The sequence below is a fragment of the Stenotrophomonas sp. T8 genome (assembly GCF_051853085.1).
GTDB classification, from domain to species: Bacteria; Pseudomonadota; Gammaproteobacteria; order Xanthomonadales; family Xanthomonadaceae; genus Stenotrophomonas; species Stenotrophomonas sepilia.
The window spans coordinates 4114311-4170162 of the sequence record NZ_CP195329.1; the positions used below are offsets into that span (position 1 = coordinate 4114311).

Here is a 55852-nt window from a genome sequence, read left to right on the forward strand (position 1 = left end):
TTCGTCCTTGAAGCGCACGGCATACTCGTTGCGCGAGACGGTCAGGGTGCGCTTGATGGTCACGCCGTTGTCGGCGGTCCACACGAACGGGATCTGCAGCTCGTTCTGGCCCTTGGCCAGCACGAAGTCCTTGGTGTCACCGACCAGCTTGAAGCCGTCGGCGCCGGGAACCGGGGTGTTCTTGTCTTCGCTGGCCCAGCCACTGATCGCGCTGTACGGATGCGCGGGGTCTTCGGTCAGCAGGCGAACCGGCGGGCTGCCTTCGTCCTTGGTCTGCGGGAACTGCAGCAGCTCGGCGTCGAGCACGCGGCCACCATCAAGCACCAGGCGCAGCACGTCGGTGGTGACGGTCACGCGCTGGCTGGCCGGGGTGGCACTGGCCTGCGCCTGCACAGCGGCCTGGCCCGGGGCGCCCGGGACCTGTGCACTGGGAATGCTGCCCGAGGCAGCGCCCGGAACACTCTGTGCGGCAGCCGGGGCCGACGTGGTCGTCGGTGGCGGGGTCGGAGCAGCCTTTTCACGGCTCCACTCCATCCACAGCAGCACGGCCACCATCAGCCAGGCAAAAATGAGGAATACGCGGGTCTGGTTCATCAGCGGACAGGCTCGGCGGGGCCGGGACGCGATGCCGGCTCGGTCAAAGAAGGAGTTGCGATGCCATCAGGCGGCGGCATTGTGCCGTCCACGCCCGGCGCGGGCAATGCACGCAGGCGACGCAGCAGGCGCAGGAAGGCCTGGCGGATCTCGTCGTTGCTGGCGGAACGCGCAGCACTACGGGCCACGACGACGAAGTCGCCTGGCTGGATATCGGTACGTGTCTGACGCAGGATGTCGCGCAGGACGCGCTTGATCCGGTTACGCCCAACGGCGTTCGGATCGACCTTGCGGGAAACCGCCAGACCCAGCCTGGCCGGCCGGTCAGCCGGCAGCCAGTGCAGGGTCATCAGCGGATCGGACACACGGCGGGCGCCGTTGAAGACCGTTGAGTATTCGGCACGCGTGCGAACCCGCGCAGAGCGAGGGAATCGCTTGCGCGGGTCTGCAGTATTCACTGTCGAAGGGATTGCGTCTGCCGCAGGGTGCGGCATGGCAATCAGGCGCTCAGGACTTTGCGGCCCTTGGCGCGGCGACGCGACAGGATCTTGCGGCCGTCAGCGGTCTTCATACGGGCACGGAAGCCGTGGTCGCGCTTACGCTTGAGGTTGCTGGGCTGGTAGGTGCGCTTCGTGGCCATTGGGGGCCTCTCGTATGAATGGGACGGAAAGAACCGGAAATTCTAGAGAGGTCTCCCCCCTCACGTCAACCCCTGAGGACTACGCGAATTCACCGGGCTGTGCAATAGCTGTGGATGTTTTTGTGAATAAGTAGGGGACAAGCATTCCGAAGGCGGGCGCTCGGTGGTAGTCTGAGCCATCCATTTCCCCCCTTTCCGGCCTGTGTTTGGGCGCCTTGTCGCGTCCATGCCCCGGCCACCGGACGATTATTGCTGATGGATGCCTGGTCCCGTAGTCTCGAGCGCCTCGAAGCGGAGTTCCCGCCGGAAGACGTTCATACCTGGTTGAAGCCGCTGCAGGCCGATCTGCGCGTGGACAGCCTGGTGCTGTATGCACCGAATGCCTTCATCGTCGACCAGGTCCGCGAGCTGTACCTGGCCCGGATCCGCGAACTGCTGGCTCACTTCGCCGGTTTCAGCGACGTTTTTCTTGAAATCGGCTCGCGCCCGCGCCCCGTGGAGGCGCAGAACGCGCCGGTTTCCACGTCGTCGGCGCCTGTGTCCAGCGAACCGCAGGTGCCGTTTGCCGGCAATCTGGACAATCACTACACCTTCGCCAACTTCGTCGAAGGGCGCAGCAACCAGCTGGGCCTGGCCGCTGCCTTCCAGGCAGCGCAGAAGCCGGGCGACCGGGCCCACAACCCGCTGCTGCTGTACGGAGGCACCGGCCTGGGCAAGACCCACCTGATGTTCGCCGCCGGCAACGCGATGCGCCAGGCCAATCCAGGCGCGAAGGTGCTGTACCTGCGTTCGGAACAGTTCTTCAGCGCCATGATCCGGGCCCTGCAGGAAAAGACCATGGATCAGTTCAAGCGCCAGTTCCAGCAGGTGGACGCGCTGTTGATCGATGACATCCAGTTCTTCGCCGGCAAGGACCGCACGCAGGAAGAGTTCTTCCACACCTTCAACGCGTTGTTCGATGGCAAGCAGCAGATCATCCTGACCTGTGACCGCTATCCGCGCGAGGTCGAAGGCCTGGAAGCGCGCCTGAAGTCGCGGCTTGCCTGGGGCCTGTCGGTCGCGATCGAACCGCCGGACTTCGAGACCCGCGCCGCGATCGTGCTGGCCAAGGCGCGCGAACGCGGTGCCGAGATTCCCGATGATGTTGCGTTCCTGATCGCCAAGAAGATGCGCTCCAACGTGCGCGACCTCGAGGGCGCGCTCAATACCCTGACCGCCCGCGCCAACTTCACCGGCCGCGCGATCACCACCGAATTCGCCCAGGAAACCCTGCGCGACCTGCTGCGCGCCCAGCAACAGGCGATCAGCATTCCCAACATCCAGAAAACCGTTGCCGACTACTACGGCCTGCAGATCAAGGATCTGCTGTCGAAGCGTCGGACCCGCTCGCTCGCTCGCCCCCGTCAGGTCGCCATGGCCCTGACCAAGGAACTGACCGAGCACAGCCTGCCCGAGATCGGCGACGCCTTTGCCGGTCGCGATCACACCACGGTGCTGCATGCCTGCCGCCAGATCCGGACCCTGATGGAAACCGACGGCAAGCTCCGCGAAGACTGGGACAAGCTGATCCGGAAGCTGAGCGAATGATGCACGGATGCCGATGAGGCGTCATCGCACAAAACGGTGCAGAATCCGGTAGCAAGCGCGGGACACGTTGTGGATAAAAATGGCGTCTGAAATCCCGTCGAATTTATCCACAGCTTTCCCCACCCCTTGGGGGTCGGTAATACAGAGGGTTTCGATGTCTGAAACTCCTTAATTTACAAAGACTTAGCATTGTTTTCCAGCGATTCTGTCTCTACCAGCACCACCAAGCTTTTGATTTATTCCACATTTTTTAAAGCATAGGGGCACGGAACCACATGCGTTTCACACTGCAGCGCGAAGCCTTTCTCAAGCCGTTGGCACAGGTCGTCAACGTGGTCGAACGCCGCCAGACCCTTCCGGTTCTGGCCAATTTCCTGGTCCAGGTGCAGAACGGCCAGCTGTCGCTGACCGGTACCGACCTGGAAGTGGAGATGGTGTCGCGGATCGCGGTTGAAGATGCCCAGGACGGTGAAACCACCATTCCCGCCCGCAAGCTGTTCGAGATCATCCGCGCCCTGCCCGATGGCAGCCGGATCACCGTCTCGCAGACCGGAGACAAGATCACCGTGCAGGCCGGTCGTAGCCGCTTCACCTTGGCAACCCTGCCCTCCAATGACTTCCCGTCGGTTGACGAAGTGGAAGCCACTGAGCGAGTGGCCATCTGCGAAGCGACCCTGAAGGAGCTCATCGAGCGCACCGCGTTCGCGATGGCGCAGCAGGACGTGCGGTATTACCTCAATGGCCTGCTGTTCGATCTGCGCGGTGACGCCCTGCGTACCGTTGCCACCGACGGCCACCGCCTGGCGCTGTGTGAAACCGACCTGGCCAAGCCTAGCGGTTCCAAGCGCCAGATCATCGTGCCGCGCAAGGGCGTGACCGAGCTGCAGCGCCTGCTGGAAAGCGGTGATCGCGAGATCGAGCTGGAAGTCGGCCGCAGCCACGTCCGCGTCAAGCGCGACGATGTCACCTTCACCTCCAAGCTGATCGACGGCCGCTTCCCGGATTACGAAGCGGTGATTCCGATCGGTGCCGACCGTGAAGTGAAGGTTGATCGTGAAGCGCTGCGCGCCTCGCTGCAGCGCGCTGCGATCCTGTCCAACGAGAAGTACCGCGGCATCCGCGTGGAAGTGTCGCCGGGCAACCTGAAGATCAGCGCGCACAACCCGGAGCAGGAGGAAGCCCAGGAAGAGATCGAAGCCGATACCACGGTCAGCGATCTCGCCATCGGCTTCAACGTGAACTACCTGCTGGATGCCCTCTCCGCCCTGCGCGATGAGGAAGTCATCATCCAGCTGCGCGACTCCAACTCCTCGGCGCTGGTGCGTGAGTCCAGCAGCGAGAAGTCGCGCCACGTGGTCATGCCGCTGCGTCTCTGACATCAGCCCGGTTCCACGTGGAACATAACGACGCCCGGGAAGCTCCCGGGCGTTTTTTTTTTGCACGTTCCACGTGGATCATCGGTCCGACCCTTTCCAGCGTGTATTTCGGACGGAACGCATCTTGCTTGATGGACCCGGCTGCGTGCGCTTTGCTTCCCAGGCCCAACTGCCGACGGGACGTTGAGTCGATGCCAGGGACTGCTTCCGAATCAAGTTTGATCGGGGCCGGTACCTGGAGTCTCAACGCAGTTGCTATGGGCCTGGCCTGGTCGGATGCCGAAGCGCATCCACGCTGCGGCGCCAGTGCTCGCTGTTTCTGAAATCCTCTCTGTCCACAGGACTCATTCGGCGCAGATCGAGCCAAGCCTAGCTTCTAAATCTGGGTATAAATCTAAAGCATGGTGGTGATGGTAGAGCCAGATTTCGTGGAGAAATGTGTTATCTACATGATTTAAAAGGAATTTATGCGGGTGAAACCCCCTGTATAGAGGCGCCTCAGGCTGGGGGGGAACCTGTGGATAGTTTCCAGACCCAAGCAAAAGGGCTTTTTTATCCACAGATTGCCCATACCTTGTGTATAAGTCATACCGACCCGCTGTGGACAGCGTGAAACGAATGGGCCGGATTCTTTGAAATCTGTGGAACCTCCCAGGGCATCGGATCTCAGATTTGGAGGAATCCGGGCCCCCGCCCGCTCACCCGGCCGGGCAAGCGCTCATCAAACACCTGCGGCAGTGGTCCTGAAATCGTTGAAATCTGGCGGGCCACGCCCCGCAACCCTGTGCAGAATTGAAGGAATTTCAGCTGCGTTCGGAGCTGGAAACGGGCATGCCGGTGAACCGGCGCCACGTGGAACCCGCGATCAGTTGGTGCGCGGGAGCTTCTGCTCCGCGTCGATGCGGGTGCAGCACGTCCGGCTTGACCGATGCAGTAAGCTGATGGATTCCCTGTCCCTCTACCGCCTCGAGCGGATGGTCGTTCGCGCCCCATGCTTATCCGCCGCCTCGCCTTGCACCAACTGCGTCGCTTCAGTGCGGTGGATCTCTTGCCCCAGCCGGGGCTGAACCTGCTCACTGGCGACAACGGTGCCGGCAAGACCAGCGTGCTGGAGGCCCTGCATCTGATGGCCTATGGCCGCAGCTTCCGCGGCCGGGTCCGCGATGGGCTGGTACGCCAGGGCCAGGAGGCGCTGGAGATCTTCGTGGAATGGGACGAGCAGCGTGCCGATCACGCGCCGCATCGCCGAAAGGCCGGCCTGCGCCACAGTGGCCAGGACTGGAAGGGACGATTGGACGGTGAAGACGTGGCTCAGCTCGGCAACCTCTGCGCAGCGCTGGCGGTGGTGACGTTCGAGCCCGGCAGCCATGCGCTGGTCAGCGGCGGTGGCGAGCCCCGCCGTCGCTTCCTGGATTGGGGCTTGTTCCACGTGGAACCTGATTTCCTGTCCTTGTGGCGCCGCTATTCAAGGGCGCTGAAGCAGCGCAACGCCCTGCTCAAGCAGGGCGGCCCGTCGCGGATGCTGGACACCTGGGATCACGAGTTGGCTGAGGCCGGAGAGCCCCTTACCAGCCGGCGTCAGCACTACCTTGAGCGGCTGCAGCAGCGTGCCGTGGCGCTCGCGGCCAGTTTGGCACCGCAACTCGGTATCCAGGCACTGCAACTCAGTCCGGGCTGGCGTCGGCATGAGCTTCCCCTGGCAGATGCTCTGCTTCTGGCCCGGGATCGTGACCGCCAGGCCGGCTACACCTCGGTTGGGCCGCACCGGGCGGACTGGAGCGTGGATTTCCACAGCATTCCTGGTCGCGATGCACTGTCACGCGGTCAGGCCAAGCTCACCGCATTGGCGTGCCTGATGGCGCAGGCTGAGGACTATGCAGAACAGCGCGGCGAATGGCCGGTGATCGCACTGGACGATCTGGCCTCCGAACTGGATCGTACCCACCAGGCGCGGGTATTGGAGCGTCTGCTCACCGGCCCGGCGCAGATCTTCGTCACCGCTACTGAACCTCCGGCGGCCCTGCAGGGCCTGACCCAGATCGCCCGGTTCCACGTGGAACATGCACAGATCGTGGCTGTGCCATAGTGGGCACATCAGGGCCACTCGACCCCGGCTGGTATAATTCGGGTTGGAATCCTTTCATTCTCGGCACATCGCCCCAAGCGGTGTCCGACCTGCGGAGCCTACGGCAAGCGCAATGAGCGACGAACAGAACACCCCGGCAAACAACGGCAATTACGACGCCAACAGCATTACCGCCCTGGAAGGCCTGGAGGCTGTCCGCAAGCGACCCGGCATGTACATCGGTGACGTGCATGACGGCACCGGTCTGCACCACATGGTGTTCGAGGTTGTCGACAACTCGATCGACGAAGCGCTGGCCGGCCACGCCGACCATGTCGCGGTGACGATCCACGCTGACGGCTCGGTCTCGGTGTCCGATAACGGTCGCGGCATCCCCACCGGCAAGCACGAGCAGATGAGCGCCAAGCTCGGTCGCGAGGTCTCCGCCGCCGAAGTGGTGATGACCGTCCTGCACGCAGGCGGCAAGTTCGACGACAACAGCTACAAGGTTTCCGGCGGCCTGCACGGCGTCGGCGTCAGCGTGGTCAACGCGCTGTCGCAGAAGCTGCTGGTGGACGTGTTCCAGAACGGCTCCCACTACCAGCAGGAATTCAGCAACGGCGCAGCCGTGACCCCGCTCGCCAAGCTGGAAGCCACCACCAAGCGCGGCACCACCGTGCGCTTCTGGCCGTCCACCGTCGCCTTCCACGACAACGTGGAATTCCACTACGACATCCTGGCCCGCCGTCTGCGCGAGTTGTCGTTCCTGAACTCCGGCGTCAAGATCGTCCTTGCCGACGAGCGCGGCGACGGCCGTCGCGATGACTTCCACTACGAAGGCGGCATCCGCAGCTTCGTGGAGCATCTGGCCCAGCTGAAGACCCCGCTGCACCCGAATGTCATCTCCGTCACCGGCGAGCACAACGGCATCGTCGTGGAGGTGGCGCTGCAGTGGACCGACTCCTACCAGGAGACGATGTACTGCTTCACCAACAACATCCCGCAGAAGGACGGCGGTACTCACCTCGCCGGTTTCCGCGGTGCGTTGACCCGCGTGCTCAACAACTACATCGAGCAGAACGGCATCGCCAAGCAGGCCAAGATCAACCTGACCGGCGACGACATGCGCGAAGGCATGATCGCGGTGCTGTCGGTGAAGGTGCCGGACCCGAGCTTCTCCAGCCAGACCAAGGAGAAGCTGGTCAGCTCCGACGTGCGTCCGGCGGTGGAAAACGCCTTCGGTGCGCGCCTGGAAGAGTTCCTGCAGGAAAACCCGAACGAAGCCAAGGCGATCGCCGGCAAGATCGTCGATGCCGCGCGTGCGCGTGAAGCTGCGCGCAAGGCCCGCGACCTGACCCGCCGCAAGGGCGCGCTGGACATCGCCGGCCTGCCGGGCAAGCTGGCCGACTGCCAGGAAAAGGACCCGGCGCTGTCCGAACTGTTCATCGTCGAGGGTGACTCGGCAGGTGGCTCGGCCAAGCAGGGCCGCAACCGCAAGAACCAGGCGGTGCTGCCGCTGCGCGGCAAGATTCTCAACGTGGAACGCGCGCGCTTCGACCGCATGCTGTCCTCCGACCAGGTCGGTACGCTGATCACCGCACTGGGTACCGGCATCGGCCGCGACGAGTACAACCCGGACAAGCTGCGTTACCACAAGATCATCATCATGACCGACGCCGACGTCGACGGCGCCCACATCCGCACCCTGCTGCTGACGTTCTTCTACCGTCAGATGCCGGAGCTGATCGAGCGCGGTTACGTCTACATCGGCCTGCCGCCGCTGTACAAGATCAAGCAGGGCAAGCAGGAGCTGTACCTGAAGGATGACCCGGCGCTGGACAGCTACCTGGCCAGCAGCGCAGTGGAAAACGCTTCACTGGTGCCGGCCACCGGCGAGCCCGGCATCGAAGGCCTGGCGCTGGAGAAGCTGCTGCTGGCCTACGCCGCCGCGCTCGATTCCATCGAACGCAACGCGCACCGTTATGACCGCAACCTGCTTGAAGCGCTGGTTGATTTCGTGCCGATGGACATGGACAGCCTGCGCAATGCGGGCGAAGGCGAAGGCCTGGATGCGCTGGCCAAGCGCCTCAACCAGGGCAGCCTGGGCAGCCCGCGTTTCAGCCTGGAACTGCAGGAGGCCAACGACGAGCGCCCGGCCGCCGTGCTGGTGACCCGTCGCCACATGGGCGAGGAGCACATCCAGGTGCTGCCGATGTCGGCGTTCGAGAGTGGCGAACTGCGTGCGATCCACCAGGCCTCCAAGCTGCTGCACGGCCTGGTGCGCGAAGGTGCAACGATTTCCCGCGGCGCCAAGTCGATCGAAGTCGACAGCTTCGCGAAGGCGCAGAACTGGCTGCTCGAGGAGGCCAAGCGCGGCCGCCAGATCCAGCGATTCAAGGGTCTGGGTGAAATGAATCCGGAGCAGTTGTGGGATACCACGGTGAACCCGGAGACCCGTCGCCTGCTGCAGGTGCGCATCGAGGATGCGGTCGCTGCCGACCAGATCTTCAGCACCCTGATGGGCGATGTCGTCGAGCCGCGTCGCGACTTCATCGAAGACAATGCGCTGAAGGTCGCCAACCTGGATATCTGACACAATCGGGACCTGGCCGGTGCGCGGGGAGCTGCACCGGCCTTCGTCCCTTGAACACAGGTACCTGATGTCCGCATCCACCCCGGTCTCCGCCGCCCCGCCCCCGGTTCCGCCGGTGTCTGCCCCACCGCGCGCCGTGGCACCGTTGGCAGGCTTCTTCATCGACCTGGGCATCGCCGCCGTTACCCTGGTCGGCCTGAGCATGGTCACCGGCCTGTTCTGGGGCTTCTACCGTGCAATCGTGGTCAGCCGCGCCAACGCCGAGGCCAATGGCGGCGGACTGACACCTGACGCCGTCGGCGCGGCAGTGGGCCAGCCCGGTGCCCTGGCGCAGATCCTGATGGCCCTGATCGCCACCGGTGGCGCCGCGCTGCTGCTGTACTTCTGGCGACGCCCGGCAAACGCCGGCGAACGCATGGCGTCGCGACAGGCGTTGCTGCGGCCGTCCACCTGGGGCTGGACCCTGCTGGTGGCCACGCTGATCGTGCTCGGCAGCAACGGCATCGCCTTCCTTTCCAAGCAGTTCGGCATCGAGCCGGTGCCCACCAACGTGGAACTGATGCAGAGCGCAATCGCTCGCTTCCCGCTGTTCCTGGTGCTGTTTGCGGTCGTCCTCGCCCCCGCCTACGAAGAGCTGCTGTTCCGCCGCGTCCTGTTCGGGCGCCTGTGGCAGGCCGGCCGCCCCTGGCTGGGCCTGATCCTCAGCAGCCTGGCGTTCGCCCTGGTCCATGAAGTGCCCGGTGTCAGCAAGAACTCGCTGCTGGGCATGGCGCAGCTGTGGCTGGTGTACGGTGGCATGGGCGCCGCCTTCTGCTGGCTGTACCGCCGCACCGGCACCCTGTGGGCGGCGATTGCCGCGCATGCGCTGAACAACGCGGTCGCGCTCGCCGCAATGGTGTTCCTGGGGTCAACGTAACGCCGTGCCCGCTTGACGAAAGATTAAGCAGGTACGCTACACACTGCGCACATGAACACGGGGGCGGACCCATGAAACAACTGCTGCTGGCTCTAGTCATCACCACCGTGGTCAGTGCCTGTGCGACCACCACCTCGCCAACCGGACGACGGCAGATGGTGGGCGGCGTGTCGCAGGCACAGCTTGACCAGCTCGGTGCGCAGGCGTTTGCCGAGACCAAGCAGAAAGAGAAGATCAGCACCGATGGCCGCCAGAACGGCTACGTGCAGTGCGTGGTCAATGCGCTGGTCGCACAGCTGCCGCCTCAGTACCGTGGCGTACGGTGGGAGACTGCCGTATTCGTCGACAAGGAACCCAACGCCTTTGCCCTGCCCGGCGGCAAAGTGGGCGTGAACACCGGCATCTTCACCGTTGCCAGGAATCAGGACCAGTTGGCTGCCGTGATCGGTCATGAGATCGGCCACGTGATCGCGCGTCACCACGAGGAACGCATTACCCGGCAGATGGGCGCGCAGACCGGCCTGGCCGTGCTGGGCGCGCTGGCCGGTGCCGCCTATGGCGATGGTGCCGCCAGTACGGTCAACCAGTTGGGCGGCATGGGCGCGCAGGCGGCCTTCCTGTTGCCCGGCTCGCGGGCCCAGGAAAGCGAGGCGGATGTGATCGGCCAGCGACTGATGGCCCAAGCCGGTTTCAACCCGGCCCAGGCGGTGGATCTGTGGCAGAACATGATGGCCGCCAGCGGCGGTCGAAGCCCGCAATGGCTGTCCACCCACCCCGATCCGGCCAACCGGATCCAGGAGCTGCGACGTGACGCACCGGGCCTGGCGCCGGTCTATCAGCAGGCGCAGGCGGCCGGGCTGCGGCCAAAGTGCGGATGAGTGCGCAGTTCTATGCTGTATTGCAGCACATAAAACGATTTCTCACGCCATCTGTTTCTGATACGTTTGGCGGCTCAGATTTTTCTGACAGTCCGACTTTGCCGCTATCCGGCGGTTCGATCGAGGTGAACGATGATTTTCCGTAACCACAAAGCTGTGCTTTCCGTCCTCGTCGCGACCGCCCTGACCGGCGCCGTGGTCACCGATGCCTTCGCGCAGTCCTCGCGTTCCTCCGACCGTGGCAGCCGCGGCGGCAGCAGCAAGCAGGCCAAGGCCGAACCGCTGTACCCGAATGCGACCCGCCAGGAGCCGACCGTCAAGGCCTCGGCCAAGATGGGCAGCAAGCTGCAGAAAATGATCGACAGCTACAACAAGGAAAAGTTCCCGGAGACGCGCACGCAGGCTGACGCGATCCTGGCTGACAGCGCCTCCAACGAGTACGACAAGTCGCTGGCCGCGCAGCTGGCCTCGCAGGCCGCCTACCAGACCGACGATACCCCGGCCGCCATCGCCTACCTGAAGCAGGTCATCCAGTTCAACGGCCTGGACAACAACGGCCACTTCCAGTCGATGCTGATGCTGGGCCAGCTGCAGCTGCAGGAAGACCAGACTGCCGAAGGCCTGGCCACCCTGGACAAGTACTTCGCCGAGAGCAAGTCGACCAAGCCGGAAGAGCTGATTGCCAAGGGCCAGGCGCTGTACCAGCTGGAGCGCTACCAGGAAGCGATCCCGGTGCTGAAGCAGGCCATCGCGGGCGCTGCCGAGCCGAAGGACAACTGGAACCAGCTGCTGATGGCGGCCCTTTCCGAAGCCGGCCAGACCGGTGAGGCCGTGCAGGCCGCAGAAGCGCTGGCGGCCAAGAACCCGTCGGACAAGAAGGCCCAGCTGAATCTGGCCAACATGTACATGCAGGCTGACCAGATGCCGAAGGCCGCCGCGGTGATGGACAAGCTGCGCAGCAGCGGCCAGCTCACCGAAGAGCGCGAGTACAAGCAGCTGTACTCGATCTATGCCAACACCGAGAACAAGGAAAAGGACGTCATCGCGGTCATCAACGAAGGGTTGCAGAAGGGCATCCTGAAGCCGGATTACCAGGTCTACCTGGCGCTGGCCCAGTCCTACTACTACTCCGACCAGGTGCCGCAGGCGATCGATGCGTGGCAGAAGGCCGCCCCGCTCTCCAAGGACGGTGAGACCTACCTGAACCTGGCACGCGTCCTGCATGCCGAAGGTCGCGTCCCCGAGGCCAAGCAGGCCGCCCAGCAGGCGCTGGCGAAGGGCGTGAAGAACCAGGCTGATGCCAAAAAAATCATCAACCTGAAGTAAGTAGGAATAACGCCTGAATGCCTGCCCAGTTGATGCGCAGGCGCTCAGGATTGGTATAAGCTTGGAGGTTCCTGCGGTGTCATGCACCGCTGATCAGGGATCCCGCCCCCGGGATTCCGGCCCCACTATTGAGCTCTTGGCGCATGACGGAACAACTAGTCGTTCACCGGTACGAACAACCCGATGACAAGGGGCTGAGCTGGCCTCGCATCGTCGGCATCGCGTTTGTAATTGCCCTGCATCTGGCCGCCTTCATGATGCTCCTGATTCCCGCCGTGGCTCCCAAGGCCGTCGCGGAGAAGGAGCGCAACGTCATGGTGACCATCGTCGACGCGCCGCCGCCGCCCCCACCGCCGCCGCCGCCGCCGCCGCCGCAGGATACTCCGCCACCGCCGGTGAAGAATCTGTCGCCGCCGAAGCCGTCGCCCGTACCGCCGCCGCCGCAGGCGCCGGTTGTCGACGTGCCGGAGCCGCGTCCGAACGATATCGTCACCCCGCCGTCGCCTCCGGCGCCGCCGGCACCGCCGACCTCGATCGAGGCCAGCGTGGACATCTCGTCGAAGGCCATGAATCCGCCGCGCTACCCGCCGGCAGCCTTCCGCGCAGGTATCCAGGGCGAAGTGATCCTGATCATTGATGTCGATGCCAGCGGCAACGTCACCAATGTCACGGTGGAAAAGTCCAGCCGTAACCGCGACCTGGACCGTGCTGCGATGGAAGCGGCTCGCAAGTGGCGCTTCAACGCCGCTGAAGCAGGCGGTAAGAAGACGGCAGGTCGCGTTCGCGTCCCGGTCAACTTTGCGCTGAACTGATGCGCCCGGGTGGCCGCCTGGCCACCCCCGCTCCCGGTTCGATTGTTTAGCTTAGCTACACCCTTTATCACCACACACAACAAAGGTAAGCGTCATGCTGCAGGAAATTTTCATCGCCGCTGCTGCCGGGGGCAATCCGTCCAACGCCCTGTCGCAGATGGGCTTCGAGCACCTGATCCACGAAATGACCACCAAGCCGGGTGATTTCGCGGTTTCCTGGGTCGTGCTGCTGACCCTGATCGCCATGTCGGCCATGTCCTGGTACTGGACCGTCATCAACATCTTCCGTGCCACCCGCCTGAAGAGCGCCGCTGATCGCGTCGTCAGCCTGTTCTGGGACACCCCGAACGCGCAGGACGCCATCCGTGCGATGGAAGAGCAGCCGGCTTCGGAGCCGTTCTCGAAGATCGCCCTGGACGCTGCCCAGGCAGCTGCCCACCACCAGCGCGCTGAAGGCGGTGCTACCGGCGGCGTCGGTGAGAACCTGAGCCGTTCGGAGTTCGTCGACCGCGCTCTGCGTCAGGCCGTCACCCGCGAAAGCAACAAGCTGCAGTCGGGCATGACCCTGCTGGCCACCGTCGGCGCGACCGCTCCGTTCGTCGGTCTGCTGGGTACCGTGTGGGGCATCTACGGCGCGCTGATCAAGATCGGTGCCACCGGCTCCGCTTCGATCGACGCCGTTGCCGGCCCGGTGGGTGAAGCGCTGATCATGACCGCGATCGGTCTGTTCGTCGCAATCCCGGCCGTGTTCGCCTTCAACTTCTTCAGCAAGATCAACAGCGCGACCATCAGCAAGTTCGATACCTTCGCGCACGACCTGCACGACTTCTTCGCCACCGGTTCGCGCGTCCGCTAATTGCGGCGCGCGTCACCCAGCGACGAAGTAAGTAGTCACCAAGATCTAGACGGAGCCCGTTATGGCTTTCAGTAGTGGTAACAGCGGCGGCCCCATGGCCGACATCAACGTTACGCCCCTCGTGGACGTGATGCTGGTGCTGCTGATCATCTTCATCATCACGGCGCCCCTGATGTCCCACAAGGTCAAGGTGGATCTGCCGGAAGCCAACCTGATCCAGAAGCCGGAAGATGCTGAAAAGCGTCCCAACCCGATCACGCTGGCAGTCAAGGAAGACGGCTCGATCTACTGGAACGACGAAGAAATCAACAAGCAGACTCTCGAGTCCCGCTTGGCGACCGCCGCACAGCAGACCCCGCAGCCGCCGCTGAACCTGCGTGGTGACCGCACCACCAAGATGCGCGTCATCAACGACCTGACCAAGGTCGCGCAGGAACAGGGCATGCTGGACGTCGGCTTCGTTGCGACCAAAGAAAAGGGGCAATAAGCCATGGCATTCAGTAGTGGTGGTGGCAAGGGCCCCATGGCAGACATCAACGTCACGCCCCTCGTGGACGTGATGCTGGTTCTGCTGATCATCTTCATCGTGACCGCGCCGATCATGACGTACCCGATCGCCGTGGACCTGCCGCAGCGCGTGCTCAACCCACCGCCGCAGCTGGTCGAACCGCCGCCGCCGATCGAACTGAAGATCGACGCCAGCAACCAGGTCTCGTGGAACAACAGCCCGATCAATACCAGCGAGCTGCAGCAGCGGATGGAGCAGGAGGTCCAGCGTGACCCGACCAACCAGCCGGAACTGCGCATCGACGCCAGCCCGGATTCCGAGTACGACGTGATGGCCAAGGTTCTGGCCGCCGCGAAGAACGCTCAGATGAAGAAGATCGGTTTTGTGCAGCAGTAAACGCGACACCGCAACACAACAGTCATGACGCGACTGCAGACGCCCCTGGAGACAGGGGCGTTTTTTTTGTTTGTGGGATGCAGTCGGGGTCAGATCCCTTTTTGGCAGGAAAAGGGATCTGACCCCATCAGGGAGCACGCGCCCGCTATGATCGGCGCATGCTTGCCCTCTTCGATTCCCTGCGCCATTGGCTCGACGGTATCGCCCACCTCGGCACGATCATGGCGGTGGCTTACCTGCTGTACCTGTTCGCGCTGGCGGGCTGGATCATGCTGCAGAAGCGCGAGCCGGTGGCCACGCTGAGCTGGATCCTTTCGTTGGCACTGCTCCCCTATCTCGGGCTCTTCATCTACTACCTGCTGGGCCCGCAGAAGGTGAAGCGGCAACGGCTGCGTCGTGGCCGTGCACGCTCGGGCATGGAGCACTACAGCGATGTCTGCCCGCCCGATTCGGACTGCACCGAACTGGCCAAGGTGGCCCAGGCCACGACCGGACTGGCCCCAAGCAGTGCCACCGAAGTGACCTGGCTGGTGGACGGTGCGGCGACCTACGCGGCCTTGCTGGAGGCCGTTGCACAGGCGCACGATCACATCCATCTGGAGTACTACATCTTCAATCCGGATCACGCAGGCACCGCCCTGCGCGATGCCCTGGTCGAGCGCGCACGTGCCGGTGTGCAGGTGCGCCTGCTGCTGGATGCGGTGGGCTCCTCCGCCCTGCCCCGCCGTTTCCTGCAGCCCCTGCTCGAGGCTGGCGGTGAAGCGATCTGGTTCCACCCACGTCAGCTGCTGAAACCGTTCAAGCGCCCGTGGCTGAACCTGCGCACGCACCGCAAGCTGGTTATTGTCGATGGCCGCCTGGCCTTCACTGGCGGCATCAACATCACCGACGAGGAAGACGAAAGCCGCAGGCCCGACGCCTATCGCGACCTGCACATGCGCATCCGCGGTCATGTGGTGCGCAGTCTGCAGCTGGTGTTCGCCGAGGACTGGCTCTACGCCAGTGGCCAGGAACCCTCGCGGATGGATATCGCCCGCTTGTGGCCGGCCGATATGCCGCTGCGCGGGGATGGCGCGATCAACGCGCAGGTACTGGTCTCCGGCCCGGATTCGGGCTGGGAGACGATCCACCGGCTGCACGTCGCCGCCATCCAGGAAGCGCACGAGCGGGTGTGGCTGGTGACGCCCTATTTCGTGCCGGGTGAAGCGGCGCGGATGGCGCTGACTTCGGCCGCGCTGGGCGGCCTGGACGTGCGCCTGCTGGTACCGAAAATGAGCGATTCGTGGTTCGTCACCCAGGCCGCGCGCTCGTACTTCGACGAGCTGTTGCATGCCGGCGTGAAGATCTACGAGTACGGCCCGCGCATGCTGCACACCAAGGCGTTCATCGCCGACGACGACGTCTGCATTGTCGGCAGTGCCAACTTCGACCACCGCAGCTTCCGCCTGAACTTCGAGCTGTCGATGATGATCAGCGACCGGGACCGCGTGGCAGCCCTGGCCGAGCTGCTGCAGGGTGAATTCGATCGCGCCACGCGGGTGCATGACCAGGCCGGGCGCTCGCTGTGGCTGCACCGCCTGCCCGAGGCCTTCGCCCGGCTGGCCTCGCCGCTTCTCTGACGCAGCGCTACACTGCGGCGATCATCCGGGGAGCCCGACTATGTACTGGTTGTACCTGCTGCTGGCGCTGGGCTGCTTTGCCTTCGCGCTGAAGACCCCAAGCGCAGGGTTGATGACCCTGTGCCTGCTGGCGGCGCTCGCCTTCCTGCTGGCCTGGGTACGCGGTCGTTACGTGGCCCGTTTCGGCGACCTGCAGCGCGACCCGGCCACCCTGATCGATGCCGAGGAACTGCGCCGCCTGCGCGAGCAGGCCCAGGCGCGCCGCAACGATGACGCCAACGACAACGATCCGTCCCCTCTTTCCAAGTAGTTCCGTTCCATGACCCAGCTCAGCGTCAACGTCAACAAGATCGCCGTCCTGCGCAATTCGCGCGGCGGTGCCGAACCGGACGTGGTGCGCGCCGCCCAGGCCTGCCTGGATGCCGGCGCGCATGGCATCACCGTGCATCCGCGGCCGGACCGCCGCCACATCACCGCCGAGGACGTGCTGGCCCTGTCCACGTTGACCCGCGCGCGTGGCGTGGAATTCAACATCGAGGGCAATCCATTTGCGCCGCCGCGCGAGGGGTACCCGGGGCTGCTGCCGCTGTGCGAACAGACCCGTCCGGCGCAGGCCACCCTGGTGCCCGACGGCGATGGCCAGATCACCTCCGACCACGGTTTCGACTTCGAACGCGACGCCGAGCGCTTGCGCCCGTTGATTGCGGAACTGAAGGCGATGGGCTGCCGGGTCAGCCTGTTCGTTGATGCGGGCAACCCGTTGCTGGAGCAGGCCGCCGAGGTCGGTGCCGACCGCATCGAGCTGTACACCGGCCCCTACGCAGAGGCGCATGCGGCGGGCGACGCTGCGGCAATGCTCGAACTGTTCGCCACTGCGGCGCGGCGGGCGCATGCAGTGGGGCTGGGAGTGAATGCCGGCCATGACCTGTCACAGGGCAACCTCCGCGACTTCCTGGCCCAGGTGCCGGACGTGCTGGAGGTGTCGATCGGCCACGCGCTGATCGGCGAGGCACTGTATGACGGGCTGGATGCCACCGTGCGCGGGTACTTGGCGCTGCTTTGATGCATTGCAGCCGAGCGTAGGCTCGGCTCTACAAGGTATCCGTATCCACTGTAGAGCCGAACCCACGCTCGGCTCAGACTTGCCCTGAACCCTTCAGACAGCCGTCGCAGCCATTGAGACGGCGGCGACGTACCCTGCCGCAATGGGTATTGCGATCAAGGGCCGAGGTTCCACGTCCCACCTTGCTGGGCGCTTCGAAAGCACCGTCAGCGAGGCGGTGGACGACGGCTGGGCGGTCGATGAGAGCGAGGAGTTCCTCGCGCCGCGCCTGCGCACCGAGGTGCGCGCCGAGACCGCGCGCAGCATCATCACCCGCAACACTTCGCCAGACGTCGGCTTCAGCCAGTCGGTGAATCCGTACCGCGGTTGTGAGCATGGGTGTTCCTACTGCTTCGCGCGCCCTTCCCATGCCTATCTGAACCTGTCACCTGGCCTGGACTTCGAGACCAAGCTGTTCGCCAAGACCAATGCGCCTCAGCTGCTGCGCAAGGAACTGTCGAAACCCGGTTACGTGCCGCAGCCGATCGCGCTGGGCATCAACACCGATGCGTATCAGCCGATCGAGCGCAAGTTCAAGCTGACCCGCCAGCTGATCGAAGTGATGCTGGAAACCAGGCATCCTTTCTCGCTGATCACCAAGAACGCACTGGTCGAGCGCGACATCGATCTGCTCGCGCCGCTGGCGGCGGAGAACCTGGTCAGTGTGCATTTCTCGGTGACCTCGCTGGACCCGCATCTTTCCGCGAAGCTGGAACCGCGCGCATCAGCACCCCATGCACGGTTGCGCGCGATGAAGCGCCTGCATGACGCGGGTATCCCGGTGGGAGTCATGCTGGCGCCGGTGATTCCGTGGATCAACGACAGCGAACTTGAAGCGGTGCTGGAGGCTGCGCACGATGCCGGCGCCAGTACCGCAGGCTACGTGCTGCTGCGCCTGCCGCTGGAAGTGGCGCCACTGTTCCGCGACTGGCTCGATACCCATCATCCCGATCGCGCCGCGCACGTGATGAGTACCATCCAGCAGCTGCGTGGTGGCAAGGACTACGACAGCCAGTTCGGCACCCGCATGCGCGGCCAGGGTGTGTATGCCGATCTGCTGAACAACCGCTTCAAGCTGGCGCGCAAGCGGTTGGGATTCAATGCGCAGAACAGCCATTGGCCGAAGCTGGATTGCAGCCGGTTCCAGAAGCCGCTGCCGCCGAAGAAGGATTCGCCGCAGGGGTCGTTGTTCTGAGGCCATCAGTCGAGCATGGCTCGACTCTACATCAAGGCCGACGAGCAGCTCGGGATCACCCGCCAAACAACTTCTGCGCACTCTGGAACAGGATCCAGCTGGTGGCGATGAACTTGTCGCCACCCTGTGGCCGATTGCCGCGATGGGTGTGGGTGAACGCCGTCGGCGCAATCAGCAGGCTACCGGTGCGCGGCGCGATCTTCCGCCCCTGGAACAGGAACTCGGTTTCGCCTTCGTCGAAGTCGTCATTGAGGTACAGCGTCCACAGCACGTGCCGGTGCAGGGTCTCGGCCTGCGCATCCTTCGGGTACAGCTCGCAGTGCCAGTACGGGTAGCCACCCTCGCCCGCGGCATACCACTGCAGGTTGATCGCGCCCGGACGCAGGCAGGTGCGGGCCAGGTCGGCCAGCTGCTGTTGCGGCATGTCGGGGAAGTCCTCGGCAGACAGGCGTCGCGGTTGGCCATTGCTGTCCTGGATCTGCAACATCAGCGGGGCAATCAACGCCTGTGGATAACGGCGTAGATAAGTCAGCAGGCCGTTGAACACCGCAATCTGCAGCTGCTGATCAACATCCTGCCAGCCGTCCAGGCCACTGATGCGCAGATCCTTGCTGTGCTTGAGTTCCGGGAACACGCCACTGCCCACCGCACCGGGCAGCAGGCCACGCGTGGCACGCATGCGCTCGACGATGGCCGCGCAGACCTCACTGGGGACGGCGTTGTGGATGACCTCGATGAAATCGACCGGGCCCTGCTCGTGCATGCGTGCATTCCTTCGGCGGCAACGGCTTGATGGTGCCGTTTGCCGCCCTCGGTGTCACCCTGCGGTCATGTCATCGAACTGCCATGACCGCCGTCAGGCGTCGAGCCGTCAGCCCTTCGCGTCGTCGTGCGCGTGGTGGTAACGCACCGCTTCGGCCACTTCCTCGCGCGAACCCAGGAACACCGGCACGCGCTGGTGCAGCTGGTCGGGCTGGATGTCGAGGATGCGCTCGCGGCCGGTCCAGGCGGCGCCGCCGGCCTGTTCGACCAGCAGGCCCATCGGGTTGGCTTCGTACATCAGGCGCAGCTTGCCGGCCTTGGACGGATCCTTCTTGTCCCACGGGTAGATGAAGATGCCGCCGCGGGTCAGGATGCGATGCACGTCGGCCACCATGCTGGCGATCCAGCGCATGTTGAAGTTCTTGCCGCGCGCGCCTTCCTTGCCGGCCAGCAGATCACTGACGTAGGCCTGCATCGGCGCTTCCCAGTGACGCTGGTTGGACATGTTGATGGCGAATTCCTGGGTGGCCGCCGGAATCTGCATGTTCTCGGTGGTCAGCACGAACTCGCCCTTCTCGCGGTCCAGAGTGAAGGCGTGCGTGCCGTGGCCGACGGTCAGCACCAGCTGGGTGCTGGGCCCGTAGATGCAGTAGCCAGCGGCGATCTGCTTGCTGCCCGGCTGCAGGAAGGCGTCATCGCCCGGCAGCTCGACGTTGGTCGGGCAGCGCAGCACCGAGAAGATGGTGCCGACGGAGACGTTGACGTCGATGTTGGAGCTGCCATCGAGGGGGTCGAACAGCAGCAGGAAATCACCGCGCGGATAGATGTCCGGCACCGGCTGGCTGTGGTCCATTTCCTCCGAGGCGCAGGCGGCAAGGTGGCCACCCCAGGCATTGGCTTCGAGCAGGATCTCGTTGCTGATGACGTCCAGCTTCTTCTGCGCTTCGCCCTGCACGTTGCCGGTGCCGGCGTCGCCGAGCACGCCACCGAGGGCGCCCTTGCTGACGGCGATGGAGATGCTGGTGCAGGCGCGGGCGACGACCGCGATCAGCTGGCGCAGGTCGGCGTTGATGCGGCCGGCGTGCTGTTCCTGGATCAGGAAGCGGGTCAACGAAGTACGGGACATGGGCGGGCAGGTCTCGGCAGCGGGAAAACGCCTATTGTCGCCCGTCTGGCGGGGGCGTGCGTGAGCGCGGGAAGGCGTAATCGTTTCCAGATGCGTTGTGCTCGTGGCGCCTTCCTTCATTGAGGCACAGGGCGAGGTACACCGTGGCCAGGACACGCCGTAAACCCATCCATGGGGGCTCGGTCGGCGCATCCATGCGCCTCACGGTCCTGGCCACGGTGTACCTCGCCCTGCGCTTCAGGGTTCGCCGCGAGCGCGGAGGGTGTGGCAAAGGCAGAGGCAAAGCAGAAGCAAAAACAAAGGCGCCTTTCGGCGCCTTTGTTGTCAAACCACTGCAGCCTTGTTTCAGCCCTTGGCGACGGTGGCCACGGCCTTGGCGACGTATTCCAGGTTGTTCTGGTTCAGCGCGGCCACGCAGATGCGGCCGGTGCCGACGGCGTAAATGCCGAACTCGTCGCGCAGGCGTTCGACCTGCTCACGGCTCAGGCCCGAGTAGGAGAACATGCCGGCCTGTTCGTTGATGAAGCCGAACTGCGGCGCACCGGCAGCGGCCAGCTTTTCGACCAGGCCCTGGCGCAGGGCGTGGATGCGCTCGCGCATCTCGGTCAGCTCCTGCTCCCACATCGCGCGCAGTTCCGGATTGGTCAGCACGCCGGCCACCAGCGCAGCACCGTGGGTGGACGGGCTGGAGTAGATGGTGCGGATCACGCGCTTGACCTGCGACTGCACGGCCTTGGCGTCAGCAGCGGTCGGCGCCACCATCGACAACGCACCCACGCGCTCGCCATACAGCGAGAACGACTTGGAGTACGAGTTGGCGACGATGAAGCTGTCGATGCCGGCTTCGGCGATGATGCGCACGGCGGCGCCATCCTGCTCGATGCCCTTGTCGAAGCCCTGGTAGGCCATGTCGATGAAGGGGAACAGCTGCTTGTCCTTCAGCAGCTGCGCGACCTGCTTCCACTGGCTGACCGTGAGGTCGGCACCGGTGGGGTTGTGGCAGCAGGCGTGCAGCAGCACTACGGTGCCGGCTTCCAGCTTGCCGAGGTCGGCCAGCATGCCGTTGAAGTCGACGCCATGGCTGGCCGGGTCGAAATAGGTGTAATCCAGCACCTCGAAACCGGCCGCGCTGAATACCGCACGGTGGTTCTCCCAGCTCGGGTTGCTCAGCGCCACGGTGGCGTGCGGCAGCAGCTTCTTCAGCACGTCGGCGCCGACGCGCAGCGCACCGCTGCCACCGACGGTCTGTGCGGTGGTGACGCGGCCGGCGGCCAGCAGCGGCGAGTCCTTGCCGAACACCAGCTCTCGCGTGGCCTGCGTGTATGCCGGCAGGCCATCGATCGGCAGGTAGCCGCGCGGTTTGGCGTCAGCGGCAAGCTGCTGCTCGATCTGCTTGACGGCGCGCAGCAGCGGGATGCGGCCGCTCTCGTCGTAGTAGATGCCCACACCCAGGTTGACCTTGGTCGGGCGGCTGTCGGCGTTGTACGCCTCGGTCAGGCCCAGGATCGGGTCGCCTGGGACCAGTTCCACGTTTGCAAAGAAGGACACGGCGGTACTCGTTCGGTAGACGGAAAGGGGGAGGAAGTGCGCTACGCGGTCTGCGGCCTTGCAGCCGGAAACAGCCCATCGTAACAAAGCCTGCCGGGGCTGGCCGCCGCCATCGTCATGCGTGGCCCCGTACCATGGCGTGCGTTGCCGCCTGATCCATCAACCTGAATCATGAATCCCGCCGCACGCCGCCATTGCCTGCCGTTGTCCATCCTGCTGCTGTCGCCCTGGGCGGCCGTGGCCGGGCCCGCGCCGACCGCCCTGCCCAGCGTGCAGGTGCAGGCCGCACGCGTGCCCGGCATCGACCCGTTCGCGCTGCCGGCCAGCCAGGACACGGTCTGGATCGACGCCGCGCGTCCCGGCGCCGGCGCACAGCTGTCCGAGGCGTTGGCCGGGGTCCCGGGCCTGGTCGCCCGTGATCGCCAGAACTTCGCGCAGGACACCCAGCTGTCGATCCGTGGTTTTGGTGCGCGCTCGACCTTCGGTGTGCGTGGGGTGCGGGTGTTGATCGACGGGGTGCCGGCGACCATGCCCGACGGACAGGGCCAGCTGTCGCATGCCAGCCTGCTCGGTGCCGAACGGATCGACGTGCTGCGCGGGCCGTTCTCGGCGCTGTACGGCAATTCCTCCGGCGGCGTGCTGCAGGTCTGGAGCGCACAGGGCCAGGCCGGCGACCCGTGGCGGTTGCGCGTGAACGCGGGTGCCGACAACACGCTCAGCGTCGGCGCGCAACTGAAGGGTGCCGGCCGTGTTCTGGATTACAACATCGCCGCCAATCACTTCCGCACTGAGGGCTGGCGCGACCACAGCCGTGCCCGCCGCGAATCGCTCGCTGCGCGTATCGGTGGCGATCTCGGCGGGGGGCGGCTGGAGCTGCTGCTCAATGCCTTCGATGCCCCCGATGCGCAGGACCCGCTGGGCCTGAGCCGTACCCAGGTGGCGGCCGATCCGCGCCAGGCCACCGCCGTGGCGCACCAGTACAACACCCGCAAATCGGTGCGCCAGCAGCAGGCCGGCCTGCGCTGGACCCGTGAAACCGGGGCGCAGCGTTGGCAGCTGATGGGCTATGCCGGCCAGCGCGCGGTACGCCAGTACCTGCCGATCCCGCCGGCAGCTCAGACCAACAGCCCGTTGCATGCCGGCGGGGTGATCGACCTGGAGGGCGGCTATGGCGGGCTGGACGCGCGCTGGGGCTGGCACGGCGACCTCGCCGGCCGACCGCTGGATCTGGTGGCCGGGCTCAGCGCCGACCGCCAGCGCCAGCATCGCACCGGCTACGAGAACTTCATCGGCAGCGCTCTCGGCGTGCGTGGGCGGCTGCGCAGAGACCAGATCGACACCGTGCAGAACGTCGATCAGTTCGCCCAGGCGTGGTGGCAGTGGAGTCCACGCTGGTCATTGCTGGCTGGCGTGCGTCACAGCGCCGTGCGCTTCGAATCCGACGATCGCTACATCACCGCCCGCAACCCGGACGACAGCGGCCACCGCCGCTACCAGGCCACCACGCCGGTGGCCGGAATCAGCTTCGAGGCCAGCCCGCAGTGGCGACTGCACGCGGCGGTGGGCCGTGGCTTCGAGACGCCCACCTTCAACGAGCTGGGGTATCGCGCCGACGGCCAGGCGGGACTGGCGCTGGATCTGGCGGCGGCGCGCAGCCGCAGCCTGGAGGTGGGCAGCAAATGGCATGCACAGGACGGAACCCAGCTCGATATCAGCCTGTTCCGCGCAGATACCGACGATGAGTTAGCAGTTGCCAGCAACATCGGCGGACGCAGCACCTATCGCAACATCGGCCGCACCCGCCGCCAGGGCGTGGAACTGCGCTACCGGCAGCCGTTGGCAGAGCAGTTGGAACTGCAGGTGGCCTGGACCTGGCTGCAGGCGCAGGTGCGTGCGCCGTACCTGACCTCGAACACCTGGGTTTCCGCCGGCAGCCGCCTGCCCGGGGTACCGCGCCAGCAGGCGCTTGCCCGGCTGCAGTGGACCCCGGCCGACTGGCAGTGGGCGCTGGAGGCCGCCGCCAGCACCGATACCCTGGTCAACGACGTGGCCACGGAGCGGGCGCCGGGCTACGCGTTGCTGAACCTGGAGGCCGGTCGTTTCTGGACACTGCCAGGTGGCGAGCTGCGCGCCTTCGCCCGGCTGGAGAACGTGCTGGACCAGGCCTACATCGGCTCGGTGATCGTCAACGACGGCAACGGGCGCTTCTACGAACCGGGACCGGGACGGCGAGCCAACGTCGGCCTGCAATGGTCGTGGCGCTGAAAGGGGTAGTGCCGGCCGCTGGCCGGCATCGCGCCGTGCACGACGTCAGGAGGTTGCCGGCCAGCGGCCGGCACTACCCGTAAATCGGGGGCCCTGGCCGGCATCGCGCCGCGCAGGGCGTCAGGGGGTTGCCGGCCAGGGGCCGGCACTACCCGTCAGTCGGGCGCCTTGGCTGGTACGAACGGCGAGGTCGGGTCGCTGGCCGGGAAGGTCTCCTCCAGCGCCTCGTCCTGGTTGTCGCTGGCGCGCTGCTTGCGTTCGCGACGCTTGAGCGGGCTTTCCTGGCCGCCGCGATGGCGGTCGCCGCCATCCTTGCGGTCCTGGGCGGCCTGTTCAGCCTCGTGCTTCACCGGCAGATGGTCGCCACCGTGCTCGGCGTCGTAGAAAGGTGCGCCGGTGCCGCGGTAGTCGGCATTGTCGGCATCGCGCTTGCCGCGCTGTTCACCGGGAATGGGCGGGTGGTTTTCCCGCAACGGGTCTCGGGAATTCTCTCGGCTCATGGTCTGGCTACCTGCGCTCGGGGCTCCCACTACACCGCGCCACAGGTAAAGCCGCCGCGAACCCGGCGTCATGAACATCTCGCTCACCCCCCGGTAACGGCACCGCGCGTATTCCTGCCCACCCGCCCCCGCTGCAGGAGCCGGTCATGCCCCGTCTTGAACGACCCGCACCGTCCGTGTTCAACGCCCTGCTCGATCCGCTCGGCCAGCGCACCGCACAACGCCGCACGCGCCGCCATGAAGATCCGCAGGCGGTGGCGCAGGACTACCTGCAGTACATGCTCAGCGACTACGAAGAGCGTCGCGGGCAGAACCACCGCAACTGGCGCGATCTATGCCCGGTCTATGCCTTCGCATTGACCACCCACGCTGCGGACTGGCCGCGCGGTGATGCCGCGGATACCTGTGAGGAACTGGCCGAACACTGGGAACAGATGCGCGGGCAGTCGCGGTTGAGCTGGTCGCAGGCACGGCCGGTGGTGGAAGACGCTTGGCGCGCGCTGGATCATATTCCTGCGGTGGCGGTGAGGCCGTTGCTGCAGTAGTGCCGGCCGCTGGCCGGCAACCCCAGGAAACTTCAGGCCGCGAGCTCTGCCGGCCCGCAGCCGGCACTGCCGTTCTCCGTAGAACCCACGTGCACGGTATCGACACGGGTGGTTTACACCGCCCATCCGAAGCTGGATGCCCTGCCCCGCCAAAGGTACGCCCATGGCCCGCCCGATCTGGACCGGCACGCTGTCGTTTGGCCTGCTCAACGTGCCGGTGTCGCTGATGTCAGGCGAACGCAAGGTCGATCTGCAGTTCCGCATGCTCGACTCCCGCGACCGCAAGCCGATCCGCTTCGAGCGGGTCAACGCCGATACCGGCGAGGAAGTGCCATGGAAGGACATCGTCAAAGCCTATGAGTACGACAAGGGCAGCTATGTCGTGCTGGAGGAAGGCGATATCCGGTCTGCGGCACCGGAAAGCCACGAAGCGGTGGAGGTGGAATCGTTCGTGGATGCCGCGCAGATCGACCCGCGCTACTACGAGAAACCCTACCTGCTGGTGCCCGGCAAGAAGGCCGAAAAGGGCTACGTACTGCTGCGCGAGACATTGCGCAGTACCGGCAAGGTGGGCATCGCCCGGGTGGTGGTGCGTACCCGCGAATACCTGTGCGCGGTGATGCCGCATGCGGACGCGCTGGTGCTGATGATCCTGCGCTATCCGCAGGAACTGGTGGATCCCGAAGATTACAAACTGCCCACCGGAAAGCTCGCCGATTACCGCATCAGCAGCAGGGAAACGGCGATGGCCGAGCAGTTGATCGAGTCGATGTCCGGTGATTGGGATCCGTCGCAGTACCACGACGAATTCCGCGAGCGCCTGCAGCAGGTGCTGAACAAGCGTATCAAGTCCAAGGGCGGTACCACACGGGTGGAGGATGAACCTGCACCGCGTGAGGACGCCAGCACCAACGTGGTCGATTTCATGGCACTGCTGCAGAAGAGCCTGGATGCGAACAAGCGGACGCCGGCAAAGAAGGCCGCGGCGCGCAAGGCAGCCGCAAAGCCGACGGTAAAGAAAGCCGCAAAGAAGACAACGAAGAAGGCTGCAAAGAAGTCCGCACCCCGGCGCAAGGCAGGCTGAGCCATGTCGCTGCACCAGTACCGGCGCAAGCGCCGGCTCGGCGGTGGCGCCGGGCAGACACCGGAACCTGACGACACGCCCGCACACGGCAACCCGAAGCGGCGGCCGATCTTTGTCATACAGCTGCACCATGCCACTTCGCGGCACTATGACTTCCGCCTTGAGATGGACGGTGTGCTGAAAAGCTGGGCGGTGCCGAAGGGTCCTTCGCTTCGCGTTGGTGACAAGCGGCTGGCCGTGGAAGTGGAAGACCATCCGCTGTCCTACGCCGGCTTCGAAGGAGATATTCCCGAAGGCCACTACGGCGCTGGCCACGTGGAGGTCTTCGATCACGGCACATGGGCCTGCGAAGGCGATCCACTGCAGGCACTGGCAGCGGGAAAGATCGACTTCGTGCTGCATGGGCAACGCCTGGCTGGCGGCTGGAAGCTGGTGCGCACAGCGATGAAGGGACGCCAGGTACAGTGGTTGTTGATCAAACGCGACGACGGGGAAGCGCGTGATGCCGAAGCAGATGATCTACTCCAATCCCCCATGCCGAAACGCACATCCGCAGTGAGCAAGCGCACGGTGGGCAAGTCGACGCGCGCCGCACCGGCTGCACGATCGGCGACCCGCAAGGCCGATGCGCGTTGGCATGCGCGAGCGCTGAACCTGGACGGCGCGCGTGACACGCCCTACCCGCGCGCCTTCAAGCCACAGTTGACCGATCATCGCGACAGTGCACCGGACGGCGCGCGCTGGTTGCATGAGATCAAGTGGGATGGCTATCGCCTGCTGGCCGATCTGCACGAAGGCAAGGTGACGCTGCGCTCCCGCAACGGCCTGGATTGGACCGGTGATTTCCCCGAGGTGGTACAGGCCGTGCAGGCACTGCCGGTGCGGGATGCGCGCCTGGACGGCGAGCTGGTGGTGCTGGACAAGCAGGGGCGCAGCGACTTCGCCGCGCTGCAGCGTGTGATCGACGGGAGTTCGAAGCAACCGTTGCGCTACATCGTGTTCGATCTGCCGGGTGTGGCCGGCGTGGACATCAGTCGTTCACCGCTGCTGGAGCGCAAGGCGCTGCTGAAGGATCTCATCGGACCCACGCCCGGAACCCTGGCCTTCAGCGAGCACGTGATCGACCATGGCCCGCAGGTATTCGATGCCAGCGGCAAGGCGGGATTCGAAGGTATCGTCAGCAAGCAGGTGGATGCGCCCTACGTGAACACCCGTGCACGCAGCTGGGTGAAGGTGAAGCATGAAGACACCGACGAGTTCGTGATTGTCGGCTACACGGCACCGAAGGGCTCCCGGGTAGGGTTCGGCTCGCTGCTTCTCGCCACGCCGGACAACGGCGGATTGCGCTATGTGGGGCGGGTCGGCACCGGCTTCGACGACGAGAGCCTGCGCGCGCTGCACAAGGCGCTGCAGCCGTTGGCGGTGAAGACGCCTGTGCTGCAGCTGCCGGCGCATGTGCCGTTCCGCGCCGCCAGCGTTCGCTGGGTGAAGCCGGTGACGGTGGCGGAAGTGGCCTTCCGTGGCTGGGGCAAGGAAGGCCTGCTGCGCCAGGCCAGTTTCAAGCGGCTGCGCATCGACAAGCAGAAGGAGGACCTGGGAGTGGCCATATCGAGTGCTGAAGCCGGGGGCGAGGTCCAGATAACCCATCCGGAGCGGGTGGTGTTCCCAAGGCAGAAGCTCAGCAAGGGCGATGTGGCGGACTACTACCAGCGCATGGCGCGCTGGATTCTGCCCGAAATTGCCGGGCGGCCCTTGTCACTGCTGCGCTGCCCGGATGGCGTGGGCAAGGACTGCTTCTTCCAGAAGCACCATGGCCCCGGCCTGGGGGATGCCGTGCACGCGGTGCCCCTGCAGCAGAAGAGCGGCCGCGAGGACTACGTCTACATCGACGATGTGCGGGGCCTGCTGCAACTGGTGCAGATGAACACCCTGGAGCTGCATCCGTGGGGCGCGACCGTGGCCGATCCCGAGCACCCGGATCGCCTGGTGTTCGATCTAGATCCCGGTGAAGGGGTGGGCTGGGCGGAGGTGAAAGCCGCTGCGCGTGATGTCCGTGACCACCTGCAGGAAGTCGGCCTGAAGAGTTTCGTGCGGCTGTCCGGTGGCAAGGGCGTGCACGTGGTGGTGCCGCTGCGGCCCAAGGCCGACTGGGAACAGGCCAAGGCGTTCTGTGAGGCGTTCGCCCGGGCGATGGCGGAGCGGGCGCCGGACCGCTACGTGGCCACAATGAGCAAGGCCAAGCGTGGCGGCGTCATTTTCATCGACTGGCTGCGCAATACGCGGGGTGCCACCAGTGTGTGTTCGTGGTCGTTGCGTGCGCGCGATTCCGCCGGTGTGGCAGTACCGCTGCGCTGGGATGAACTGGCTCGTATCAGTGCCGCCGACGCATTTTCCATGGGCAAGGCGCTGGCGCGCGCGAAGCGCCTGAAGGCGGACCCTTGGCACGGCATCGCGCGGCTGAAGCAGACGTTGCCGCGCATGGACCTGTAGAGCCGAGCCTATGCTCGGCTGCCTGTGCCGATGTGCATGAAAGCCGAGCACGGGCTCGGCTCTACAGGGGCGGCATCACCTTGGATCGCGCGAGGGACGACGGCCGAACCACCAGCCGGCCAGCAGTTGCAACGGCAGTGACGCCAGCAGTGAAATGACGAACCAGAACGGGAAATCCGCACCCGCCGTCCACATGGCGTAGCCACAGCCCAGCGCGACCAGCGACCAGATCGAGAAGCCGTGCGATCGCGGCCAGCAGGGCGCGTAATAGGTGGCAAAGGAAACCCCGGCGATGCCACCGAGCACGCTGAAGGTGAGATCCCAGCCCAGCTGCACGCTGTTGTTGTCCGGCGACAGGCCCAGCAACGGTGGCAGCCAGCTGGCGACGCTGCTGACCAGCGCAAGCGACAGCACGCCGCCGATCAGGGCGACGATGGACAGGAACAGGGTCTTGAGCAGGGCGGGCATGCGCGCATTGTACGGCGGCCACAGAGTGCCCGCGTTGCCGGCCAGCGGCCGGCACTACCGATGAATCGGCATGGCCGCCGCGTCCGTGGGAGAGGGGGACGGAGCGACGGCGGCCATGCACAGGCGGTCAGGCAGCGAAGTCGAGCACCACGCGGCCTTCGATGGTGCCCGCATGCATGCGCGCGAACACGTCGTTGATGTTTTCCAGGCGGTCGGTGCTGACCGTGGCCGCGACCTTGCCGTCGGCGGCGAACTGCAGCGATTCCTGCAGGTCCAGGCGGGTACCGACGATCGAGCCGCGCACGGTGATGCCGTTGAGCACCATGCCGAAGATGTCCAGCGGGAAGTTGCCGGGCGGCAGGCCATTGAGCGAGACAGTGCCGCCACGGCGCACCATGCCCAGCGCCTGCTCGAACGCCTTCGGCGATACCGCGGTGACCAGTGCACCGTGGGCGCCGCCGATTTCCTTCCTGAGGAACGCGGCCGGGTCGGTGGTGCGCGCGTTGACGGTGACCTGCGCGCCCAGCTGGCGGGCCAGTGCCAGCTTGGTGTCGTCCACGTCCACCGCGGCCACGTTCAGGCCCATCGCGCGGGCGTACTGCACGGCCATGTGGCCCAGGCCACCGATGCCGGAAATCGCCACCCAGTCACCGGGCTTGGTGTCGGTGACCTTCAGTCCCTTGTAGACGGTCACGCCGGCGCACAGCACTGGCGCGATCTCGACGAAGCCCACGTCCTTCGGAAGCAGGCCGACATAGTTGGCATCGGCCAGTGCGTAGTCGGCGAAGCCGCCGTTGACCGAGTAGCCGGTGTTGCGCTGCGTCTCGCACAGCGTTTCCCAGCCACCCAGGCAGTGTTCGCAATGACCACACGCCGAGTACAACCAGGGGATGCCGACCCTGTCGCCTTCCTTGACGTGCCCTACCCCGCCTCCCACGGCCACGACGTGCCCCACGCCCTCGTGGCCGGGGATGAACGGCGGGTTCGGTTTCACCGGCCAGTCGCCCTCGGCGGCGTGCAGGTCGGTGTGGCAGACGCCACAAGCCTCGATCTTGACCAGTACCTCGCCCGCCCCCGGGCGCGGTACCGAGACTTCCTCGATCACCAGTGGCTTGCCGAACTCACGCACGACAGCGGCCTTCATGGTGGAATTCATGTTCGGATCTCCGTAGTGCGCTTGCCCACAGAATGACGCCGGCGCGAGACCGGCGCTTTGATCACGATCAAACCTTTGAAGATCCGCGAAGCAGGTTCAGCTGGCCAGCACCGAGGCCTCGCGGGCCAGGCGCTCGATGGCGTCCCAGTCGCGGGTCTGCAGCAGCGCCGGGGTGGTCAGCCACGAACCGCCCACGCACAGCACGTTGGGCAGGTGCAGGAACTGCGGCGCGGTCTGCGCGCTGATGCCGCCGGTCGGGCAGAAGCGCACATCGGCGAACGGGCCGTGCCAGGCGGCCAGCAGCGCGGCGCCGCCGGCCTGCACGGCCGGGAAGAACTTGAAGGTGTCCGCGCCGTGCTCCAGGCCCTGGATCAGGTCCGAAGCGGTGGCAGCACCGGGCAGGTACGGCAGGTCGGCATCACGCGCGGCCGCATACAGTGCCGGCGTGGCACCGGGGGAAACGGCAAAACGCGCACCGGCCTGCTTCGCCGCCTGCATCTGCGCGGCGTTGAGTACGGTGCCGGCAGCGATCACCGCGTCCGGCACGGCCCCGACCATGGCCTTGATCGCATCCAGCGCCTGCGGCGTGCGCAGGGTCACCTCGATCACCGGCAGCCCGCCACGGAACAGCGCCTGGGCCACTTCGACCGCTTCATTCACATCTTCGGGGGTGTACACCGGGATCACCGGTGCCAGCTTCAACAGCGCGCGCAGGCGCGGATCAGCGCTGGACATCGTCTTGCTCCTTGCCCGCCAGGGCATCGCGGATGCTGCCGGTGCCGGCAGCGCAGCGGCGCATGATGCCATGCGGACCGCGACGGTGCCCTGCTCCGCACCGCGCCGGATTCAGGCCGGGTCGGCCTGCAGCGCCTGGATGCGGCGCTGGTACCAGTCGCCACCGAGCGGATCGAACACCGCCGAGCGCTCCATCTGCGCCTCGTACACGTGTACCGAGATCGCCAGTGCCTCATCGCTGGCATTGCGCAGGGTGTGGTACTCATGCGGGGGGATCAGGCTGCCGGCACTGCCGCAGCCCCCGCGCAGCGCGGCGTGGCGGCGGAAGCGCCAGCGCTCGCCGGCGCACTCCAGCAGCTCGTAGCGGGTGATCTCCAGCTCGCCCAACCACACGCCCTCCACACACCACATGGCATCGTGGTCGTGCAGCGGCGTGCCCTGCCCTGGGCCCCAGCTCATGGCAATCACGCTGTAGCCGTGTTCGCGGCTGTGGTACAGCGGACGTCGCGCGTAGTGATCGCTGACCGGCCGATGCACGCATTCGGGCAACTCGATGCGGCTGTCGGTTATGGCTTCCTGCAGCGCCAGCTGCAGGTCGGTCGTGATGCGCTCGGGATCACCGGAGCTCATCGCCGCGTCGACTGCGGCGATCAACCGGTCGCGGCCGCGGAATGGCGGAAACGGAGAAGTCTGCAGGTCCATGCCTCGAATGTAGCGGAGCATGGTTAAGGGAATGTTGGCGTTCGCGCGCGGCGCGTCCGCATTCAAGGTGAATACGCGCGGAAGAACGATTCAGATGCAGACGCAGTAGAGCGATCACAATGGAACCTTGCGCAGCAGAACCTGTCGAACACGACACGATTCAGATCCGCTGCGACATTCCGCAACTTCGCGCCCGACGGGCGCAAGGCTAGAATTCTCCGACTTACCTGGTTCTATACATGTCAGTGCGAACTATTAGCGATGCCGCGGTGCCGGCATCGAAGGGCAAGGCTGCCACGATCAACGACATCGCACGACTGTCGGGAGTTTCCAAGAAAACGGTTTCAAGAATCATCAACAACTCGCCGCTGGTGCGCAAGGACACCCGCGACAAGGTCGAGGCGTTGATGCGCGAGGTCGGTTACGTGCCCGATCCTCTCGCGCGCGGGCTGGCATTCCGCCGCTCCTTCCTGATCGGCCTGGTGTATGACGACCCGGGTGCCCAATGCATTGTCGACCTGCAGCACGGCGCGCTGGACGCGCTGCGCAGCACTGGCTATGAGCTGGTGGTGCACCCCTGCGACAGCCAGGATCCGGAATGCCCGCAGGGCGTGCGCCGTTTCGTGCAGCAGCAGAAGCTGCACGGCGTGATCCTGGGGCCGCGTGCGTCCGAATCGGCTGCGCTGGCGCAGATGCTCGATGACATCGACTGTCGCTACGTGCGCATCAACGCGCATGCCTCGGAGGATGAGAACCATGCCGTGGTCACCCATGACCGCGATGGTGCTGCCGCTGCGGCGGGCTACCTGCTTTCGCTTGGCCACCGCGACATTGCGGTGATCGCCGGACCGGGTGACCGGCGTGCCGCGCGCGAACGGACGCATGGTTTCCTTGATCGGCTGGCGCAGGTCGGCCTGACTCTGCCCGGCGAGCGCGTACTGGAAGCGGGCGACACCTTCGAGTCCGGCGTGCATGCCGCCGAACGGCTGCTGATGGGCGAGCAACGCCCCAGTGCGATTTTCGCCGGCAACGACGAAATCGCCGCAGGCGTGTACCAGGTGGCATTGCGTGCAGGCATCGCGGTGCCGCAGCAGTTGTCGATCGTCAGCTACGACGACAGCCCGCTGGCATCGCGGCTGTGGCCGCCGCTGACGTCGGTGCGGCGCCACGTTTCCGACATCGGCCGCACCGCCGCCGCCATGCTGGTCCAGGCCGACGTGCCCGACGCACCGACCGCGGCCAGCGTGCATCCGCAGTTGATGGTGCGCGGTTCCTGCCGGGCCGTGGATGGCTGAGTGTCCTGCCCTCGCCTGCGCCGCTGCAGTGGCGCAGGCAGGCAACAACGAAAGCGGCGCACCCAGGTGCGCCGTTTTCAGTGCAAAGCCGTGCGCGTTGTGTGCTTACACGTCGCCGCCGTCGGCCCAGCCTTCGCCGGTGCCCTTCTGGAACACGCGGTCGTCGCCCTGCACTTCACCGGCCGGCAGATGCGCCTGGTTGGCCAGTGCCGCGTAGATCGGGGTGAAGTCCGGCGAGGTCGCCTGCATGAGCTGTTCGAAGCTGTCGATGACGAAGTAGGTCTTCTGGAAGGTGTCGATGCGGTACTTCGTGCGCATGATCCGCTGCAGGTCGAAGCCGATGCGGTTGGGCGCGGCCGATTCCAGCGAGTACAGCGACTCGCCCTTCGACGACACAATGCCGGCACCGTAGATGCGCAGGCCCTCGGGCGTGTCGATCAGGCCGAACTCCACGGTGTACCAGTACAGGCGGGTCAGGTTCTGCAGCGCATCCGGACCGATCGCATGCGCTTTGACGCCGCCGCGGCCGTACGCCTCCATGTAGTCGGCGAACACCGGGTTCATCAGCAGCGGCACGTGGCCGAACAGATCGTGGAACAGGTCCGGTTCGGCGATGTAGTCGATCTGGTCCGGGCGGCGGATCCACCAGGTCACCGGAAAACGGCGGTTGGCCAGATGGTCGAAGAAATCCAGTTCCGGCAACAGGCCTTCAACCCCGACCAGGGTCCAGCCGGTGGCCGCGCCGAGCACTTCGTTGAGTTGGTCGAAGCGCGGAATCATGTGTGCGCTCATGCCCATTTCGTCCTGCGCATCCAGGAACTCCTGGCAGGCACGGCCGACCAGCAGCTCGCGCTGGCGCTGGTACAGCGTGCTCCAGGTTGCGTGGTCGTCGGCGCTGTAGGTGTCCCATGGCTGCTCGACGAGCGCGGTGGTATACACCGGCACGTAGCCCTTGTCGGTCTGCTGGTGTTCGACGCGGCGGGGCTGGGCGAGGTCCATGCGGCACTCCTGGATGGGATACCCACGATGCTAGGGCAGGGGACGCGCAACAGGGTTGCAAAAGTTGCGCCGATTGGCCTTGTTGGCGCAATATCCTTGCGTACTCACCATGTTGCGGGGCAACAATGGCCGGAGAAGTCCAGTTCGATCGCACGGATATACGCCTGCTGGCCGAAATCCAGCGGGATGGGCGCGCCACCAACGCCGAACTGGCGGCGCGGGTGAATCTCTCGCCTTCGGCCTGCCTGCGGCGGTTGCAGCGGCTGGAAAGCGAGGGCGTAATCGTCGGCTATGGCGCGCGGCTGGAGCCACGGCAGCTGCGGCTGGGCCTGCAGGCCTTCGTGCGCGTGCAGCTGGAAAAGCACGACCAGGCCGCCATCGGCCACTTCGTGGACAGCGTGCAGGCGTGGGACGAGGTGGTGGCCTGCCACGCGCTGACCGGCGACATGGACTACCTGCTGCACGTGTACGTGCGCGACCTGGAGCACTTCTCGCGCTTCCTGCTGGACCGGCTGCTCAATGCCGGTGGCGTGGCCGATGCCAATTCCAGCTTCGTGCTGCGCACGGTGAAGGGCTTCCAGGCGTTGCCGCTGTCGCAGCTGGAGTCCTGAGCGACCACCGGGCGGGCCCGGTGGCCTGGCTTCAATGGATCAGCACTTGTCCTTGCGGCCCATCAGCTTGCCCAGGCGCGAGGCTTCCTCGCACTTCGGCGCGGCCACCGGTGCCGGTGCGGCTGCTGCGGCGCGCGCGCGCTGCAGCTGCTGGATCTTCGCGCGGATCTGCGGCATCGCTGCCATCGCGGCCTTTTCGCCTTCCAGGATCGCGGTGCCACGCTGGCTGAAATCGGCGGCACCGATGTCCAGCACCTTCGGGCGGATGACGATGTCGGCGCGCGCCAGTTCCTGCTCGCCCAGGCGCTGGCCCATGATCGAGATGGACTGGTTGACGATGCCCAGCATGTCGGTCGGCGCCTTGCCGCTGGCCTTGCTGGAGATGTCGACGGCGATCACGAAGTCGGCGCCGAGCTGGCGGGCAGCGTCCACCGGTACCGGGCTGACCACGCCACCGTCGATGTAGCTGCGGCCGCCGATCTTCACCGGCTCGAACACACCGGGAATGCTGCTCGACGCGCGCACGGCCTGGCCGACATTGCCGCGCACGAAGATTGCGCGCTCGCCGGTTTCCAGCTGGGTGGCGACGGCGGCGAACGGCTTTTTCAGGCGCTCGGCAGGACGGTTGGCAACCTGTTCGTTGACGTAGTCCTGCAGCTTCTGGCCCTGCACCAGGCCACCGGAGAACAGGCGAACGTCGCGGATGCTGGCTTCATCAAGCGCCACGGCCCTGCTCTGCATCTGGAAGGCATCCATGCCGCTGGCATACAGGGCGCCGACCACGCTGCCGGCGCTGGTGCCGGCGACCACGGCCGGCTCGAAGCCGTTGGCCTCCAGCATCTTGATCACGCCGATATGGGCAAAGCCTTTGGCCGCGCCGCCGCCCAGGGCGATGCCGATCTTCACCGGCTTGGCCTGTGGGACCACGGTCGGCGCCGGCGGCGGCGTGGGGCGGACCGGGTCGCCACCGCAGCCGGCCAGCAGGCCGATCAGGGCGACAGACAGCAGCATGCGGGGGCGGAACAGGCTCATCGGCAGTGCGCGCACGGCGCCGGATTCAGGAAAGGGCGCCAGCATACCGAAGCTGCGGCGGGGCGGGCAGGGTGGGAAATATCGCCCATTCATAAAGGTAGTGCCGGCCGTTGGCCGGCAACCATAGGGGAAACCTGGCAACGGTCCATGGGGCTGCCGGCCCGCGGCCGGCACTACCGGGATGCGCGCCAAGGTCCATGAGGCTGCCGGCCAGCGGCCGGCACGACCGGAGGCGGTCAGAAGCGGTTATCGCCATCCAGCATCCGGCCCAGGCCGCCCAGCACCGAGCCTTCGCCGCGGTTCTGGCCGCCGCCCTGCGGTGCGGCCATCCACATGCGGCCGGCCAGGCGTGAGAACGGCAGCGACTGCAGCCAGACCTTGCCGGGGCCGGTCAACGTGGCCAGGAACACCCCTTCGCCGCCGAACAGCATGCTCTTGATGCCGGCCACCCGACGCACGTCCATGTCCACCGTCGGGTGGTAGGCCACCACGCAGCCGGTATCCACGTCCAGGCGTTCGCCGGCGGCCAGCTCGCGCTCCACCACGCAGCCGCCGGCGTGGATGAACACCCAGCCGTCGCCCTCCAGTTTCTGCATGATGAAACCCTCGCCCCCGAACAGGCCGGTCATGATCTTGCGCTGGAACTGCACGCCGATCTGCACGCCGCGCGCGCCGGCCAGGAAACTGTCCTTCTGGCAGATCAGGCGGCCGCCGTGCTGGTCCAGTTTCATCGCCAGCACCGTGCCGGGGTAGGGCGCAGCGAAGGCGACCTTGCCCTTGCCATGGCCGCTCTGGGTGTAGACGGTGGCGAACAGGCTTTCGCCGGTCAGTACGCGCTTGCCGGCAGCCATCACCTTGCCCATGAAGCCGCCGCCCTGGTCGCCATTGGCGGCGCCGAACACGGTATCCATCTGCACCGTGGCGTCCTTGAACATCAACGCGCCGGCCTCGGCAATGGCGCTCTCACCGGGATCAAGCTCGATTTCCACGAACTGCATCTCATGGCCGACGATGCGGAATTCGATGTCGTCGGCGCGGCCGCTGGCGGTGGCGGGGACCGGGGGTGGGGTGTGGGGCATGCCCGGGGCTGCGGATTGCAGTTCGGGCACTTCGGCAATCGAGGTCCATCCGCTCATGCCCTGGCACCAGGCCAGCGCGCGCGGGTTGGCCTGCGCGTAGCGGCGCGCGGCCGGGTCATCGAGCGGTCCGATTCGGTCGGCCTGGGCCGAGGCATGGAAGTACCACTGGGTCATTGCGGCGGCTCCGCGGCGCTGGAAAACCCCGAGTCTAGCGAGCGCCCCGGGGGGCAGGGCGACGGGGCCATGAACGGCCGGCATTTGCGGGGCAGGTGCTGTATTGCAACAATTATCTGGTAGCGCCGTTTTACCACCCCTCCAAACACAGCCTACCGCCATGTCCCCGACCCGCACTTCCCGTGGCCGCCTTCCGGTCGCGCGCCCTCTCGTTGCCGCTCTTTCCGCCCTGCTGCCGTTGGTAGCAGCCGCCCAGGAAACCCCTGCCGCCAAGGATCCGGTTGCCCTCGACACCCTGCAGGTCACCGCGCAGCGCCGTGTCGAGAACGCCAAGGACGTACCGGTTGCAGTCAGCGCGATTCAGGGCGAGAAGCTGGATGTGCTCGGTTCGGCCGGCGATGACATCCGCTTCCTGGCCGCACGCGTGCCCAGCCTCAACATTGAGTCGTCCTACGGCCGTGCCTTCCCGCGCTTCTACATCCGCGGCCTGGGCAACACCGATTTCGATCTCAATGCGTCGCAGCCGGTGTCGCTGGTATACGACGACGTCGTGCAGGAAAGCCCGCTGCTGAAGGGCTTCCCGCTGTTCGACCTGGCCAACGTGGAAGTGCTGCGTGGCCCGCAGGGCACCCTGTTCGGCCGCAACACGCCGGCCGGTGTGGTCAAGTTCGACTCGGCGCGCCCGTCGCAGGATGCCGATGGCTACCTCCGCGTCGGCTATGGCAGCTACAACAGCTGGAACGTGCAGGGCGCCTACGGCGGCCCGCTGACCGACCGCTGGTCGGCACGCGTCTCGGCGATCTACCAGCGCCGCGACGACTGGGTCGACAACACCCGTGTCGGTGCTCCCAACAGTGGCTTCGAAGGCTACGACGAAGCCGCCGGCCGCGTGCAGTTCCTGTACGAAGGCGATGACTTCGAAGCGCTGTTCAACCTGCACAAGCGCAAGCTCAACGGCACCGCCCGCCTGTTCCGCGCCAACATCATCCAGAAGGGTGGCAATTCGCTGGTCGAGAACTTCGACCGCGACAAGGTGGCCAACGACGGCGTCAACTTCTCCGACCTGGAGACCTGGGGTGGCAGCGCGCGCCTGCAGTGGAACCTCGGCTCGGTGACCCTGCACTCGATCACCGGCTACGAGACCGCCGAATCGCTCAACCGCGGTGACATCGACGGTGGCTACGGTGCGGCCTTCCTCGGTGCCGGCAACTACGGCCCGGGCCTGATTCCGTTCTCCTCGGAGTCGGCTGATGGCCTGCCGCATCACCGCCAGTGGACGCAGGAATTCCGCGTCGAGTCCAACGAGTGGGGCCGCTTCGACTGGCAGGCCGGCGTCTTCTACTTCGATGAAGACGTGACCATCAACAACTTCAACTACGACTCGCTGGCCCCGGGCAATCCGCAGACCGGCCACGTGGTGCAGAACCAGCGCAACAAGGCCTGGGCGGTGTTCGCCTCGGGTGACTTCGATGTCACCGACCGCTTCAAGCTGCGTGCCGGCGTGCGCTACACCCAGGACAAGAAGGACTTCAGCGCCAGCGTGCTGCAGGCCGTTCCGTTCGGCACCCCGGTCAGTGGCCCGTACCTGGCCAACACCGACGTCAACGACGTCAGCTGGGACCTGAGCGGCGTCTACAAGCTGACCGACGACATCAACGCCTACGCCCGCGTGGCCAAGGGCTTCCGCGCGCCGTCGATCCAGGGCCGCCTGGCCTTTGCGCCGGGTCTGTCGCAGGCCGATTCGGAGAAGGTCATCTCGTACGAGGCCGGCGTCAAGGCCGATCTGTTCGAGCGCCGCGCGCGCCTGGGCCTGAGCGTGTTCCGCTACGACGTCGATGGCCAGCAGCTGATCGCCGTGGGCGGTGCCAACAACACCGCCACCCTGCTCAACGCCGACAAGACCATCGGTCAGGGCGTCGAGCTGGACCTGGAGGCCTACCTGGCCGACAACGTCCTGCTGACCTTTGGCAGCAGCTACAACGACACCGAGATCAAGGACAAGAACCTGGCGGTGGCGATCTGTGGCGGCGGCTGCACCATCACCGACCCGACCACGGTGATCAACGGCCAGACCTACGCGCTGGTGAACGGCAACCCGCTGCCGCAGGCGCCGAAGTGGATCCACAACGCGACCCTGCGCGTGGGCTTCCCGCTCAGCGATGGCAGCGAGCTGTACGCCTACACCGACTGGGCCTACCGCAGTGCGGTGAACTTCTTCATCTACGAGTCGCCGGAATTCCGCGGCCGTAGTTCGCTGGAAGGCGGCCTGCGCCTGGGCTACAACTGGGGTTATGGCCAGTACGACGTGGCGGTGTTCGGCCGCAACCTGACCAACCAGACCCGCGTGGTCGGTGCGATCGACTTCAACAACCTGACCGGCTTCCTCAACGAGCCGCGCACCTGGGGCGTGGAGTTCACCGCGAAGTTCTGATGCGGTGGCTGCGGTAGTGCAATGAAGAAGGGCCGGCGCAATGCCGGCCCTTCTGTTTCCTGCTTTCTGTAGGGTCGAGCCATGCTCGACTGCCATGAGCCGAGCATGGCTCGGCTCTACAGAGGCATGGCTTACAGCGCGCTCTGCGGGCGCACCTTCAGCACCGCATTCTCGGTGGCGCAGTCGCGGCTGGAGTGCCGACCGGCCTTCCGCGCCGCCTCGATCTCCTTGCGTGCGGCCAGCAGGTCCTTGTTGAACGCCGCGTTGTCGTGCAGGCGGGCCACGGCGGCGGCGCCCATGAAGCGGCCTTCGAGGATGTCGCTCTGCCAGTGCACGTTGCACACCAGGCGGCTCTCGCCGTAGTTGCGGCCGCGGGCCTGGATGGCATCGGCGCGGTCCGGCGCGATCTCCGACAGGATCAGTGCCCAGGCCCAGCCGATTGAGGTGTGGCCTGATGGATAGGAACCATTCTTGCGCAGGCCATCCTCGTCCTTCGGCGAGCAGGTCGGCTCACCGTTGACCATGAACGGGCGCGGGCGCTGGTAGTGGTTCTTGGCCGCCTTGGTGGCGGCGCTGGCGTCGATCCGGCTGCGCTCCAGCAGTCGATACAGCGCCGGAGTCTTCACCGCATCGACGTCGATGTCGGCGGCGCAGGAGAAGTGGTTTGCACCCTCGGGGAAGCCGAGTTCCGCATCGACGCCGGCCTGGGCGAAGCGCGGGCTGCCTCGCAGCGCGCGGGCTTCACGGCTGACCTGTTCGTCCAGGGCGAGGGCGGCCGAACCGGCCACCGGCGGTGCCGGCACCAGATCGAGGCTGGCCGGAACAGCGCTCTTGTCCAGATAGCCCACGGCCTTGGTGGTGATGTTGGCTTCGACGGCGGTCGGCTTGGTGGCCGTGGCAGCACAGCCGGCCAGGGCCACGGCAACGGCGAGGCCGAGCAGCGGGCGGGCAGGGTGGGAAATCATCGACATGGACGGGCTCCGGAGGAAAAACATCGCGTCATGATCGCAGCCCGTGCGCGGCACCGCAGTGGCCATCGGTCATACGGCCAGACCCGGCATGGTCATCACAGGAGATGAAGAACGTCATCGAAGGGTGCCAGTCTGCTGAATCCGGGCGCAGCGCACGGACTTTCACGCGGCCGCACCGTGAGCATCGGCACATCGGCAGGCACCAGGGGCCGTCCAGTTCCAGCCGGGTCGGGGGGATCCGAAGACAGAGGGAGAGAAGCGATGCGCAGCACCGCAACAGGAAGTACCGTCCTGGCCCTGCTTCTGGGGCTGGCAGCAGCACCGACGCAGGCCGCCGACGTGGTCGGCGTGGCCTTCGTGCATGGCACCGGCGCGCAGACCAACGCCACCCAGGACTACTGGCAGCCGGCGATCATCGACACCGTGCGCCAGGGCCTGCCGAACAGCAGCAACTATGTGGTCATCAACTGTGACTTCACCCAGTACATGTGGAAACCGGAGGCCGCCGGCTGCCTGGCCAACCAGCTGACCGGCTTCATCGACAGCCGTGGCATCACCCAGCTGGTGGTGATCACCCATTCCAACGGCGGCAACGTGATGCGCTGGATCCTGTCCAACCCGACCTACGACAGCCGCTATCCGAAGATCATCCGCACGGTGCGCAAGGTCACCGCACTGGCGCCGTCCTCGGCGGGCACGCCGCTGGCCGATGCGGTGCTCAACGGCAATACCTTCGAAACGTCACTGGGCTGGCTGCTGGGCTACAAGAACGACGCGGTACGCCAGCAGCAGGTGGCCAGCATGGCCACCTACAACGCGCAGAACCTGTACGGCACGGCCGGTCGCCCGGCGCTGCCCAAGCCGTTCCGCGCGGTGGTCGGCAGTGACGTGGAATCGGCTGTGTGGGACAGCAACAGCTACTGCGGTGGCTATGCCGCCAACGTTGGCCTGGAATTCACCCAGAACTGGTTGTCGTCCTGCTCCGATGGCTTTCTGGAGTGCAGCAGCCAGAAGGCGGCCGGCACCACCTGGTTCACCGACAAAGCGCGCACCCAGGGCGCAGAACCGCTCAGCCACAACCAGAGCCGGCGCGAGTGCTTCGGCCTCGGCACCCTGCTGCGCAACGACCTGACCCAGTGAGAGAGATGACCATGACGACCCATTCCACCCTGCTGGCCAGTGCGGTGCTGGCAGTACTGTCCCTTTCCGCCGCGCAGGCCGCGCAGCCTCTGCAGGCGGCCCGCGCGGGCGATCAGGTGCCTGCCGCATTGGTGGCCGCGCCGCTGCCTGCCGATGAAAGCGAACACGCGCCGTTGTCGTTTGCCTGGGCGCTGGACCCGGCACAGCCGCTGCAGGCGGCCACGCCATATGCCTCGGTCAGCCGCAGTTACTGGCAGCAGGTCGATGGCACGCAGCTGCAGCGCGGCCTGGACCTGCCGCTGACGGCGCCGGATGCGGTGATCCAGCTGAGTCCGGCCGCAGGAGCCCGCGCGCTGCCGGCCAACACCCTGCAGGTGCGCGACCCGGCTGGCCGCAGCAGCGTGGCCCGCAGTGTCGATGCGCGCGCGCTGCAGGATGCCGGCATGCCGGTGAGTGATGGCAGCAGCATGCTGCGCACCGGCGCGACCAGTGCCGCCGGTGCGTACACCCTGCAGAGCACGCAGGCGCAGGGCCGCTATGTGGTGCAGGTGCTGGAGCCGAACAGCCCGCTGCGGTTGGAAGTGCAGGCCAACCAGGCGCAGGTGCTGGCCGGTGGCAACGTGCAGCTGCAGGCACGCCTGCTGGAAGACGGCGCCACCACCGCGCAGCTGGCATCGCGTCGTGGCGGCCTGGGGGGTGAAGCCCTGCTGGTCGCACCGGATGGCCGCAGTTGGCCGCAGCGTCTGCTGCGCACCACCGATGGCAGCCTGCGCGCGCAGGTGCGGATCCCGACCGACGTCGGCACCGTGCAGGGACTGTGGGAGCTGCAGGTGTTCGCCCAGGCCGATGGCGTGCTGCGCGATGGCAAGGTGGCCTTCGCGGTGGCACGGCCGACCGCGCGTTTCAGTGGCCATGCAGCACCGGACCCGTCCAGCCGCCAGGTGGCGCTGCCGCTGCAGGTGGCTGCGGCAGGCCGCTACGAGGCACGCGGCACGCTGTATGCCACGGCCCGCGATGGCCGGATGAAGCCGGTCGCGCAGGCACATGCAGCCGGGTGGTTCGATGGCCCAGGCGCCGGCCAGCTGGTGCTGCCGTTCGGCGAGGCCGCGTTGCCGGCCGGTTTTGGCGCACCGTACGAGCTGCGCGACCTGCAGCTGCAGGACCAGAGCCGGATGGCACCGATCGAGTCGCGCGCGCTGGCGTTGCGGTTCTGAGGTTGCGTGCAGCGGGCCGGGGTCCGGCCCGCTGCTCCTGCGTAGAGGCGAGCCCATGCTCGGCGGCCGTTTGCCGTGATCAGGAGCAGCCGAGCGTGGGCTCGGCTCTACAACGGCATGCCGATCACCCCGCGTATGCGGTCAGCCGGCCTTCCTGCTCGCAGACGGTGATCGCGCCGCCGAACACCGCCGACAGCGGTTCGTTGCGCAGCAGCTCGGCGCGGGTGCCGTCGGCCAGCACGCGGCCATCGCGCAGCAGTACCACGCGCTCGATCTCGGGAATGATCTCTTCGATGTGGTGGGTCACCAGCACCAGGGTGATGCCCTGCTGCGCCAGCACCCGCATGGTCGCCACCAGCTGCTCGCGGGCGACCAGGTCCAGCCCGGTGGAGGGTTCATCCAGCAGCAGTGCCTGCGGCCGGTTGACCAGCGCGCGGGCGATCAGCACGCGGCGGGTCTCGCCAGCGGACAACTCGGCGTAGGCGCGGTCGCGCAGGGACAGGGCGCCGGTCATCGCCAGTGTCTCGCCCACGCGTGCGCGCATATCGGCGGTCACTTCGCGGAAGGCCGGCACCACGTAGCTGGCGAAGAAGCCGGACAGCACTGCCTGTTCCACGGTCAGGCCCGGCATGTCGGCCAGATTGCTGCTGAGATCGCCGGTGACGATGCCGAGCTGCGATCGCAGCCGGTCCACCTGCCAGCGGTTCTGCCCCAGCACCCTTACCGCCACGGAACCGTCAACCTGCGCCAGCGGGTACAGCTCGCGGGTGATCAGCTTGATGAAGGTCGACTTGCCGCAGCCGTTGGGGCCGAGCAGGGCGGTGTGCTGGCCCTGTGCGATGCGCAGGCTGAGCCCGTGCAGCACCTTCACCTGGCCGCGCACCACGGTGGCGCGGTCCAGTTCGATCAAGGGGGGCAGCTCCGCAACGGGCGGGGCGGCAGTCATGGTGCTGGCGCGTGGATCAAGGCTCGACAACTCAGGTCCCCAACTGTGAACGGTGCCACGGATGGCGATGCGATACATCGCCGCAGGGATGCAGTTTGCAACGCAAGCGCCCATCATGTCTGCCATCCCCGCGTCGATCCGGAGAGCTGCCATGTCTGATGCCCTGATGTCCCTGTTGACCGGTGGTGTGCTCGGCCTGGGAGGGTGGGCCATGCTGGCGGTGTTGCTGTTCTTCACCCAGATCACCATCTTCTCGGTAACCCTGTACCTGCACCGCAGCCAGGCCCATCGCGGGGTCGATTTCCATCCGGCGCTGGCGCACGTGTTCCGCTTCTGGCTGTGGCTGACCACGTCGATGATCACCCGCGAGTGGGTAGCCATCCATCGCAAGCACCACGCCAAGGTGGAGACCGAGGACGATCCGCACAGCCCGGTCACCCGCGGCATCGGCAAGGTGTTCTGGCATGGCGTGGAGCTGTACCGCGAAGCGCGCGGCATGCGCGCGGACATCGAGCAGTACGGGCGCGGCACGCCGGACGACGCGATCGAGCGCCACCTGTATACCCCGCACGCCACGCTGGGGCCGGTAGTGCTGCTGGCGATCAACAGTGTGCTGTTCGGCCTGCCCGGCGTGGCGCTGTGGGCGATCCAGATGGCGTGGATCCCGTTCTGGGCGGCGGGCGTAGTCAATGGCCTGGGCCACTGGTGGGGGTACCGCAACTACGAGTCGGCCGATACCTCCACCAATCTCACGCCGTGGGGGTTCTGGATCGGTGGCGAGGAGCTGCACAACAACCACCATGCCTTCCCCAGTTCGGCGCGCTTCGCGATGCGGCGCTGGGAGTTCGATATCGGCTGGAGTGCGATCCGCCTGCTGCAGGCGCTGCGCCTGGCCAGGGTGCTGCGGGTGGCGCCGGCCATGGACGTGCGCCCGAACATCGCCGTGCCCGATGCCGAAACGCTGAAGGCGCTGCTGTCGCACCGTTTCCAGGCGATGACCGATTACCAGCGCAACGTGTTCATGCCAGCCCTGCGCGAGGAGGCCGCGCAGGCCGGGGCCAAGCTGCGCCGCCTGCTGCCACGCCGGTTGCGCCGTGGCCTGGTCAACGATGGCCGCTGGCTGAAGCCGGACAGCCGCGCCCAGCTCAGCGCATGGGTGGCGCAGCGGCCGCGCATCCGCACCCTGGTCGAGTACCGCGGGCGATTGGCTGCGCTGCTGGAAGCCCGTGGCCACGACGCCGCCGAGCGCCTGCATCAGCTGCAGGCGTGGTGCCGCGAGGCCGAGGAAAGCGGTATCGCGGCGTTGCAGGCCTACGCCGCACGCTTGAAGGGCTACAGTCTGGTGGGCGCGTGAGGGCAGGGTATGGGCTTCTGCTGGCGGCGCTGCTGCCGGGTGCGGCGCTGGCCCAGGTCACCGACACCGCCAGCTATCTGCAGCGGATGGACAGCGATGGCGACGGCAAGGTCAACGAGGCCGAGTACGTGCAGTGGATGCTGTATGCCTTCGATCGCATGGACCGCAACGGTGATGGCGTACTGAGCGCCGACGAGCTGCCCGGCGGCAAGGGCAGGGCAATCCGCCGCGAGCAGCAGCGGCAGGTGATCGTGCAGCGCTTCCACAAGCAGGATGCCAACGGTGATGGCTTCCTGGATGCCCGCGAGCTGTCCGCGCCGCCGCGTTGAGCGGGCGTAGAATCGCACCATGCCCGAACTACCCGAAGTCGAAACCACCCGCCGCGGCCTGGCGCCGCACCTGCAGGGCCGGCGCGTGCATGGCGTGATCCTGCGCCGCGCCGACCTGCGCTGGCCGATTCCACCGGAAGTGGCCGAGCTGCTGCCGGGGCAGCGCATCGAGGACATCCGCCGGCGCGCCAAGTACCTGCTGCTGGATACCGCCATCGGCAGCGCCGTCCTGCACCTGGGCATGTCCGGCAGCCTGCGCGTGCTGCCCGGTGATACCCCGCTGCGGGCGCATGACCACGTCGACATCAGCCTGGACAACGGCCGCCTGCTGCGCTTCAACGACCCGCGCCGCTTCGGCAGCCTGCTCTGGCAGCCGGCTGGGGAGATCCACCCGCTGCTGCAGGGGCTGGGCCCGGAGCCACTGGACGACGCGTTCGACGGCGACTACCTGTTCGACCGCAGCCGGGGCCGCAGCGCGCCGGTGAAGACCTTCCTGATGGACCAGGCGGTGGTGGTGGGCGTGGGCAACATCTACGCCGCCGAGAGCCTGTTCAAGGCCGGCATCAGCCCGTTGCGCGAGGCAGGAAAGATCTCGCGAGAACGCTACCAGCGGCTGGCCGACGCGGTAAAGGAGATCCTGGGCTACGCCATCACCCGCGGCGGCACCACCCTGCGCGATTTCATCAGCCCCGATGGTGCGCCGGGCTACTTCGAGCAGGAGCTGCTGGTGTACGGCCGCGACGGGCTGCCGTGCCCGAACTGCGGGCGCGCGCTGAAGCACGCCACCATCGGCCAGCGCGCCAGCGTCTGGTGCAGCCACTGCCAGCGCTGAGCCGGCGACCAGCGGCAGCTGAACGGGCAGGGCGCGTCTCCGCTGCCCGTTAACGTTTGTCTGCCTATCATGGCCGACCTTCCCTCTGTGCCTGACGCGCCTGCATGCAACGACGCGACTTCATCCGCAATGCCTCCCTCGCCCTGGCTGCATTCGGCCTGCCGTCCCTGCCCGCGTGCGCGGCCAGCAGGAGCGGCCAGATGGGCCTGCGCCGCCTCGGCCAACCGCAGCCGTTCGACTTCGCCACCCTGAAGGGCCAGGCGCGCGCGCTGGCACAGGCACCCTACAAGAGCCACAAGCGGGTGTTGCCGGGCCGCCTGGAAGGCCTCGACTGGGACCAGTACCAGTCGATTGGCTACCGCCAGGACCATGCGCTGTGGGCCGACCAGCCCGGCAAGTTCCAGGCCAAGTTCTTCCACTTGGGCCTGTACTTCCATTCGCCGGTGCGCATGTTCGACGTGGTCGACGGCAAGGCGCAGGAACTGGCGTATGACGGCGCGGCGTTCAACTACGGCAAGAGCGGCATCAAGGATGGCGAGCTGCCGGCCGATCTGGGCTTCGCCGGGTTCCGCCTGAACACCCGCAAGGACACCGACCGCGACTTCGCCGCCTTCCTTGGCGCCAGCTACTTCCGCGCGGTCGGCAAGGAGGGCCAGTACGGGCAGTCCGCGCGTGGCCTGGCGATCGACACCGGCATGGGCAAGCCGGAGGAATTCCCGGATTTCATCGCCTACTACCTGGAACAGCCGTCGGCTGATTCGGACACGATCGTGGTCTACGGCCTGCTGGATTCGCCCAGCGTGGCCGGAGCCTATCGCTTCGCGATCACCAACGGTGACGTGCTGCTGATGGACATCGACAGCGCGCTGTACCCGCGCAAGACGATCGAGCGGTTGGGCATCGCCCCGTGCACCAGCATGTACCAGGTGGGCGAGAACGACCGCCGGATGGGCTGGGACTGGCGCCCGGAGATCCACGATACCGATGGCCTGTCGCTGTGGACCGGTGCCGGCGAGTGGATCTGGCGGCCGCTGCTGAACCCGCGCAACCTGCGTTTCAACATGTTCGTGGACCGCAACCCGCGCGGCTTCGGCCTGCTGCAGCGCGACCGCAATTTCGACCATTACCAGGACGACGGCGTGTTCTACGAGAAGCGCCCGTGCCTGTGGGTGGAGCCGAAGGGCGAATGGGGCGAAGGCTCGGTGCAGCTGGTGGAGATTCCCACCGTGGACGAGACCTTCGACAACATCGTGGCGTTCTGGAACCCGAAGGAAAAGCCACAGCCGGGCCAGGAGCTGCTGGTCGGTTACCGCTTGTACTGGGGCGCCGAACCGCCGGCGCGCCCGCCGCTGGCGCACTGCGTGGCCAGCCGCACCGGCCTGGGCGGTGTGGTCGGCAAGAAGCGCGAGTACTTCAGCTGGCGCTTCGCGGTGGACTTCGAAGGTGGCGAACTGGCCAGGCTGATCGACAAGGCCGAGGTCGAAGCGGTGGTGGAAGCCAGCCGTGGCCGGGTCGAGATCGTTTCGGCGCGCCCGCTGCGCGAGATCAACGGCTATCGCGCGATGTTCGACCTGGTGCCGCCGGAAGGCAGTACCGAGCAGATCGACATCCGCCTGTTCCTGCGCAGTGGTGGCAAGACCCTCACCGAGACCTGGCTGTACCAGTACACCCCGCCGCCGGCCGGTGCGCCGGAGCGCACGCTGTACTGAGTGGTTTGGGATTGCAGGGCTTGCAGCCCTGCACCCGCTTCAAGCCAAGGCAACGTCAAATGCGTGCATTCCGTGGGATGGCGGGGTGGGTCCGGTTGCGGGGGACGCTGCAAGTACGTCCCTGTAAGCTCGGTCGCCGCATCCATGCGGCTCACGCCCCCGCAACCGGACCCACCCCGCCTTCGACAGACCTCCGCGATCTGTCGGAACAGCTCATGGGGTCAGATCCGTTTTCCGAAGGAAAACGGATCTGACCCCGGAATTTCATTCGATATCTGACAGATTTCATCCACTCATGGCGTGGATCTACTGGCCGCCGGCCAATTGTCGAAGGCGGGGCACTGTGGGTTTGCGGGGTGTGAGCCGCATGGATGCGGCGACCAAGGCTACATGGACGTACTTGCGCCGTCCCCGCACACCCACAGTGCCCCGCCTTCCCACGGAATGCCAGCTTTCGCTGTTGACGTTGCTGTTGCCTCTGCAGGTGCAGGGCGCAGCCCTGCCGAACACCCTTTACAACGGCAGCGGGGCCTGCGCCGGGTCGATCCGCCCTTCGCCGCGGGTGATCTTCTTGAACTCCGCGCGGCTGACCGATACGTAGCGGTCGTTGCCACCGATCTCCACCTGCGGGCCGTCCTGCACGGCGTGGCCATGCTCGTCCACGCGCACGGTCATCGTCGCCTTCTTGCCGCTGTGGCAGATGGTCTTGATTTCCTGCATCTCGTCGGCCCAGGCCAGCAGGTACTGGCTGCCTTCGAACAGCTCGCCGCGGAAGTCGGTACGCAGGCCGTAGCACAGCACCGGAATGCGCAGCTGGTCGACGACCTCGCTGAGCTGCCAGACCTGGGCGCGGGTCAGGAACTGCGCCTCGTCCACCAGCACGCAGCCCATCGGGCCGTTGGCTGCCAGATCCTGCTCCACCCAGCGCTGCAGGTCGGTATCGCGGTCGAAGGCCATGCCGTCAGCGCGCAGGCCGATCCGCGAGGCGACCACGCCGGCGCCGGCACGGTCGTCCAGGCGTGGGGTCAGGATCGCCACGCGCATGCCACGCTCGCGGTAGTTGTGCGCGCTCTGCAGCAGGGTGGTGGTCTTGCCGGCGTTCATCGCCGAGTAGTAGAAGTAGAGCTTGGCCATCGGCCAATTCTAGTCGCCACCCGGCCCGCCGTCGCGGATCGGCCGTGGCCGGGCGATCACGTGCCGGCTGTCGCGTACCCAGGTGCCAGCAGCGCCGAGGCAACGATGGCCTGGCCGGCGTGGCTCATCGCCCCGATCTGGCCAGCTCCTCGTCCTGCCATTGCCGGTAGGCCACCGGGTCCCAGTAGCGCGCCAACTGGTGCTTTTCCGGTTGCAGCACACGGGCTCCCGCATCGCCACGGCCCTGGCTGCGCATGGCGCCGTTCCAGCCGGCGCGGCTGCCGGTCTGCCGCATGCTGCCGGCCCGCAGTTCACGTTCCAGCCGCGGCGTCGCGGCCGGATCGCCGAACTCGGCATACAGCGCGCGGCCCTCGCGCACCGCGCGCTCGCGCTCGTCGGCGGACAGCGCCTCCCAGAAGCGTTCGCGCTGTACCACCAGCCATTCGGTGCCGCGCTCGGCCGCCAGGTCCATCCATGCATAGCCCAGGGCGCGGTCGACCGGACCGCCCTGCCCGTTCCAGAGCATGTCGGCCAGCGCTGCCTGTGAGAGCTTGTCGCCGTAGCGCGCGGCATTGCGGAAGTCGTTGCGGGCCTCTTCGTGGCGGCCCCGCTCGCGGGCCTGCATGCCGAGCCCACGGAAGCGCAGGTCCGGATGGTAGACGAGGAACTCGTGCGACTGCAGCACGATGGTTTCATAGGCGTCGGCAGGCGGTGCCGGGCTGGACCCGGCCGCAGGCACGGCCAGCAGGCCCAGCAGGGTAGCCGCCAGCGGGCGGGCGATGATGTTCAACGACATGGACCACGCTCCTGTGTTCCGGAGTCGACTCAATACCTTAGGGCCAGGCGTCATGCAAGTCAGGTCGGCCCGCCGGCACCCCGCTACAATCCTGTCCCCATGCACGGTCTCAATCCCCCCCAAGCCGCCGCCGTCCTGCACATCGAAGGCCCCTTGCTGGTGCTCGCCGGCGCCGGCAGCGGCAAGACGCGGGTGATCGTGGAGAAGATCGCCCACCTGATCGGCAGTGGCCGCTATCCGGCGCGCCGCATCGCGGCGATCACCTTCACCAACAAATCGGCCAAGGAAATGCGCGAGCGCGTGGCCAAGCGCCTGCGCGAGCAGGACGCTGACGAGGTGACCATCTGCACCTTCCATGCGCTGGGCCTGAAGTTCCTGCAGATCGAACATGCCGCCGTGGGCCTGAAGCGCGGCTTCTCCATCTTCGATGCCGATGATGCCGCCGCGCAGATCAAGGACCTGATGCACGGCGCCAAGCCCGATGACATCGAGGACATGAAGAACCTGGTGTCGCGCGCGAAGAACGCCGGGCTGTCGCCCGAGCAGGCGATGGCCGCCGCACGCAGCAACCGCGAGAAGGAAGCGGCCAGCGTCTACGAGCGCTACCAGCTGCGGCTGACCGCGTTCAATGCAGTCGATTTCGATGACCTGATCCGCCTGCCGGTGCAGATCCTGGAAGAGAACCCCGAGATCGCCCTGGCCTGGCGCGAGCGCATCGGCTACCTGCTGGTGGACGAATGCCAGGACACCAACGACGCGCAGTACCGCCTGCTCAAGCAGCTGGCTGGTGAGAAAGGCAATTTCACCTGCGTGGGTGACGATGACCAGTCGATCTACGCCTGGCGTGGCGCCAACCCGGAGAACCTGCAGCAGATGGGGCGTGACTACCCCACGCTGGAAATCATCAAGCTGGAGCAGAACTACCGCTGCTCCAACCGCGTGCTGCGCGCAGCCAATGCGCTGATCGCCAACAACCCGCACGAGCACCTGAAGAAGCTGTGGAGCGACCAGGCCGACGGTGAGCGCATCCGGGTGTGGGAATGCCGCAACAGCGAACACGAGGCGGAAAAGGTGGCCGCCGAGATCGCCTTCGTGGCGCAGTCGCGCAACGTGCCGTGGAGTGACTTCTGCATCCTGTTCCGCGGCAACTTCCAGTCGCGGCCGCTGGAAAAGGCGATGCAGCTGCTGCGCATCCCCTACCACCTGACCGGCGGCACGATGTTCCTGGAACGCCAGGAAGTGAAGGACACGCTGGCCTGGCTGCGGCTGCTGGTGAACCCGGACGATGACACCGCGTTCATGCGCGCGGTGCAGTCGCCCAAGCGCGACGTGGGTGCCGGTACGCTGGCCAGGCTGGCCGAGCTGGCGCAGGAAAAGGACATCCCGATGGCGCATGCCGCCGAGTCGATCGGTGCGCTGCAGCAGCTGCCACCGCGCGCGGCCAACAGCCTGGCGCGCTTCACCGACATCCTGCGCGACCTGCGCGCGCAGATGCGCCAGGTCAGCTCCGGCGACATGATCCGCAAGGTCGCCAAGGAATCGGGCCTGCTCAGCGAACTGCGCCAGCAGGCCAAGGAAGAGGCCAGTTACCAGCGCCGCGCCAACAACATCGAGGAACTGGCGCAGTGGTTCGAGGGCGGCCCGCGCGGCGCCACTGCGGCCGACCTGGCCGGACAGCTGGCGCTGCTGTCGCGCAGCGACAAGGACGAGGGCGGCAACCAGGTGCGCATGATGACCATGCACGCCTCCAAGGGCCTGGAATTCCCGTACGTGTTCATCGTTGGCTGCGAGGACGGCGTGTTGCCGCACCAGGTCAGCCTGGACGAGGGCAACCTGCAGGAAGAGCGGCGCCTGCTGTACGTGGGCATCACCCGCGCCAAGATCCAGCTGTGGATGAGTTACAGCAAGCTCACGCGCAAGTTCGGCGAGCATGTGCGGCTGAAGCCGAGCCGGTTCTTCGATGAGATCCCGGCCGAGGAGATCCAGCGCGACGGTGCTGACCCGGTGGCCGATGCGGCGCGCAAGAAGGAACGGGCGAGCGCGGGGTTGGCGGCGATCGAGGCGTTGTTCGACTAAGGCGCTCCAACGGCGCCGCCCCTCCGTGGTGGAGCACGCGTTGGTTCGGTGGCTGGCCGGTCGGGGTGGGTTCGCGGGGGACGCCGTGAACCCGTCCCTGAAGTGACCCCCGGGCGTGTCCTTCCACGGCAATGCAAAGAAAATCAAATTCAACAGCCGGGGGTTGAGGCAGAATCGGGGTTTCGGCTGGAGGTCTGCGCGTGCATCCGATTGAAAGTGAACGCCTGCGTCTGCGTGCGATCGAGCCCGACCGCGATGCGGTGCCGATGTTGGCACTGTTGAACGATCCGGGCTTCGTGCGCTTCATTGGTGACCGCAACGTACGCAGCGAGGAACAGGCGCGGGAGTACATCGCGCTGCGGGTGCTGCACAGCTATGCCTTGAACGGGTTCGGCATGTACGCCATCGAGCGGCTGTCCGATGGCGCGTGGCTGGGCAATGCCGGGCTGGTGCGGCGTGATGGCCTGCCGGGGCCGGACATCGGCTATGCGGTGCTCTCGGAATTTGCCGGGCAAGGCTACGCCGGTGAGGCGGCGCGTGCGGTGTTCGCGCATGCACGCGGAGCGCTGGGCCTGCGGGATCTGTATGGCATTACCGATCTGGACAACGTGGTGTCCGGGAAGATCCTGCTGGGCCTGGGCATGCAGGAGCGCGGAGTGATCCAGCTGCCGGGCGTGGACAGCCCGAGCCGGCTGTATGCCACGCCGGGAGCGGCGGAGGTCTGATCCCTGATGTTGGTAGGTGCCGACCGTTGGTCGGCACGATTCAGATGCAGTGCCGACCAACGGTCGGCACCCACCCCTTCAACCGCGCAGTTCTGCCAGCTGCGCCTGCAGCTCGGCCACGGCCGTTTCCAGCTGGGCCACGCGCTCGGCCAGGCCCGGATCGGCCGCATCGCTGCTGCCACCGCCACTGCTGGCGTACTTGGCCGCCAGCGCGGCACCATCCACTTCACCGCACAGCAGGTGCATGTAGCGGTCTTCGCGCTGGCCGCTGGCGCGCGGCAGCACCACCAGCAGCGCGCGCTGCTGCAGGCGCTCGATGGCGTGGCGGGCTTCGTCGATATCCGCGAACCGGTACAGACGCTCGCTGCGCGACACCAGCTCGCCCAGGGTCTGTGGACCGCGCAGCAACAGCAGCGCCAGCAGCACGGTCTGCTGCCGGGTCAGGTCCAGCGCGGCCTGCAGGCGGTGCTCGTAGCGGTCGGCGCGCGAGGAGAAGTGCTGGCGAGCCAGGCCCAGTGCTTCCAGCTGGCGCAGCGCGTGCTGCACGCTGCCGGCGTCGACGTTCATCACCGGCTCGCGGGCTGTCTTCTGGTTGGCGGCCGACTGGGCCGCATTGACCGTCAGCGGGTAGGTGTCCGGTGTGGTTGCCTCCTTCTCCACCAGGCAGCCCAGCAGGCGGGCCTGCACGGCATCGAGCAGGGGGACGTCGGGGGTCTGGACGGAATCGGTCATGGCGGCCTCCGGAAGGGCAACGGGTCAACCGCCAAGCATAGCCGTCCCGAGGCCGCCTTTGCCGGTAAAATGCGCCGGTATAACTGATTGCCGGTGAATCCATGCGTCGTCCCGTTTCCCTGTCCCTGACCCTGCTCGCCACCGCGGCGCTGGGCCTGTCCGCCTGCAAGCGCGTGGATGCGCCTGCTGCCGAAGCCGCCGCGCCGGAGGCCCCGGCGGCCGCTGCCGAGGCCGATGGCGCGCGTGATGCCACCGCCAACGACAACCTCAACGCCGTGCTGTGGATGCAGCGTGCGCAGGAGTACAGGGCGATCACCGAGCAGACCTACCGGGCCGCCGCCGATCGCCTGGATGCGGCGCTGAAGGAGGCCCACTGGGACGCACTGGTGCCGGAAGAACGCGGCAACGAGGCCAAGGGCCTGAAGCCGGCCGTGGTGCTGGACGTGGACGAGACCGTGCTGGACAACTCGCCCTACCAGGCGCGCCTGGTGCGCGACGGCAAGGAATACGACGAGCTGAGCTGGGACCAGTGGGTGGCCGAAAAGAAGGCCAAGGCGATTCCGGGCGTGGTTGATTTCGCCAAGGCCGCCAACGCCAAGGGCGTGACCCTGCTGTACATCTCCAACCGTGCCGTGCACCTGAAGGACGCGACCCTGGCCAACCTGCGCGAGCAGGGCCTGCCGGTGGCCGATGACAGCGTGTTCCTGGGCCTGGGCACCGTGGTCGAGGGCTGCGAGCAGGCCGGCAGCGAGAAGAACTGCCGCCGCCGCCTGGCCGGGCAGAAGTACCGCGTGCTGATGCAGTTCGGCGACCAGCTGGGTGACTTCGTGGAAGTGAGCACCAACACCAACGAAGGCCGTGACGCCCTGCTGCAGCAGTACCACGACTGGTTCGGCGAGCGCTGGTGGATGCTGCCGAACCCGACCTACGGTGGCTTCGAGCCGGCGCAGTTCAACAACGATTACAGCCAGTCGCGCCAGGCCCGCCACGACGCCAAGCGCGCCGCCCTGGACTACGCACCATGAGCCGCGCGCCACTGCCGCTGCGCGACGACGAGCGCCTGATCTTCGCGCTGGACGTGCCTGACCGCGCGCAGGCGCTGGCGTGGGTCGACCGCCTTGGCGACAGCGTGGCCTTCTACAAGATCGGCATGGAACTGCTCGCCTCCGGCGAGTACTTCCAGGTGCTCGATGAGCTGGCCCGCCGCGACAAGCGCGTGTTCGTCGACCTGAAGTTCTTCGACATTCCGGCCACCGCTGCGGCGGTGATCAAGCGCCTGTCGCAGTGGCCGGTCAGCTACGCCACCATCCATGGTTGGCACCCGGCCATGATGGAGGCGTGCGCGGCCGCCAACAGCGGCGACATGCGCCTGCTGGCAGTGACCGTGCTGACCTCGATGGGGCGCCCCGATCTCGCACAGATGGGCATCGACCGCGAACCGGTGGACGTGGTGGTCGAGCGCGCGCTGGCCGCCCAGGCCGCCGGCATCGATGGCGTGATCGCTTCGGGCCAGGAAGCCGGCCCGATCCGCGCAGCCACCGGCAGCGGATTCTCGATCGTCTGCCCTGGCATCCGCCCCGGTGGCCCGGTCGGCGATGACCAGAAGCGTACCGTTGGCGTAGCGCAGGCCTTTGCCGATGGCGCCGATGCCATCGTGGTCGGTCGCCCGATCCGCCTGGCCGCCGATCCGCAGGCCGCAGCGCGGGCGATCCAGCAGGAAATCGCGTCGGCTCTGGCTGCACGCTGAGCCCACCACCGACGCCGGTCACGCTGGCACCACGAACGCCATCCCGATCCATGCGGGATGGCGTTCGCATTTGTGGGGCTGCATCTGTCGCACGCAGCGCCAGCCACGAGAACTGTGCGCACGTTCGCGCTGCGGGCCTCTCCACTGCTCCCCAATCGATGCACCGGTACGGACCGCGGCCGCACCGGTTCCAACCATCGACAGAGGAGTACAGGGAAATGTATCGCAGCACCTCTTTGTTCATCGGCCTGCTGTTGGCCGCGTCTGCCGTACCCGCCATCGCTGCGCCGCAGCTGCGCGATGCGCCGCGCATCATCGGCGGCGAAGCGGCGCCGGCCGACGAGTACCCGTTCATGGTCAGCATCCAGGGCATCTTCGACGGCGATTCGGACCACGACCGCCACTTCTGCGGGGGCACCCTCATCTCGCCCTCGTGGGTGCTGACGGCCGCGCACTGCATGCAGGGCGAAGCGCCTGGTGGCATCGCCGTTGTCGGCAAGGTCACGACCCTGTCCACCGACGCCGCGCCACGACCGTCCAACGTCAAGGCGATCCACGTCCATCCGGCATTCAACAGCGGCAATTCGCTGGAGCACGACGTCGCCCTGATCCAGCTCAGCGCACCGCTGGACGGCGCACAGCCGGTGGCACTGCGGCTGCGGCCCGACGCCAGCTATCTCAA

At 66.4% G+C, this 55852-nt stretch carries 52 protein-coding genes (2 of these 52 only partly in view); 33 read left to right on the top strand and 19 right to left on the bottom strand.

The window, feature by feature from the left end; translation table 11 throughout:
• The 3 genes in view from yidC to rpmH are tightly spaced (at most 5 nt apart) and all read right to left on the bottom strand, a layout consistent with a single transcriptional unit that may run on beyond the window.
• Positions 1-594 carry the 5' portion of a membrane protein insertase YidC gene (yidC, locus tag ACSDHM_RS19000; protein ID WP_072168769.1) on the bottom strand. 1122 nt of this gene lie to the left of the window's left edge, so the window shows 594 of its 1716 coding nt (coding positions 1-594); the start codon lies at positions 592-594; the stop codon falls past the left edge of the window.
• Positions 594-1088, bottom strand: coding sequence for a ribonuclease P protein component (rnpA, locus tag ACSDHM_RS19005; protein WP_072168770.1), 495 nt, complete (start codon positions 1086-1088; stop codon positions 594-596). Before rnpA ends, yidC begins: the two co-directional genes overlap by 1 nt.
• A gap of 5 nt (positions 1089-1093) precedes the next feature.
• Complete coding sequence (gene rpmH, locus ACSDHM_RS19010; RefSeq protein ID WP_005411729.1) at positions 1094-1234, bottom strand: 50S ribosomal protein L34; 141 nt, start codon at positions 1232-1234, stop codon at positions 1094-1096.
• Positions 1235-1489: 255 nt separating this feature from the next.
• Between rpmH and dnaA the strand changes: the two genes are divergently transcribed.
• The 15 genes from dnaA to ACSDHM_RS19085 all read left to right on the top strand — a co-directional run bounded on the left by dnaA (position 1490) and on the right by ACSDHM_RS19085 (position 18463).
• Positions 1490-2821, top strand: a complete 1332-nt coding sequence (gene dnaA, locus ACSDHM_RS19015) for a chromosomal replication initiator protein DnaA (RefSeq protein WP_049417185.1) — start codon at positions 1490-1492, stop codon at positions 2819-2821.
• A 275-nt stretch (positions 2822-3096) separates the two neighbouring features.
• Complete coding sequence (gene dnaN / locus ACSDHM_RS19020; RefSeq protein ID WP_439426497.1) at positions 3097-4197, top strand: DNA polymerase III subunit beta; 1101 nt, start codon at positions 3097-3099, stop codon at positions 4195-4197.
• 991 nt (positions 4198-5188) lie between these two features.
• Positions 5189-6283, top strand: a complete 1095-nt coding sequence (gene recF / locus ACSDHM_RS19025; RefSeq protein WP_069138188.1) for a DNA replication/repair protein RecF — start codon at positions 5189-5191, stop codon at positions 6281-6283.
• 112 nt (positions 6284-6395) lie between these two features.
• Positions 6396-8855, top strand: a complete 2460-nt coding sequence (gyrB, locus tag ACSDHM_RS19030) for a DNA topoisomerase (ATP-hydrolyzing) subunit B (protein ID WP_061480434.1) — start codon at positions 6396-6398, stop codon at positions 8853-8855.
• A 67-nt stretch (positions 8856-8922) separates the two neighbouring features.
• Entirely contained in the window at positions 8923-9771 is an 849-nt protein-coding gene (locus ACSDHM_RS19035) for a CPBP family intramembrane glutamic endopeptidase (protein ID WP_049417132.1), read from the top strand.
• Between the two features lie 71 nt (positions 9772-9842).
• Positions 9843-10649: a M48 family metallopeptidase gene (locus ACSDHM_RS19040; protein WP_439426498.1), complete on the top strand. Its 807-nt coding sequence runs from the start codon at positions 9843-9845 to the stop codon at positions 10647-10649.
• Positions 10650-10781: 132 nt separating this feature from the next.
• Positions 10782-11975 carry a tetratricopeptide repeat protein gene (locus ACSDHM_RS19045; protein ID WP_061480436.1) on the top strand — a complete coding sequence of 398 codons (1194 nt, stop codon included), beginning with the start codon at positions 10782-10784 and terminating at the stop codon, positions 11973-11975.
• 143 nt (positions 11976-12118) lie between these two features.
• Complete coding sequence (locus tag ACSDHM_RS19050; protein ID WP_005421199.1) at positions 12119-12787, top strand: energy transducer TonB; 669 nt, start codon at positions 12119-12121, stop codon at positions 12785-12787.
• A gap of 94 nt (positions 12788-12881) precedes the next feature.
• Positions 12882-13643, top strand: a complete 762-nt coding sequence (gene exbB / locus ACSDHM_RS19055; RefSeq protein WP_005411738.1) for a TonB-system energizer ExbB — start codon at positions 12882-12884, stop codon at positions 13641-13643.
• Between the two features lie 61 nt (positions 13644-13704).
• Complete coding sequence (locus ACSDHM_RS19060) at positions 13705-14130, top strand: ExbD/TolR family protein (RefSeq protein ID WP_005421196.1); 426 nt, start codon at positions 13705-13707, stop codon at positions 14128-14130.
• Positions 14131-14133: 3 nt separating this feature from the next.
• Entirely contained in the window at positions 14134-14547 is a 414-nt protein-coding gene (locus ACSDHM_RS19065) for an ExbD/TolR family protein (protein ID WP_005411740.1), read from the top strand.
• A 158-nt stretch (positions 14548-14705) separates the two neighbouring features.
• Positions 14706-16166, top strand: coding sequence for a cardiolipin synthase (gene cls, locus ACSDHM_RS19070; protein WP_072168774.1), 1461 nt, complete (start codon positions 14706-14708; stop codon positions 16164-16166).
• Positions 16167-16206: 40 nt separating this feature from the next.
• Positions 16207-16476, top strand: a complete 270-nt coding sequence (locus ACSDHM_RS19075; protein ID WP_049438866.1) for a hypothetical protein — start codon at positions 16207-16209, stop codon at positions 16474-16476.
• Between the two features lie 9 nt (positions 16477-16485).
• A complete protein-coding gene (locus ACSDHM_RS19080; RefSeq protein ID WP_088496505.1) occupies positions 16486-17229 on the top strand; it encodes a pyridoxine 5'-phosphate synthase in 744 nt (247 codons plus the stop codon).
• Between the two features lie 142 nt (positions 17230-17371).
• Entirely contained in the window at positions 17372-18463 is a 1092-nt protein-coding gene (locus tag ACSDHM_RS19085; RefSeq protein WP_072168776.1) for a PA0069 family radical SAM protein, read from the top strand.
• Positions 18464-18518: 55 nt separating this feature from the next.
• On the opposite strand, the gene ACSDHM_RS19090 is transcribed toward ACSDHM_RS19085, so the two are convergent.
• The 3 genes from ACSDHM_RS19090 to ACSDHM_RS19100 all read right to left on the bottom strand — a co-directional run bounded on the left by ACSDHM_RS19090 (position 18519) and on the right by ACSDHM_RS19100 (position 21899).
• The gene (locus tag ACSDHM_RS19090) at positions 18519-19226 is read right to left on the bottom strand and encodes a 2OG-Fe(II) oxygenase (protein ID WP_032957940.1); all 708 of its coding nucleotides are present in this window, start codon (positions 19224-19226) and stop codon (positions 18519-18521) included.
• A gap of 108 nt (positions 19227-19334) precedes the next feature.
• A complete protein-coding gene (locus tag ACSDHM_RS19095) occupies positions 19335-20351 on the bottom strand; it encodes a class 1 fructose-bisphosphatase (protein ID WP_072168777.1) in 1017 nt (338 codons plus the stop codon).
• 345 nt (positions 20352-20696) lie between these two features.
• Positions 20697-21899, bottom strand: coding sequence for an amino acid aminotransferase (locus ACSDHM_RS19100; RefSeq protein WP_053496721.1), 1203 nt, complete (start codon positions 21897-21899; stop codon positions 20697-20699).
• 171 nt (positions 21900-22070) lie between these two features.
• On the opposite strand from ACSDHM_RS19100, the gene ACSDHM_RS19105 reads away from it, so the two are divergent.
• Complete coding sequence (locus tag ACSDHM_RS19105; RefSeq protein ID WP_088497842.1) at positions 22071-24164, top strand: TonB-dependent receptor family protein; 2094 nt, start codon at positions 22071-22073, stop codon at positions 24162-24164.
• A 155-nt stretch (positions 24165-24319) separates the two neighbouring features.
• Here ACSDHM_RS19105 and ACSDHM_RS19110 read toward each other — a convergent pair whose 3' ends face one another.
• Positions 24320-24664 (bottom strand): hypothetical protein, encoded by a 345-nt coding sequence (locus tag ACSDHM_RS19110; protein WP_053496719.1) that lies wholly within the window; start codon positions 24662-24664, stop codon positions 24320-24322.
• A gap of 146 nt (positions 24665-24810) precedes the next feature.
• Here ACSDHM_RS19110 and ACSDHM_RS19115 point away from each other — a divergent pair, with 146 nt between their 5' ends.
• The 3 genes from ACSDHM_RS19115 to ligD all read left to right on the top strand — a co-directional run bounded on the left by ACSDHM_RS19115 (position 24811) and on the right by ligD (position 28783).
• Positions 24811-25209: a hypothetical protein gene (locus ACSDHM_RS19115; RefSeq protein ID WP_049413394.1), complete on the top strand. Its 399-nt coding sequence runs from the start codon at positions 24811-24813 to the stop codon at positions 25207-25209.
• 163 nt (positions 25210-25372) lie between these two features.
• Positions 25373-26293 carry a non-homologous end joining protein Ku gene (locus tag ACSDHM_RS19120; RefSeq protein WP_072168779.1) on the top strand — a complete coding sequence of 307 codons (921 nt, stop codon included), beginning with the start codon at positions 25373-25375 and terminating at the stop codon, positions 26291-26293.
• 3 nt (positions 26294-26296) lie between these two features.
• Positions 26297-28783, top strand: a complete 2487-nt coding sequence (gene ligD / locus ACSDHM_RS19125) for a DNA ligase D (protein ID WP_439426499.1) — start codon at positions 26297-26299, stop codon at positions 28781-28783.
• A 75-nt stretch (positions 28784-28858) separates the two neighbouring features.
• Here the strand turns inward: ligD and ACSDHM_RS19130 are convergent, their stop codons facing one another.
• The 4 genes from ACSDHM_RS19130 to ACSDHM_RS19145 all read right to left on the bottom strand — a co-directional run bounded on the left by ACSDHM_RS19130 (position 28859) and on the right by ACSDHM_RS19145 (position 31844).
• Positions 28859-29251: a hypothetical protein gene (locus ACSDHM_RS19130; RefSeq protein WP_072168781.1), complete on the bottom strand. Its 393-nt coding sequence runs from the start codon at positions 29249-29251 to the stop codon at positions 28859-28861.
• Between the two features lie 127 nt (positions 29252-29378).
• On the bottom strand, positions 29379-30407 hold the full coding sequence (gene adhP, locus ACSDHM_RS19135; RefSeq protein ID WP_438914993.1) for an alcohol dehydrogenase AdhP: 1029 nt from the start codon (positions 30405-30407) through the stop codon (positions 29379-29381).
• A 96-nt stretch (positions 30408-30503) separates the two neighbouring features.
• Positions 30504-31142: a bifunctional 4-hydroxy-2-oxoglutarate aldolase/2-dehydro-3-deoxy-phosphogluconate aldolase gene (eda, locus tag ACSDHM_RS19140; RefSeq protein WP_439426500.1), complete on the bottom strand. Its 639-nt coding sequence runs from the start codon at positions 31140-31142 to the stop codon at positions 30504-30506.
• A 111-nt stretch (positions 31143-31253) separates the two neighbouring features.
• Entirely contained in the window at positions 31254-31844 is a 591-nt protein-coding gene (locus ACSDHM_RS19145) for a cysteine dioxygenase family protein (RefSeq protein ID WP_061480460.1), read from the bottom strand.
• A 239-nt stretch (positions 31845-32083) separates the two neighbouring features.
• On the opposite strand from ACSDHM_RS19145, the gene ACSDHM_RS19150 reads away from it, so the two are divergent.
• Positions 32084-33139, top strand: coding sequence for a LacI family DNA-binding transcriptional regulator (locus ACSDHM_RS19150; protein ID WP_439426501.1), 1056 nt, complete (start codon positions 32084-32086; stop codon positions 33137-33139).
• Positions 33140-33244: 105 nt separating this feature from the next.
• Here ACSDHM_RS19150 and phhA read toward each other — a convergent pair whose 3' ends face one another.
• Positions 33245-34138 (bottom strand): phenylalanine 4-monooxygenase, encoded by an 894-nt coding sequence (gene phhA, locus ACSDHM_RS19155; protein ID WP_053496712.1) that lies wholly within the window; start codon positions 34136-34138, stop codon positions 33245-33247.
• Between the two features lie 125 nt (positions 34139-34263).
• Here phhA and ACSDHM_RS19160 point away from each other — a divergent pair, with 125 nt between their 5' ends.
• On the top strand, positions 34264-34749 hold the full coding sequence (locus tag ACSDHM_RS19160; RefSeq protein WP_005411782.1) for an Lrp/AsnC family transcriptional regulator: 486 nt from the start codon (positions 34264-34266) through the stop codon (positions 34747-34749).
• A 39-nt stretch (positions 34750-34788) separates the two neighbouring features.
• Here ACSDHM_RS19160 and ACSDHM_RS19165 read toward each other — a convergent pair whose 3' ends face one another.
• Together ACSDHM_RS19165 and ACSDHM_RS19170 are read right to left on the bottom strand one after the other, a co-directional pair.
• Complete coding sequence (locus ACSDHM_RS19165) at positions 34789-35781, bottom strand: patatin-like phospholipase family protein (RefSeq protein WP_088497219.1); 993 nt, start codon at positions 35779-35781, stop codon at positions 34789-34791.
• Positions 35782-36017: 236 nt separating this feature from the next.
• Positions 36018-37034, bottom strand: a complete 1017-nt coding sequence (locus ACSDHM_RS19170; RefSeq protein WP_072167426.1) for a TIGR00266 family protein — start codon at positions 37032-37034, stop codon at positions 36018-36020.
• A 160-nt stretch (positions 37035-37194) separates the two neighbouring features.
• On the opposite strand from ACSDHM_RS19170, the gene ACSDHM_RS19175 reads away from it, so the two are divergent.
• Positions 37195-39465 carry a TonB-dependent receptor gene (locus ACSDHM_RS19175; RefSeq protein ID WP_072167425.1) on the top strand — a complete coding sequence of 757 codons (2271 nt, stop codon included), beginning with the start codon at positions 37195-37197 and terminating at the stop codon, positions 39463-39465.
• Positions 39466-39596: 131 nt separating this feature from the next.
• On the opposite strand, the gene ACSDHM_RS19180 is transcribed toward ACSDHM_RS19175, so the two are convergent.
• Positions 39597-40436 (bottom strand): acid phosphatase, encoded by an 840-nt coding sequence (locus ACSDHM_RS19180; protein ID WP_072167424.1) that lies wholly within the window; start codon positions 40434-40436, stop codon positions 39597-39599.
• Between the two features lie 261 nt (positions 40437-40697).
• On the opposite strand from ACSDHM_RS19180, the gene ACSDHM_RS19185 reads away from it, so the two are divergent.
• Together ACSDHM_RS19185 and ACSDHM_RS19190 are read left to right on the top strand one after the other, a co-directional pair.
• Entirely contained in the window at positions 40698-41576 is an 879-nt protein-coding gene (locus tag ACSDHM_RS19185; RefSeq protein WP_072167423.1) for a hypothetical protein, read from the top strand.
• Positions 41577-41587: 11 nt separating this feature from the next.
• Positions 41588-42790 (top strand): DUF4785 domain-containing protein, encoded by a 1203-nt coding sequence (locus tag ACSDHM_RS19190; protein ID WP_088496600.1) that lies wholly within the window; start codon positions 41588-41590, stop codon positions 42788-42790.
• Positions 42791-42914: 124 nt separating this feature from the next.
• Here the strand turns inward: ACSDHM_RS19190 and ACSDHM_RS19195 are convergent, their stop codons facing one another.
• On the bottom strand, positions 42915-43736 hold the full coding sequence (locus ACSDHM_RS19195) for an ABC transporter ATP-binding protein (protein ID WP_053496707.1): 822 nt from the start codon (positions 43734-43736) through the stop codon (positions 42915-42917).
• A gap of 151 nt (positions 43737-43887) precedes the next feature.
• Here ACSDHM_RS19195 and ACSDHM_RS19200 point away from each other — a divergent pair, with 151 nt between their 5' ends.
• From ACSDHM_RS19200 to ACSDHM_RS19215, 4 genes are all read left to right on the top strand, one after another.
• Complete coding sequence (locus ACSDHM_RS19200; RefSeq protein ID WP_088496599.1) at positions 43888-45090, top strand: DesA family fatty acid desaturase; 1203 nt, start codon at positions 43888-43890, stop codon at positions 45088-45090.
• Positions 45087-45419 (top strand): hypothetical protein, encoded by a 333-nt coding sequence (locus ACSDHM_RS19205; protein WP_088496598.1) that lies wholly within the window; start codon positions 45087-45089, stop codon positions 45417-45419. The genes ACSDHM_RS19200 and ACSDHM_RS19205 overlap by 4 nt, the downstream gene beginning before the upstream one ends.
• A 19-nt stretch (positions 45420-45438) precedes the next feature.
• Entirely contained in the window at positions 45439-46251 is an 813-nt protein-coding gene (gene mutM, locus ACSDHM_RS19210; protein WP_061480453.1) for a bifunctional DNA-formamidopyrimidine glycosylase/DNA-(apurinic or apyrimidinic site) lyase, read from the top strand.
• A gap of 104 nt (positions 46252-46355) precedes the next feature.
• Positions 46356-47960, top strand: coding sequence for a glucan biosynthesis protein (locus ACSDHM_RS19215; RefSeq protein WP_072167419.1), 1605 nt, complete (start codon positions 46356-46358; stop codon positions 47958-47960).
• Between the two features lie 513 nt (positions 47961-48473).
• On the opposite strand, the gene ACSDHM_RS19220 is transcribed toward ACSDHM_RS19215, so the two are convergent.
• Together ACSDHM_RS19220 and ACSDHM_RS19225 are read right to left on the bottom strand one after the other, a co-directional pair.
• A complete protein-coding gene (locus tag ACSDHM_RS19220; RefSeq protein ID WP_008264720.1) occupies positions 48474-49094 on the bottom strand; it encodes a thymidine kinase in 621 nt (206 codons plus the stop codon).
• A gap of 124 nt (positions 49095-49218) precedes the next feature.
• A complete protein-coding gene (locus ACSDHM_RS19225; RefSeq protein ID WP_088496794.1) occupies positions 49219-49890 on the bottom strand; it encodes an SEL1-like repeat protein in 672 nt (223 codons plus the stop codon).
• Positions 49891-49989: 99 nt separating this feature from the next.
• Here ACSDHM_RS19225 and ACSDHM_RS19230 point away from each other — a divergent pair, with 99 nt between their 5' ends.
• Both ACSDHM_RS19230 and ACSDHM_RS19235 read left to right on the top strand, forming a co-directional pair.
• Positions 49990-51966, top strand: coding sequence for a UvrD-helicase domain-containing protein (locus tag ACSDHM_RS19230; protein WP_072167416.1), 1977 nt, complete (start codon positions 49990-49992; stop codon positions 51964-51966).
• 200 nt (positions 51967-52166) lie between these two features.
• On the top strand, positions 52167-52691 hold the full coding sequence (locus ACSDHM_RS19235) for a GNAT family N-acetyltransferase (RefSeq protein ID WP_072167415.1): 525 nt from the start codon (positions 52167-52169) through the stop codon (positions 52689-52691).
• A 78-nt stretch (positions 52692-52769) separates the two neighbouring features.
• Here ACSDHM_RS19235 and ACSDHM_RS19240 read toward each other — a convergent pair whose 3' ends face one another.
• Positions 52770-53423, bottom strand: coding sequence for a YceH family protein (locus tag ACSDHM_RS19240; protein WP_072167414.1), 654 nt, complete (start codon positions 53421-53423; stop codon positions 52770-52772).
• A gap of 101 nt (positions 53424-53524) precedes the next feature.
• Here ACSDHM_RS19240 and ACSDHM_RS19245 point away from each other — a divergent pair, with 101 nt between their 5' ends.
• The 3 genes from ACSDHM_RS19245 to ACSDHM_RS19255 all read left to right on the top strand — a co-directional run.
• Positions 53525-54448, top strand: a complete 924-nt coding sequence (locus tag ACSDHM_RS19245; RefSeq protein ID WP_088496792.1) for a 5'-nucleotidase, lipoprotein e(P4) family — start codon at positions 53525-53527, stop codon at positions 54446-54448.
• Entirely contained in the window at positions 54445-55170 is a 726-nt protein-coding gene (gene pyrF / locus ACSDHM_RS19250; RefSeq protein ID WP_005421084.1) for an orotidine-5'-phosphate decarboxylase, read from the top strand. The genes ACSDHM_RS19245 and pyrF overlap by 4 nt, the downstream gene beginning before the upstream one ends.
• A gap of 218 nt (positions 55171-55388) precedes the next feature.
• A protein-coding gene (locus ACSDHM_RS19255; protein WP_072167412.1) for a S1 family peptidase crosses the window boundary here: on the top strand, positions 55389-55852 show its 5' portion. 358 nt of this gene lie beyond the right edge of the window; the window shows 464 of its 822 coding nt (coding positions 1-464); the start codon lies at positions 55389-55391; its stop codon lies off the right edge, out of view.

Bases quoted from the DNA above. Each gene is read 5' to 3' on its own strand.
- ACSDHM_RS19145 (WP_061480460.1), bottom strand. From the start codon at position 31,844: ATGGACCTGCAGACTTCTCCGTTTCCGCCATTCCGCGGCCGCGACCGG.
- ACSDHM_RS19080 (WP_088496505.1), top strand. From the start codon at position 16,486: ATGACCCAGCTCAGCGTCAACGTCAACAAGATCGCCGTCCTGCGCAAT.
- ACSDHM_RS19040 (WP_439426498.1), top strand. From the start codon at position 9,843: ATGAAACAACTGCTGCTGGCTCTAGTCATCACCACCGTGGTCAGTGCC.
- cls (WP_072168774.1), top strand. From the start codon at position 14,706: ATGCTTGCCCTCTTCGATTCCCTGCGCCATTGGCTCGACGGTATCGCC.
- ACSDHM_RS19160 (WP_005411782.1), top strand. From the start codon at position 34,264: ATGGCCGGAGAAGTCCAGTTCGATCGCACGGATATACGCCTGCTGGCC.
- ACSDHM_RS19085 (WP_072168776.1), top strand. From the start codon at position 17,372: ATGGGTATTGCGATCAAGGGCCGAGGTTCCACGTCCCACCTTGCTGGG.
- phhA (WP_053496712.1), bottom strand. From the start codon at position 34,138: ATGGACCTCGCCCAGCCCCGCCGCGTCGAACACCAGCAGACCGACAAG.
- gyrB (WP_061480434.1), top strand. From the start codon at position 6,396: ATGAGCGACGAACAGAACACCCCGGCAAACAACGGCAATTACGACGCC.
- ACSDHM_RS19120 (WP_072168779.1), top strand. From the start codon at position 25,373: ATGGCCCGCCCGATCTGGACCGGCACGCTGTCGTTTGGCCTGCTCAAC.
- ACSDHM_RS19215 (WP_072167419.1), top strand. From the start codon at position 46,356: ATGCAACGACGCGACTTCATCCGCAATGCCTCCCTCGCCCTGGCTGCA.
- rpmH (WP_005411729.1), bottom strand. From the start codon at position 1,234: ATGGCCACGAAGCGCACCTACCAGCCCAGCAACCTCAAGCGTAAGCGC.
- ACSDHM_RS19185 (WP_072167423.1), top strand. From the start codon at position 40,698: ATGCGCAGCACCGCAACAGGAAGTACCGTCCTGGCCCTGCTTCTGGGG.
- ACSDHM_RS19115 (WP_049413394.1), top strand. From the start codon at position 24,811: ATGCCCCGTCTTGAACGACCCGCACCGTCCGTGTTCAACGCCCTGCTC.
- ACSDHM_RS19050 (WP_005421199.1), top strand. From the start codon at position 12,119: ATGACGGAACAACTAGTCGTTCACCGGTACGAACAACCCGATGACAAG.
- ACSDHM_RS19230 (WP_072167416.1), top strand. From the start codon at position 49,990: ATGCACGGTCTCAATCCCCCCCAAGCCGCCGCCGTCCTGCACATCGAA.
- mutM (WP_061480453.1), top strand. From the start codon at position 45,439: ATGCCCGAACTACCCGAAGTCGAAACCACCCGCCGCGGCCTGGCGCCG.
- ACSDHM_RS19075 (WP_049438866.1), top strand. From the start codon at position 16,207: ATGTACTGGTTGTACCTGCTGCTGGCGCTGGGCTGCTTTGCCTTCGCG.
- ACSDHM_RS19220 (WP_008264720.1), bottom strand. From the start codon at position 49,094: ATGGCCAAGCTCTACTTCTACTACTCGGCGATGAACGCCGGCAAGACC.
- ACSDHM_RS19180 (WP_072167424.1), bottom strand. From the start codon at position 40,436: ATGTCGATGATTTCCCACCCTGCCCGCCCGCTGCTCGGCCTCGCCGTT.
- ACSDHM_RS19105 (WP_088497842.1), top strand. From the start codon at position 22,071: ATGAATCCCGCCGCACGCCGCCATTGCCTGCCGTTGTCCATCCTGCTG.
- adhP (WP_438914993.1), bottom strand. From the start codon at position 30,407: ATGAATTCCACCATGAAGGCCGCTGTCGTGCGTGAGTTCGGCAAGCCA.
- ACSDHM_RS19035 (WP_049417132.1), top strand. From the start codon at position 8,923: ATGTCCGCATCCACCCCGGTCTCCGCCGCCCCGCCCCCGGTTCCGCCG.
- ACSDHM_RS19065 (WP_005411740.1), top strand. From the start codon at position 14,134: ATGGCATTCAGTAGTGGTGGTGGCAAGGGCCCCATGGCAGACATCAAC.
- dnaN (WP_439426497.1), top strand. From the start codon at position 3,097: ATGCGTTTCACACTGCAGCGCGAAGCCTTTCTCAAGCCGTTGGCACAG.
- ACSDHM_RS19150 (WP_439426501.1), top strand. From the start codon at position 32,084: ATGTCAGTGCGAACTATTAGCGATGCCGCGGTGCCGGCATCGAAGGGC.
- ACSDHM_RS19130 (WP_072168781.1), bottom strand. From the start codon at position 29,251: ATGCCCGCCCTGCTCAAGACCCTGTTCCTGTCCATCGTCGCCCTGATC.
- rnpA (WP_072168770.1), bottom strand. From the start codon at position 1,088: ATGCCGCACCCTGCGGCAGACGCAATCCCTTCGACAGTGAATACTGCA.
- ACSDHM_RS19190 (WP_088496600.1), top strand. From the start codon at position 41,588: ATGACGACCCATTCCACCCTGCTGGCCAGTGCGGTGCTGGCAGTACTG.
- ACSDHM_RS19175 (WP_072167425.1), top strand. From the start codon at position 37,195: ATGTCCCCGACCCGCACTTCCCGTGGCCGCCTTCCGGTCGCGCGCCCT.
- ACSDHM_RS19245 (WP_088496792.1), top strand. From the start codon at position 53,525: ATGCGTCGTCCCGTTTCCCTGTCCCTGACCCTGCTCGCCACCGCGGCG.
- ACSDHM_RS19090 (WP_032957940.1), bottom strand. From the start codon at position 19,226: ATGCACGAGCAGGGCCCGGTCGATTTCATCGAGGTCATCCACAACGCC.
- ACSDHM_RS19240 (WP_072167414.1), bottom strand. From the start codon at position 53,423: ATGACCGATTCCGTCCAGACCCCCGACGTCCCCCTGCTCGATGCCGTG.
- ACSDHM_RS19225 (WP_088496794.1), bottom strand. From the start codon at position 49,890: ATGTCGTTGAACATCATCGCCCGCCCGCTGGCGGCTACCCTGCTGGGC.
- ACSDHM_RS19095 (WP_072168777.1), bottom strand. From the start codon at position 20,351: ATGTCCCGTACTTCGTTGACCCGCTTCCTGATCCAGGAACAGCACGCC.
- ACSDHM_RS19170 (WP_072167426.1), bottom strand. From the start codon at position 37,034: ATGACCCAGTGGTACTTCCATGCCTCGGCCCAGGCCGACCGAATCGGA.
- ACSDHM_RS19165 (WP_088497219.1), bottom strand. From the start codon at position 35,781: ATGAGCCTGTTCCGCCCCCGCATGCTGCTGTCTGTCGCCCTGATCGGC.
- recF (WP_069138188.1), top strand. From the start codon at position 5,189: ATGCTTATCCGCCGCCTCGCCTTGCACCAACTGCGTCGCTTCAGTGCG.
- ACSDHM_RS19110 (WP_053496719.1), bottom strand. From the start codon at position 24,664: ATGAGCCGAGAGAATTCCCGAGACCCGTTGCGGGAAAACCACCCGCCC.
- ACSDHM_RS19060 (WP_005421196.1), top strand. From the start codon at position 13,705: ATGGCTTTCAGTAGTGGTAACAGCGGCGGCCCCATGGCCGACATCAAC.
- pyrF (WP_005421084.1), top strand. From the start codon at position 54,445: ATGAGCCGCGCGCCACTGCCGCTGCGCGACGACGAGCGCCTGATCTTC.
- exbB (WP_005411738.1), top strand. From the start codon at position 12,882: ATGCTGCAGGAAATTTTCATCGCCGCTGCTGCCGGGGGCAATCCGTCC.
- ACSDHM_RS19045 (WP_061480436.1), top strand. From the start codon at position 10,782: ATGATTTTCCGTAACCACAAAGCTGTGCTTTCCGTCCTCGTCGCGACC.
- ACSDHM_RS19200 (WP_088496599.1), top strand. From the start codon at position 43,888: ATGTCTGATGCCCTGATGTCCCTGTTGACCGGTGGTGTGCTCGGCCTG.
- ACSDHM_RS19195 (WP_053496707.1), bottom strand. From the start codon at position 43,736: ATGACTGCCGCCCCGCCCGTTGCGGAGCTGCCCCCCTTGATCGAACTG.
- ligD (WP_439426499.1), top strand. From the start codon at position 26,297: ATGTCGCTGCACCAGTACCGGCGCAAGCGCCGGCTCGGCGGTGGCGCC.
- dnaA (WP_049417185.1), top strand. From the start codon at position 1,490: ATGGATGCCTGGTCCCGTAGTCTCGAGCGCCTCGAAGCGGAGTTCCCG.
- eda (WP_439426500.1), bottom strand. From the start codon at position 31,142: ATGTCCAGCGCTGATCCGCGCCTGCGCGCGCTGTTGAAGCTGGCACCG.